The sequence below is a fragment of the Brevibacterium ammoniilyticum genome (assembly GCF_038429965.1).
GTDB lineage: Bacteria > Actinomycetota > Actinomycetes > Actinomycetales > Brevibacteriaceae > Brevibacterium > Brevibacterium ammoniilyticum.
Map to the genome: position 1 here is coordinate 113570 of NZ_BAABNP010000001.1, position 56855 is coordinate 170424.

Genomic DNA, 56855 nt, shown 5'->3' on the forward strand with positions numbered 1-56855 from the left:
CCGGCCTGCATGACGACGTCGATGTCGGTCTCCCGCACGAAGCGGGTGAGCATCTCCGCCTGGTTCATGCCCGCACCCCACGCGCCGATCACCCCTTCGTCGCGGAGCCGGTTGAGTTCGGGCACGGCCCCCTCGAGGGCCTCCGTCCAGTGGTCGTCGGGGTCGTGGATGTAGACGATGTCGAGCCGGTCCACGCCGAGGCGCTCGAGAGATTCCTCGATCGACCGTCGCACCCCGGCGGGGGAGTAGTCGCGCACGCGCATACGGTCCCCGGGCACGGCGAAGCCCTCGTCGTCCCATTCCTGCGGATCCTCGGCCGGTCGGATGAGCCTGCCGACCTTCGTCGAGAGGAGGAACTCGTCGCGGGGCTTGTCCCGGAGCACCCCGCCGAGGCGGCGCTCACTGAGACCGAGACCGTAGTGGGGTGCGGTGTCGAAGTACCGGATTCCCAGCGTCCACGCCTCCTCGACGGCCGCGTGCGCGGTGTCGTCGTCGATCTGCCGGTAGAGGTTGCCGATCGGGGCGCCTCCGAATCCGAGAGTGCGCATGTCGTGCAGGCGCTTTACGACGGGGTTCTTCAGGGGCATCCGTTCCTCCTCGTGGGATAGAAGTTCGCAGCGGTTCCGCCCATGACGGCCGCGGTGTCGGAGTCGTCGAGGACGGTCCGCACGGCGGTGTCGACCGCGTCGGCCCACGCCTTCGCGGTGAGTCCGTGCCCGGTGGTCGAGACGGGGTGGTCGGAGCCGTACATCGTGCGTCCGGGACCGAACGCGGAGACGACGTCGCCGATGTAGTCGGCGGCGAGCTCATAGGCACGGTGAGCGCTGACCGGGCCGGGGATCTGGCCGGGGAGGCCGGAGAACTTCACGTGCAGGCCGGGGTGTGCGGCGAGCGCGGTCATCGCCTCCACCCAGTCCGAGCGGGAGAAGCTCGGATCGTCGGGCAGGGGTTTGCCGAGGTGGTCGAGGACGAGACCGTCGGCGGTGCCGCGAACGTCGACGAGGGCGCTGACGAACCCGTCGAGTACGTCAAGCTGTGCGGCCCGCACGCAGAGATCGACGGTCAGACCTGCGTCCAGTGCGGCGAGAGCGCCGGCGAGCAGCGCGTCGGCCGTGGACGAGGAACCGACGGCGAGGTCGCCCGCCTCCCGGCCTTCGAAGTTGTCCCGCACCCCGACGACGAGGGGGCGGGCGCGGAGACGGTCGAGCGCCTCGGCGAGGTGGGGGTCGGTGAAGTCAACAGCGGCGACGATGCCGCGGATGAGCGGGGACGCCTCCGCGAGACCGCTCAGCCATTCCACCTCGGCGAGGGCCTGATCCGGGACGGTCCCGGCCTCGATGACGATCGCGCCGGTGGCGGTCGTCGCTTGCTGCTCCGGCAGGCTGACAGACGGCAGGGACGGCAGACGCTGCATCCACGGGTAGTCGAAGCGGTCGCGGTCCCACAGGTGCAGGTGGGAGTCGATGATCTCCGTCATGGCACGACGACCCCGACGGTGATGAGGAGGTTCGCGTACTGGCGTTGGTCTCCGGTGGCGATGATGAGGCCGACATCGCGGGTGCGGGCGATGTCGTAGAACGCGAAGCGCTCGTGCCCGGTGAAGGGGACGTCGGGCAGCGCCTCGGCGTAGCCGGTCACGGCGGGGGCGGTGCCGGCCTCGGCGGTGAGCATGAACTCGCAGGACTCGATCGGGACGGTCTCGGCCAGCGGCGTGAGGATCTGATTGACGGTGAGGAGGCCGGGGGTGACGTTGAGGGCGATGCGGGTGGTGCCGGCGGGCACCCCGGTGAGGTGGGGGTAGTTGCCGTCGGCGAGGAGGATCTTCGTTCCGTGACCGCACCGGGCCAGGGCCGCGAGGAGTTCGGGATGGGTGATCGGGGTGGTGAGCATGGGCTCTCCTCTGTCCGGGGGCGGGGTCAGTTCTTCTCGGTCGCCGAGGCGGGCGCCGGTGACCGTGATCCCGTCGTCCTCCAGTATGCTTCGATCTCCTCCAAGGACCGTCCGGACGTCTCCGGTATGCGGGTGAGGACGAACCACAGGGCTGCCGCGGAGAGCAGGGCGAAGAGGAGGAAGACGAGGGGGCCGATGGCGTCGAGGGCGACGGGGAAGGCCCACGCGAATGTGGCGTTGAAGAGGTACTGGACGAAGGTGACGACGCCGGTGCCGATCGCGCGTACGGACAGGGGCAGGACTTCGGGGACGAGGAGCCAGAAGACCGGTCCCATGCCGATGCCGAAGGCGAAGGTGTAGGCGAAGACGGCGGCGATGCTGATCCATCCGGCGTCGGGCAGCAGCCAGAGGACGAGCATCGTCACGGTCTGGCCGGCCATCGAGAGCGCGAGCAGGCGGACTCGGCCGAGGCGGTCGATGATGGGCAGGGCGATGGCCGTGGAGATGACGAGCGCGAGGCCCACCCCGTAGTTCGCGTAGCTGCCGGCGCGATCGCCCATGCCCGACTGGGCGAAGATGATCGGCGCGTAGTAGACGACGGCGTTGATGCCGGTGAAGACCTGGAAGAACGTGAGGATGAGGAGGACGATCATCGGGCGGCGGGCCGAGGTCGTCAGTCCGCGCAGACCGTGGTCCTGCTGGGCGAGGCTCGACTTGATGTCGTCGAATTCGAGGCGGGCGATCTCCGTGGTTCCGCGCAGGGAGTCAAGCACTCTCAGGGCGTCGTCGTCGCGGCCGCGGGTGATCAGCCAGCGCGGGCTGGCGGGGGAGAGGAGCATGCCGACGAAGAACACGGCGGCTGGGATCGCGCCGATGCCGAGGATCCACTGCCACAGGCCCGAGGCCTGGAAGGCGTCGCCGACGATGTAGGCGGCGAGGATGCCGAAGTTGACGGCGAGCTGGTAGAGGCCGGTGAGCAGACCGCGGATGCGGGTGGGGGAGAGCTCCGAGAGGTAGATGAGGCCGAACATGTTCGCGATTCCGACGCCGAGGCCGAGGAAGAAGCGGGCGATGCCGAGGACCTCGGGAGTGGGGGCGAAGGCGCACGCGAGCGAGCCGATGAAGAAGATGACGGCGGCGACGATGAGGAGGTGGCGGCGGTCGAATCGGCGGGCGGCGAGTGTGGCCCCGATGATCGAGGGCAGTGCGCCCCACAGGAGGAGGGAGGTGATGAGCCCCTGCTGGGAGGCGTTGAGGCCCATCTGCTCGGTGAGCAGCGGGAGGGCACCGGAGATCGCGCCGGAGTCGTAGCCGTAGAGGAGGCCGGAGAATCCGGCGAGGACGGCGATGAGGATGATCTTGCGCGGGATGGGTTCGGTGTCGTGGTTGCGGCCCTGTGGGGTGTCGGTGGCGGTTCGGTTGGTCACGTCGTCGATCCTGATTCTGACGAGGGTGGTTGGAATGATCATGACTCTTGTGTGGACGCTTCGCAGAAGCGTCCGGCGCACCGGTGCCGGCGCCGCTGGTCGGCGGCACCGGTAGGGGGTGTGGTCAGGCGGTGGCGGCGACGGTCTCCCGCGCTCGCCATTCGGGTCCGTCGGGGAACGCGAAGTCGGTGAGCGTCCCACGGTGGATCTCGGCACCGGCGCCGGGTGCCGTGGGCGGCCAGTAACGGCCGTCGTGGACGTCGACAGGGGTGACGAAGTGCTCGTGGAGGTGGTCGACGAACTCGATGCAGCGTTCGTCCATCGTCGCCGAGACCGCGACGAAGTCGAACATCGACAGGTGCTGGACGAGTTCGCACAATCCCACTCCGCCGGCGTGCGGGCACACGGGCACGCCGGCATGGGCGGCGAGGAGGAGGTTGGCGATGTTCTCGTTGACTCCGGCCACACGCGTGGCGTCGATCTGCATGACGCGTAGGGCGTCGGCTTGGAGCATCTGCTTGAAGACGATGCGGTTCTGGCAGTGTTCGCCGGTGGCGACGGGGATCGGGTCGATACCCCGCTGGATGGCCGCGTGGGCGAGGATGTCGTCGGGTGAGGTGGGTTCCTCGACCCAGCGGAGGTCGAACCGGGCGAGGTCGCCGATCCAGTCGATCGCCTCGGCGGAGTCCCAGTGCTGGTTGGCGTCGATGGCGATGGGGAAGCCGGGTCCGCAGATCTCGCGGGCGATGCTAAGGCGGCGGATGTCGTCGTCGCGGTCGGCTCCGACCTTGAGCTTGATCTGGTCGAAGCCCTCGTCGATGGCCTCTCGGCACAGGCGGGCGAGCTTCTCGTCGGAGTAGCCGAGCCAGCCGGGTGTGGTCGTATACGCCATGTAGCCGGACTCGCGCAGCTGTGCGATGCGTTCGGCCCTGCCCGGTGCGGCGCGTTCGAGGATCGCCAGGGCGTCCTCGCGGGTCATGAAGTCGCTGAGGTAGCGGAAGTCGATGAGGTCGAGGATCTCGGCGCGGCTGAGGGCGGAGAGCAGCTCCCACAGGGGCAGCCCGGCGCGTTTGGCTTTGAGGTCCCACATCGCGTTGACGATCGCGCCGATCGCCATGTGGCTCACTCCCTTCTCGGGGCCGAGCCAGCGCAGCTGTGAGTCGTGGACGAGTTCGCGCCAGAAGCCGCCCATGTCGTCGAGGATCGCTTCGACGTTTCGGCCGATGAGGGTCGTGGCGATGACGCGCACGGCTTCGGTCTCGATGTCGTTGCCGCGGCCGATCGTGAAGACGAACCCGTGGCCTTCGAGGTCGTCGTCGGCGTCGGTGCCGATGATGAGGTAGGCCGCGGAGTAGTCCGGGTCGGGGTTCATCGCGTCGGAGCCGTCGAGGCTCGCCGAGGTGGGGAATCGCAGGTCGACGACGTCGATCTCGGAAATCTCAGACATTGCGCCCTTTCACACAACTGCAGTGTTGTGATCGGATGTCTGAACGGTTCATCCGCGGACAGATCGTCCAGAAACTCGGTCACGTTCGTTGACTCGAGTCTAAACATAGGATGTTTCAGGGGTCAAGGGGTCATTCCGGTGGGGGACCCCTTAAGAAGATGGAGGAGCGGGTGTCGACCTGGCGCCGTCCGTTGGGCCTTATTGTTCGACGACGACTCCGTCGGCGTCGGCGAAGACCATCGCACCGGGTCGGATCGTCGCGCCGCCGAACTCGACGACGACGTCGCGTTCACCCTCGCCGGTCTTGCCGCTCTTGCGCGGGTTGCTCGCCAGTGCCTTGACTCCGAGGTCGAGGGTCGCAAGCACCTCCCGGTCGCGGACGGCGCCGTTGATGACCACGCCGACCCAGCCGTTGCCCAGGGCGAGTTCGGCGATCATGTCGCCCATGAGCGCCGTGGCGATCGAACCGCCGCCGTCGATGACGAGGACGCAGCCGTCGCCCGGTTCCGAGAGCACGGACCTGACCAAGGCGTTGTCCTCGAAGCAGCGAACCGTTCGGGCCGGACCCGAGAACGCGACCTTGTCGCCGAAATCGGTGAAGTTCAGGGCGATCGAGTAGAGCTCGGGGCCGCGTTCGTCCCAGAGGTCGGCGGTCGAGACGGTCATGGCTTCTCCCGGAGTCGGTCGGCAGCAGGGGCGGCAGGCAACGCCGCTGATCTGCACGCTAGCACGAGCGCGAAACTCTCATCAGGCCTCGTCGACGACCTCGGGGAATTGGCTCTGACCAGGTGAGCTTCGATAGAATTGGCGGGTGCCTTCTTCAGTCTCGACGCTCCGGCAGTCCGTGCGCGACGCCGTGTTCCCGAAGTCGAAGCTGGTGACCACTCTGTCGAACGGCACGAACGGGTGGATGAGTTCCTGGGGAACGAACGCCCATGGTGAGATCGCCGGCTGCCCGCCGCCACGCAGCTGACCGCGCAGATCCACGCTTGCGTGGATCGACGCCTCAGCGTCCTCATCTCACCTCTGCGAAAGCGACTTCACCGATGTCTTCGGCCACCCCTGACACTCCTGTCTCTCCTCGTCCCCTCCGCGATCGGATCGCCGCCGTGCTCAAGCACGATGCCGTCGGCGGAATCCTCCTGCTGGCAGCGACCGCCGCTGCTCTCATCCTCGCGAACTCTCCGTGGGCCGACTGGTATGAGAGCCTCCGCTCGTTCCGGTTCGGCCCCGAGGAGCTCAAACTCAACCTGTCCGTGAACAGCTGGGCCTCGGACGGCCTGCTCGCGATCTTCTTCTTCGTCGTCGGACTCGAACTCAAAGAGGAGTTCGTCGCCGGCAAGCTGCGCGACCCGAAGACGGCGGCCGTTCCGGTGGCCGCGGCGATCGGCGGAGTCGCCGTGCCCTCGCTGCTCTACGTGCTGGTCAACCTCGATTCGGGCGGCGGGGCGCTGAACGGCTGGGCGATTCCGGCCGCCACCGACATCGCCTTCGCCGTGGCGATCATCGCCATGGTCGGGAAGTTCCTGCCGGCCTCCCTGCGCACCTTCCTCCTCACCCTCGCCGTCGTCGATGACCTGCTCGCGATCGCGATCATCGCGATCTTCTACACCGACGATCTCGCGTGGCTGCCGCTGGCGCTCGCGCTTCTGCCGCTGCTGGCCTTCGCATTCGCGGTCCAGCGCGGCATCCATACGTGGTGGATCCTCCTGCCCTTGGCGTTCGCGACGTGGACGCTCGTCCACGCCTCCGGCATCCATGCGACGATCGCCGGCGTCCTCCTCGGCTTCACCGTGCCGGTTGCGGCCAAGCACCTCGGTGGAACGAAGACAGCTGACGATCAGCGCGGTTTCCATGGTCACGACGGCATCCACGGCACCGAAGGGCACGGTCCTGCCGCCCAGTTCGCCGACCGTTGGAGCATCCCGTCTGCGGTGATCGCGGTGCCGATCTTCGCGTTCTTCGCCGCCGGAGTCGACGTCGGGGGACTGTCCGGGCTCGCGGAGTCGCTGAGCAGCCCGATCGCGATCGGGATCATGCTCGGCCTCGTAATCGGCAAGCCGCTCGGCATCACGCTGCTGACCTTCCTCATCACCCGGGTCCGGGGCTTCTCCCTCGATCGGACGATGCAGTGGGTCGATCTCATCGGCGTCGCATGTCTGGCCGGAGTAGGCTTCACCGTCTCCCTGCTCATCGGCGAACTCAGCTTCGGTGAGGGCGATGACCGGTCGCAGGTCGTCAAGGTGGGCGTGCTCTGCGGTTCGCTGCTCGCCGCCCTCATCGGCGCCGTATGGCTGGCCGTGCGCAACCGCCACTACCGCGGTCTCGCTCAGCGGCGGGAACGCGGTGATCACCACGGCTGAGGTGCCCGCGTGCCGGTGATTTCCGATCATCCCCCGGACAGCCGGTATCCAGATCCGGTCTGACCGGGCAAAATGGAGTCACCACACTCATCCGTCACCGATGGAGGCAGCAGACATGTCCGAGACGACCCAACCCGCAGACGAACCCACCGAGACCACCGGCCCCTCGGCCGAAGAGCTCGACGCTCAGGCCGCGGAACGCGAGCACCAGGATGAGCTCGTCGAGGAGTGGGGCGACGAATCGTTCCCCGCAAGCGATCCTCCTGAGAACTACTGATCGAACCCTGAGTCGCCGAGGCGGTCGTCGGTCCACCCGTTCCAGCGGGTCGGGTCGGTCGCCTCGGCGGCATCTCTGAGCGCGGTGAGCGCCGCAGCCAGAGTGTTCGACATCCGTGCCTCTTCCGCAGTGACGGCAATCACTGTGCTCGTGAATTCGAGGCCGGTCAGGGGTCGGTAGCGCACGGGCAGTCCGTGGAACGACCTGGTCTGCGGGTGCGGGACGGCGTTGACGAGTGAGACACCGAGCCCGAGAGCGACCATCGAGCGGATCGTTTCGGCATCGGAAATGAGCCAACGGACTTCCGGGTCATGACCGAGGTGCCTCATCTGACCGACGAGGAGTTCTGCAGTGGGCGGCGAATCAGGCAGGATGAACGGGTCGTCCATCAGGTCCCTGAGGTCGATCTCCGGTCGGTCTGCAAGTCGATGGTCGGCGGAGACGAGGGCATGAGGGCGTGCCTCGGCGAGATCATGACGGTGGAGCCCCGCGAACTGCAGCTGCCTGTAGTACAGCACCGCGATGTCGAGCTCTCCATCGAGGACCATGCGCTGACAGCGCACCGGCGGCGCTTCGACGAAGGTGAGCTCGAGAGCAGGGAACCGTCGGTCGATCATGACGGCGAAGCCGGGCAGGATTCGCGGCGCGGCGGTGGGAATGAAGCCGATGCGCAACGGACCTTTGACTGCAGTCGGCGAGGCGATCGATTCGACGGCGACAGTCACTGAGGCGACGATATCGCGAGCGCGGATGCCGAAGTCCCGACCAGCGGCAGTCGGACGCGCACGTCGTGCGGGACCACGCGTGAGCAGCGTGACGTCGAGTTGTTTCTCCAGCTGGCTCAACGAGGCTGAGATCGTCGCTTGGGACACATTGCACGCTTCGGCTGCGGCGCTGACCGAGCCGCGGTCGAGGATGGCGAGGAAGTACTCGATCTGACGCAGGGTGAGATCCTTCATTGATTCTGCCTATGTCTGGTACGAGAATGTTTTGATTTTCTTGTTGATAGTGCGCGGGAATACTGGTCGAGTCAACCCCGAGAACGCAATGAAGCAAGAAGGGTGCACCAGAATATGGGCGATTCAACGATGAAGGCCATCACTTTGGGAACTGCCGGGGGACCGCGGTGGATGAAGGACAATCCGCGGGACCGAACGGGGATCTCCACGGCGATCGTCGTCGGCGATCGGTTCTACCTCGTCGACGCAGGCCACGGTGTCGGCCGCCGGATTCGGCAGGCAGAACTCGAACTCGCCGACCTCGGTGGGGTGTTCATCACCCACCTTCACTCCGATCACACAGTCGATCTTCCGTCGCTTGTGGTGTTCGGCATGCACGAGCTGCGCTATCGCGCTGACAACCCCGTGCCGATCCTCGGACCGGGCCCGCGCGGTGCGCTGCCTCCCGTGTCTCCGCGCGCCACGGTGGCCCCGCGACCGGTGGCCCCAGCAAATCCGACTCCGGGAATCACCGAGATGTTCGACTCGATCGTCGCGACGTTCGCCACTGACATCAACGACCGAGTGCTCGATTCCCTGCGACCGTCTCCGAATGTGCTTTTCGCACCGCGCGACATCGTGATTCCTGATTCGGTCGGCTACCACCCGACCACGGACCCATTCCCGGACATGGAACCATTCGTCGTCTTCGAAGACGATCGTGTGTCTGTCACTGCTGTGCTCGTCGAGCACCCGCCGATCGCCCCGGCCTTCGCATTCCGCTTCGACAGCGAATCGGGTTCGGTGACGGTATCTGGAGACACACGCGAATCCGCCAACCTCGTCCGTCTGGCCACCGGCACGGATGTCCTCCTCCACGAGGCGATCGACTTCACTTGGGTTGACGAGATGTACGAACATCGCTCCGACGAAGAGTCCAGAGCCTCTCGCGATCACCACTACCGGTCGCACACGACATTCGACGGTGCCATCAGGGTCGGCAACCTCGCCAGAGCGAAGACTCTGGTGCTCCATCACGTGATTCCGGGCGCGGCCGACTCGGGAGGCTGGTCTCATGGCCGCGGCCTCTTCGACGGTGAGTTCATCGTCGCCGATGATCTCGACGTGATCTCCTGTGACACCCTCGCCGACTCGACCGGCAGGAGCTGATCATGGCTGTCAGGAACGACCACGATGTCGATGCCGAGGGTCTGCAGACGTCGCTGCGTACCCCGCAGATGAAACGCGTACTGGCGTCGAGCTTCGTCGGCTCGGCAATCGAGTTCTACGACTTCGTGCTCTATGCGACATCGTCGTCGATCGTCTTCGCCCAGCTGTACTTCGCCGATCTGGGTCCCGGACTCTCGCTGCTGGCTTCGTTCAGCACCTTGGCCGCCGGATATCTCGCGAGACCCCTGGGTGGAATCATCTTCGGCCATTTCGGCGATCGGTTCGGACGGAAGAAGGCGCTCATCGTCGCCATGGTCATGATGGGCGGGGTCACTGTGCTCATCGGGGCCATGCCGCCCACCGCGATGATCGGGGCATTCGCGCCGGCCAGTCTCTTCATCCTGCGCATCGTCCAGGGAGTGTCCGTCGGCGGTGAATGGGGCGGCGCGGCGCTGATGGCCCTCGAACATGCTCCGCGGAACCGTCGCAGCTTCGCCGCCACCTTCGCCAATGCCGGCGGGCCCGTTGGCGCGACACTGGCAACCGTCATCCTCTCCCTCACAGCGGCGCTGACCGGTGACGGATTCCTCACCTGGGGTTGGCGTCTTCCCTTCCTGTTCTCCGCGGTCCTCATCGTCGTCGGTCTGTTCATCCGCCTCAGGGTCAGTGAGACACCCGCGTTCCAGCAGCTCGAAGCCGAGAGCGAGCGGCGGAAGGTCCCTCTGGTCACTGTCCTCACCCGGTACAAGAAGCAGGTGGCGGTCGGCCTGTTCGCCACCCTGACGATCTACGTCACCCAGGGCCTGACATCGGTCTGGGGAGTGTCACTCGCTGTCGCCGGAGCGTCCGACAGCTCGGAGGTTCTCAACTGGAAGGCGCTGGGCCCGCTTACGGCATTCGTCGTCACCCTCGTTGTCGCCAGACTCAGCGACAGGATCGGGCGGAGGCGAACGCTCATCGGGGCCCACATCATCGCAGCGGTATTGGCGCTGCCGCTGACACTCCTGCTCGTCACCGCGGAGATCGGTCCGTTCGCGGTAGCGATCATCGTCGGCAACGGGGTGGTTCAGGGAATGCTCTTCGGCCCGATCGCCGCATTCGTCTCCGAGCTCTTCCCACCCGAAGTCAGGTACTCAGGGGCATCGGTGGCCTATCAGCTCGCTGCGGCGCTCGGCGCTGGACTGTCGCCGGTGATGGCATCCGCACTGATGCTCTCCTCCGGGTCCGGGCAGTACCTCATCGCCGCGGTCTGGACCCTGATCGCGGTCGGGGGCATCATCGCGGTGGCTGTGGGCCATCCTGCTGCTGAAGCGGAACCGCGCAGTCGGAGGGTGCATTCGGAGAACGCAGAATCACGGCAGATCAGCGACCGTGCGACGAACTGAGCGATGTCGTGACCGTGTGGCCTCCGAATCGGGAGTCGCCGAGAACGCCCGAGTAACGGCGCTGTTACTCGGCGGCCCGCATGCCGTCCGTCTGCGAGATCCGGGCGCGTTCGACGAGGACGGCGATGTGCACGCGGTTGTTCGTGTCGAGCTTGACGTTGATGCGGTTGAGGTGGGTCTTCACGGTCGCCTGACTCATGAACATCGCATCGGCGATCTCCTGGTTCGACAGACCCTGCGCGACGCGGATCGCGATCTGCAGCTCACGTTCGGTGAGCTCGGCGAGGAGTTCCTCGGCTTCGCGCTGCTGACGCTGATCCTGACTCGACGTGGTCTTGCTGATCAGACGCTTGAGCGAACGAGGGGAGAGGATCGGCTCGCCGGAGTGGACTCTGCCGATCGCCTCGGCGAGGTCGACCGGACCGATGTCTTTGAGGAGGAATCCAGCGGCTCCTGCCTGCAGTGCACGCAACAGGTAGTCATCGGTGTCGAAGCTGGTGAGGGCGACGACCTTCGGCGGCCGCACACTGTTGACGAGGCGTGCGATCGCTTCGATCCCGCCGATTCCCGGCATCCGGATGTCCATGAGCACGAGGTCGGGGAAGTGCAGGGCCACCTGGTCGAGGGCCTCCTCGCCGCTCGATGCCGAAGCCACCGTCTCGATGTTCGGGTGCGGAGCAAGGATTCCCTTGATGCCGGTGACGACCATCGGATCGTCGTCGACGACGATGACACGGATGGGAGCGGCGGTCTCGGTCATGGTCGATACCCTACCGGAGGGCACAGACTCGACCGGCTCCGACTCCGCGAGGGCGGAGACTGAACCCACGTCCTGCTCGGGGTCAGCCCTTGCGCGTGAACGGGGGCAGCGTCACCTCGACGACGAAGTCCCCGTCGCGCACCCCGATGGTCGCCTCGCCCTCGAGCATGGCAGCGCGTTCGCGGATGCCTTCGAGGCCGGAGCCTGACCCCGTGGCGGCGAGGTTCGCCGAGTCGAGCCTGCCGCGCACGGACGGCCTGTGCTGGGGGCGCGGCGGCAGGCCGTCGCCGGCGACCACCTCGGCGCCCGAACGGCCAGACGGTGCGGGATTGGCGACGATGATGTGGGCACCGCGGTCGGCGGCGACGGTGACACTGAGCGTGACCGGGGCTCCGGGGGCGTGCTTGATGACGTTGGTCAGGGACTCCTGGACGATGCGGTACACCGCGCGGTCGAAGCTCGTCGACGCGCTGTCGACGTCCTGGATGATGATCGACGGGCGCACGATGGTGCCGGTCGCCTGCACCGAGGCGATGAGCTGGGGGATCGAGGCCATCGAAGCAAGGCTTGGGGGAGTGGACTGCTCCTTCTGCGGTCCGCCCGCCAAGGTTCCCTCCCGGACTCCGCCGACGAGTTGGCGCAGATCCTCGAGCGAGGCGTGCGCTTCGTGTCGCAGCGCCGAGGCGGCGGAAGCGACCTCGGCATCGCCCTTGCTGCCGACCTCGAGCGCCCCGCTGTGCAGGGAGATCACCGAGAGCCGATGGGAGAGCGTGTCGTGGAGCTCGCGGGCGAGGAGTTCGCGCTCGGACTGGCGGGCGAGTTCGGCAGCGAGCGACTCACTGCGCTGTGCTTCGAGATCAGCGCGGGCTTCGACGGTCTTCATCCGCCGGGTGCGGCGCAGCAGGGCCCCGAAGCCGAGGCTGATGCCGAGAGAGAGGACTCCGACGATGATCGTGATGACGTTGACGGCAAGTGCCGTGTCCTCCGGGGGAGCCGGCAGCGTGCCGTTGCCGGGCTGCACGCCCGGGGAGATAAAGAACATGCTGAACGGGTTGAGTGCCGTCGGCGCCAGGCACAGACGCACGATCGACCCGAGGGTGACCACCGAACCGGCGACCGCGGCGATGATCGCGTGGCGGCGGGATCCGCGGATGATGAGGTGGAACATGCCGATGAGCGTGAGCAGGCAGTCGCCCCATCCGAGGGCGAGGACGGCGCCGGCGAGGAAGGGGACCCACGGCCAGCGCTGACGGACGAAGACAGTGGCCCAGATCGGCACGAGCAGGAAGATCATGAGCACGCCGAGGACGCTGACCACGCCGTCGGTGAACGCCCACCGATTGGAGACGAGACCCATGATCGAGGTGAGGAATCCGATGACCAGGAGCACGATGCCGACGAGGATGCTCGCCGTCACCGTCAGCCACCGGGGAGCCGAACGCCGCGGAGTGCGCGCGGGAGTCGCCGAGGCAGAGGTCGCCTCGGCAGGATGGGTCGACCGCTGCGGAAGGGGACCGGTCACGGCCGGAGGCACCTGTCCGCGATTCTGCGGGACGGCGCCGTTCTGGGGTCGGGGGCCGTGAGAGGGTGCGGCTGCCCAGTTGACCGGCACAGCGGTGGTGCGCGGCGGCTGCGCACTGGGCCCAGTGGGCTGCGGACCGCGCGGTTGCGGGTTCGGCCCGGGCGGCGGAAAAGGGTGACCTGACACAGATGAATCGTAACCAGCGGCACAGACACGCGTAGTCCACCCATCGGGTGGATCGAGTTCAACCGATCGGCTCGGGCATTCGATCCGATGGGCGGACGCGCAATCCTGAGAATTCGCCGAGGCTGAGGGAGTCAGAAAATCCTCGCCCCGCCGATCAAGGAGCACCATGTCGAATCCGCAGAACCCTCAGCAGCCCGGACATCCCCAGAATCAGCCCGGACATCCCCAGAATCCCGGGCCCCAGCAGGCCCCAGGGCAGCCTCCCAGCCAGGAAGGTCAGCCGTTCCAGCCGCAGTACGCCTCCCCGTATTCGAACGCGCAGGCCGGCTCTGCACCGGGACCGACCGGTTCGGGTGCCCCGCAGTTCCAGCCGGCCGGCTACCAGGCTGCCGGATCGGCTCCCGGCTATCCGGGTGGAGGGCAGATGCCGCCCGGCGGCCAGGGCATGCCGTACGGACAGAAGCCGCCGAAGCAGAAGAAGCCGCTCTACAAGCGCTGGTGGTTCTGGCTCATCATCGTCATCGTCGTCATCGGGCTGATCAACGCCATCGGCGGCGGTGGCAACGACACCGAGGACACCGGGGCGACGAACTCCCAGGGCGGCGAAGCGGGAACCGCCGAGGAGAAGAAGCCCGAGGACAAGGCCGCGGAAGACAAGGACTCCGCGCAGAAGCCCGCGGAGGAGAAGAAGGAGGCTCCCGCCGAGTACGGCATGGGCGATGCCGTCAACGCCGACGGGTGGGAGATCACCGTGAACAAAGTCGAGGACGGAGTCTCGACGGTGGGCAACGAGTACCTCAACACGAAGGCCCAAGGCCAGTTCGTCAAGGTCTCGCTGTCGGTGAAGAACACGAAGAACTCGCCGGAGCTCTTCTTCGAGGACAACATCAAGCTCGGCGACGACAAGGGCAACACCTACTCCTCGGATTCGGAAGCGGGTCTCTACGCCGATGAGGACTCGATCCTCTTCCTCGAGGAGATCAACCCCGGCAACACCGCTGAAGGCGTGCTCGTCTTCGACGTCCCGAAGGACGTCAGCCCCGACCGGCTCACCTTCGAAGGCGGAATCTTCTCCGATCCCGTGGAGATCTCGCTGAAGTAAGGAGGACCTCGCCGAGGCGGTCCAGGCCCGGTCCGATCATCGGACCGGGCCGTCGTCTCGACTATCGTTGGCCTCAGAGAGGGCGACGCAGCCCGACCAGCCCGAGCAGGAAGGACTGCTGAACGGCGATGACGACGATGATCGGCGGTGCCACGGTCTACGGTTCACCGCACGGTACGGGGCCACCGGTTGGCTTCCTCATGCTCGAAACGCAATTCCCGCGCCTGCGCGGCGATGTCGGCAATCACGCGACCTGGGACTTTCCGGCGCTCTACTCTGTGGTCGCCGGTGCTGGGCCGAAGGACGTCATCGGTGTCGAGCCCGAGACTGAGCTCGTCGAAGCATTTCTGGCATCCGGACGCGCCCTCGTCGACGAAGGCGCAGTGCTCGTCGGGACCCGTTGCGGCTACCTTTCAGCAATCCAATCACTGCTCGCGCATGAGCTCGCTGTCCCCGTCGTCTCATCGGCGCTCATCCAAGTTCCGCTCGTTGCAAGCATGGTCGGACGCCGGTCGGCAATCGGGATCCTCACACAGCGCCCGCACCTCAATGCCGCTCATTTCACGGCTGCTGGGTGGGATCCGAACGACTTCGACGTGCGCATCGGCGGCTTCCGTGAGAACTCCGACTTCCCGAAGGTCTTCATCGACGGTGACTCGCATGCCGACCCCGACCGACTCGAGGAAGAGATCTGCTTAGCGGTCGACGACCTCATCACAGATCATCCGGACATTCGCGCCTTCGTCTTCGAATGCACGAACTTCGCGCCGTTCAGCGCCGCAGTTCGACAGCACTGCGGGCTGCCCGTCTTCGACTACGTCACTGCAGTGACGGCCGCGTACAACGCCATTGTCGGCCCGACCTTTCCTCGCAGACTGTGAAGGACTCTGGCCGATGACCGGACGACCGTCAGACCTCAACCTCCTCCATGTCCGTGTACTGCGCGCAGTCGTCGACCACGGTTCCCTCAGCGGTGCGGCGAAGGAGCTCGGGTACACCACCTCGGCGATCTCGCAGCAGATCTCCGCCCTCGAGAAGGCTCTGGGCGTCTCCCTCTTCGAACGCGGCCCCCGCAGCGTCACCGTCACCGCAGCAGGGACGAGGATGTGCGAACTCGGCGCCGACCTGCTCGGTGACCTCGCGTCCATCGCCGACACGATGAGGGCGTTCTCCGTCGCCGATCTCGGAGCACTTCGCTGCACAGCCGTCGGCAGTGCCGCCGCCCAACTTCTCCCGCGTGCAGTCGCGAATATGGTCGCCTCCCATCCCGATGCCGCGGTCTCACTCGTCGTACCCGGGATCGACGACGACATCGCGCAGTCGGTGCGAACCGGCGAAGCTGATCTCGGCGTCGTCTACGACTACACCGGACTGTCGCAGCAGCCGCTCGACGGACTCGTGGTGACGCCGCTTCTCTCGGAGGAGATGGTCGTCCTCGGCCAGGCTCAGGGAGCCTCGGGCATGAGAGAGTCGATCCGAGAATTCGCTGACGAGTCATGGGTGTGCGGCAGCCAGGGAAGCGTGCAGGACGAACTGCTCACCCGCCTCGGCGAGCACGCAGGATTTGTCCCGCGCATCGTCCACCGCAGCGACGATCTCGATGTCATCCGCGGATTCGTCGGCCAGGGCCTGGGAATCGCGCTCGTTCCGATCCTCGCACTCGGCATCGATCGCACGATTCGCCTCTATCGTCTCCACGACGTCCCTGCACTTCGTCGGGTCCACCTCATTCACCGAGTCACAGACGACAACCCGCTCCTCGCCGCGGCTCTCGCTGCCTTCCACCGTGCTGCGCACGACTTCCTCACGTGGACGCTCACCGCCTTCGAAGTCACCTTCGACGATCCCATGCTCACCGTCGTCGAGATTGAGCACAGCTGAAGCTGGACTCGAGGAACTCTCTCACTGTGCACACTCCCGAGACGGTCGCTCGTGCGTTTGAATGGCAAGTGCAGGCGCGACACCGTCGTCGTGGCCTGTCGGGGAGGACCGAGCATGACCGCCGAATTCATCGTCTGCCGCTGTGAGGACGTCACGCTCGAAGCGGTGGAGGATTGCGTCGACGAGACGGGAACCCTCGACCTCGCGGAGGCGAAACGGCGTCTGCGCATCGGCATGGGCGTATGTCAGGGGCGCATCTGCGGACCGCTGCTCGATCGCTGCTTCGAATCGCACGCTTACGGATACCTGGACCGCAGCCCGGTGCTGCGTCCGGTGAGCTTGAGCGACATAGCTGCGCACGCCTCTGATGGTGCGTCGCGGGTCGCAGGCGAACGCAACGGAGACGCCCAATGACCCGCTTCGACCAGCACCCCGCGCTCGGGCCCGAGACTGCCGGAAGGGTGGAATTCGTCGTCGACGGCCACACGATCACTGCCCGCGAGGGAGACACCGTGGCCGTCGCCCTGTGGGATGCCGGGCAGAAGGTGCTGCGCCGCAGTCGGACGGGTTCGCCGCGCGGCATGTACTGCGGGATCGGCCACTGCTTCGAATGCCGCATGGCAGTCGTGGAACCGAACGGTGCCGTCACCGATGTGCGGTCGTGCCTTACCCCTGTGATCCCAGGAATGACGGTGGAGACGCTTGCCGACCCGCACAGGCGCTCGCTGAGCGACTCCTCCGACCAGCGTCCAGGTGAGGACGAGCGATGAGCCACGTCGATGTCGCCGTGGTCGGGGCAGGCCCCGCCGGTCTTGCCGCTGCCGCCCGCATTGCCGAAACCGTACGGGCCAGTGTCACCGTCCTCGACGAGGGACCGGTGGCCGGAGGCCGACTTCGCGCACAGCTCTATCGCCGTGGCAGTTCCTGGTTCGTCGGCGCCGAGCACGCCCGTGCGTTGTCGGAACGGGCCGATCGTCTCGGAGTGAACCTGAGGATGGGCACACAGGTATGGTCGATCGAATCGCTTGAGAACCCGGAAGGGACTCCCCGCTTCTCGCTCGCACTGACTGGCGGTGACACACTCACCGCCGATCACCTCGTCATCGCCACGGGCGCAGCCGAGCGCACCCTCGGTCTGCCGGGCTGGACTCTGCCGGGAGTGCTCGCCGTCGGGGCCGTGCAGAGCATGCTCAACATCCACCGAGTGGTGCCCGGCGATCGCATCGCGGTCATCGGAGTCGATCCTCTGTCGCTGTCGATCGTCGACGAACTCGCCGCCGCCGGCCACGGCGTGACTGGCATCTACCTGCCTCCTCCACCACCAGACACTGCCGAGCGCGGCAGTTCCGCGAGTGGCGAGATATCTGGGAACGCCCCTTCGGCGGTCCTGCGTCGGCTCTCTCACCTGCGCGGGCTGGCTCCGTCGGGCCTCCTCGGAGCAGCGATGGGCGCGTTGGCGATTCCAGGAGTGTCCGCGCTTGTGGCTCGACTCTGGCCTCGTCGTGGAATGACGGTATCCGGCATGCCGCTGCACCTGCGCGAATGCGTCACCGGCATCGACGGCGAGTCCGAGGTGACGGGAATCCGAGTCGCACAGGTCGACGCAGATGGTCGACCGGTCGGTCGTGAACGCGCCGTCGCCGTTGACACTGTCTGCCTCAGCGGCGGACTCTATCCTCTGCAGGACCTCACATCCGGATGCGCCCTCGTCGACGTTGCAGAGCTCGGCGGACGGGTGCCCTTGCACGGACCGAATATGCAGACGAGCGTCGACGGCCTCTACGTTGCAGGCAACGTCACCGGAGTCGAATCCGCCGAGGTGGCTCGCGCGCAGGGTGCCCTTGCCGGAGCGGCGATTTCCGCAGCGATCGATGGGCGCGACGACTCCGCAGCGCTGTCCTCCGCTCGAGCCGAGGTCGAGACGGCACGCGCAGCTGCACCTCTGACCTTCAAACCGACGATCGCCCGGGGACGGCGCCGCATGGCGGAGCTCTGGCGAGACTCTCGACATTTCGGGGTGCGGTCGTGAACGCGACCACCTCAGAAGCTGTCGTCGTCGGCGGGGGAGTGATCGGGGCCTCGATCGCCTGGCGGCTCGCGCAGGCTGGATCGGCTGTGACTGTGCTCGACTCTGCGGCTCCCGGTGCAGGGGCCTCAGGATCATGTGACAAGGCGATCTTCCTCCAGTCGAAGCGGCCGGGACTGCCGATGCGCATGGCGAAGGAGTCTCGAAGTCTGTACTCAACCCTGAGCGAAGAACTCGATGCCGACATCGAGTTCAGCCCGGGCGGAGGCATGGTCGCAATCGAATCCGACGCCCACATGGACTTCATGCAGGGCTTCATCGCTGAACAGCGCAGAGCCGGGATAGCCGTCGACCTCCTCGACGGCGACGAAGCGCGTTCCCTCCAGCCCGCGCTCGCCGACCACGTGCTCGGAGCCAGCTACAGTCCTGAGGACGCAGAGGTCAATCCACTGGCACTCAACGCTGCCCTCATCGACGCGGCGGTGCGGTGCGGGGCGCGTGTCCGACGGCACTGCGAGTTCCGCACGGTCATCCGCCGAGGTGATCGTGTCGTCGGCGTTGAGACGTCGCTCGGTCGCATCGACACCGGACTCGTCATCAACGCGGCAGGACCGTACGCGGGAATCGTGGGTCACCGTGCCGGGGTGGCGACTCCTGTCCGACCGAGACGAGGAACCATTCTCATATCCGAGGCACAGCCGCCGATGGTCACCGGCAACCTGCTGTGTGCGCAGTATGTGGCCGCCAAACATCTTGCTTCGATGCCGGGGGCCGAACAACCGCCGTACGGAATCGGCCTGTCTTTGGGTCAGACCGCCTCGGGGACGCTGCTCATCGGCGGCAGTCGCGAATTCGCCGGTTTCGACAAGCATCCGCCTCGGGACGTGCTCGCCGGAATCGCCGCCCATGCGGCACGAGTCGTGCCGTCGCTGCGGAACGTGCGCATCATCCGGGCCATGACAGGGCTGCGGCCGTACACCGGAGACGGGCTGCCGATCATCGCACGAGACTCCCGCCTCGACGGGTGGATCACTGCGGCGGGTCACGAAGGTGATGGCATCGCTCTTGCCCCGATCACCGGGCTGATCGTCCGGGATCTCGTCACAGGCGAGCAGAGCACACAGGAGTATCTGCCGCACCTCCGATCCGACCGAAACACCTTGCTTGCGGCACCGGATCCGGATGAGCTCTCGCAAGCGCAAGCACCGACATCTCCACCCACGTCGAGGAAGCAGGCATCATGATCGTCGTCATCGGATCCCTGGCGGTGCTCTTCGCCATCGCCCTCATCAAGAAGATCCCCTACATCGGCGGGAACATCCCTGCAGCACTGCTCGGCGGTGGTCTGGCCGCGGCACTTCTGTCGGGCATGGCCCCATTGGAGTACCTCACCGCCACCGTCGAAGGCGTCGACAAGCTCGCATGGGTCATCGCACTGAGCGTCTTCGGCAGCATCTACGCCGAGACTCAGGTGCGCATCGGTGCGATGGACACGACGATGCGGTTCCTCCAGCTGGTCTTCGGCAAGTCCCCGAGGGGACTCATCGCGGCCACGTTCGTCACTCTCACGCTCGCCGGTTCCCTGCTCGGTGATGCGATCGCTGCGGCTACGGTCATCGGTTTCCTCGTCATCCACTCGTTGGCTCAGATGAAACTGTCTCCCGTCCAGATCGGCATGATCATCCTCCTCGGGGCGTCACTCGGTTCGCTCATGCCGCCGATCAGCCAAGCCGTCTATCTCTAGGCGTCGCTCGTCGACACCGACCCGGACCCGGTCACACTGATCTCATACATCACGGTGACGATCGGACTGGTCCTTGCGATCCTCGAGTCGTTTCGATTCGTGAGCAGGCGCAGACTGGAACGATTGGAGATGGAGTCGGCCGGCGATACAAACGATGGAGCGGCCGAATCCGGGACCGTGCTCACCGAGGCGGTGAACGGCACGCGACTGCAACAGCTCGGAACGCTCATCCGTGAGCGCTGGGCGAGCATGGTTCCCTTGGGAGTCCTCATCGTCATCGTGCTGCTGCGCACAGCGATCGGATTCGACATCTTCGCCGAGATCCCCGGTGTGCGCGAAGCGACCGCATGGATGGCCACCGTGCCGATCCTCAACGGGCTGGCCTTCCCTGTGGTCCTGGCGATCATCGTCGCCACAGTTGTCGCCTTCTTCTACCCCGAGGTTCGGCGTGCCCCTGCCAGGACGATCGGCACAGGACTGAAGAACGTCCGTCAGACGGTGATCATCCAGCTGTGCGCGGCGTTCCTCGTCGGCTGCTTCTACGCGAGCGGGGCCGTCGACACCGTCGCAGGTCTCGCTGAAAACGTTGCGAGTTCAGGCGTGGCCGTCATCAGCACGGTCGCATTGATGATACTCGGCATGCTCATCGGTTCACAGACTGCGGCACAGACCATCGTCGTCCCATTCGCATCGCCGATCCTGGAGAACGCAGGGATCGATCCGACGAACATCGCCGTGGGAATGAGTCACATCGCAGCTGCTTCGCAGAACCTTCCTCCGGTCGGCCTCACCGCTTTCGTCGTCTGCGGGCTTGTCGGAGCGACGCTCAAGACCAAAGTGGACCCGATCAAGGTCATGGTGCTCGCACTGCCGAACTCGCTCTACTTCATCATCCTCGGTCTGCTCTTCCTGCTCCTCGGATGACAAGCGTCACGCACCCAGTTCCGCAGTCCGGGCCGTGATCTCGCGAGCCGCCGCAACGGTCTGGCCGAGGAAGCCTCGTCCGAAGAGCTTCACGTGAGCGAGTAGGGCGAAGAAGCTGTGCGCGGGGAGGTCACGACGCCACCCCGAGGGCAGCGGATGCGCGGCCTCGTAACCGGCGCAGATGTCTGCGAGGAACGGGGTTCCGAACAGGGCGAGCAGAGCCAGATCCTCGAGCCGGTGACCACCGTGAGCCGCCGGGTCGATGAGCGTGCCGCCGTCCGGCGTCCACATGAGATTGCCCGACCACAGATCCCCATGGACCCGGGATGGGGGCTCGGGGTCGCCACCGGCGATTCCGTCGAAGACACCCGTCGACACCGCTGTGATCGCCGAGGCGATCGCGGCGTTCTCGTCGTCCGTGAGCTCGTCCGCGATGTCGGCTGCCACCGGCCGCAGGCGCTGATTCACCCAGAAATCGGAGAAGGAGGCCACCGGCTGCGCCGTTACCTCGAAAGGGGATTCGAGGGGGCCGAACCACGACTGTTCGGCCGGAGCCCAGCCGAACGCCGGGGCGCCGGCATCATGGAGGCGCGCGAGCCGACGACCGAAGACGAAGGCCGCCTGCGCATCCGGCGCAACCGATTCGAGCCGCTCGAGGAGAACGAAGTCCGCACCGCGGTCGAGCACCGCGACGACGGGCACTACGCCCGGTGCGGCGAGCCACTGAAGACCGGCCGCCTCGGCGGAGAAGAACCCTTCCGGAGCCGTCGAACGCTGCTTAAGGAACTCGCTCATCCCACCAGGCTAACGGCGAGTTCCGGGAAGCAGCATCGCTCCACGGTACGACCGGATTGCTAGTCTGATGCCATGGTCTTCGGCGGTATCGATCTGGCGGCGGATCCTCGCCGCACCGGAATTGCACAGATCAGCAACGGCACGCCGATCGTCGTCGAGATGCTCGTCGTCGGCGCCGAGGACGCCGACATCGCGGCGACGATCGCCTCCTCGAACAAGAGCGGAATCGACGTTCCGTTGGGGTGGCCTGACCCGTTCGTCGCACTGCTGGCTGATCACGCTGCGCACGCACTCGCACCTCCGCGCTCGACCGGCCCCGATTGGCGCCGGAGCATGGCGATGCGGACGACCGACGTCATGGTCCATCAGCGCACCGGACGTGTACCGCTGAGCGTGTCGACGGATCGGATCGCTTATCCGGCCCTCCGCTGGGCCGGTATCGAGGCACGCCTGCGTGCAGAGGGGATCGATGTCCCGCGAGACGGCTCGGGCAGGATCTGCGAAGTGTATCCGGCGGCGGCGCTGAGCTGTTGGGGGCTGCCGAGCCGCGGATACAAACGCAGAGAGCAGAGTGGCCAGCGCACTGAGATCATCGACCGGCTCTCATACCTGTTCCCGGATCTCGATTGGAACGGGCACCGGAACCTGTGCATCGACGACGACAATGCCCTCGACGCGGTAGTTTCGGCGCTCATGGCTCGACTGGTGGCAGACCGTCAGGCAGAACCACCCCCGGAGGCGATGCGCGACGTCGTCTCCCGTGAGGGGTGGATCTGGCTTCCGCAGCAGAACAACGGCTGCTCGGACGAGCGCTGAGCGCCCTCACCCCCTGTGCGGCTCGAGCTGCTCCTTCGCCGCGGCGACATGACCCTCATCGCCCGTCTCCAGGGCGTAGAGTCCCAGCTCGACTGCGGCCGTCGAGAACAGGTGGGCGCAGTGCTCGGCGAGCATCGACCAGACCCTCCCGCCGCGGTCGACGTATTGCCTCACGGTCGCGTCGAAGGTCTCCGGCGACACGCTGGCCTGGTGGAAGGCGAAGTCGCGGGCCGGATCACCCACCGAGGCGGTGGTCCAGTCGAGGAGTCCGAGGATCACCGGTCCGTCCATGAGCTGATGAGCCGGGTAGATCTCCCCATGGGTCACCGTCGTCCATGATGGCCAGTAACGGTCGTCGCCGAGCCACACGCTCCACCGGTCGAGCAGGTCGGGCGCCACGTCGAACTCTGCGGCGACGAGGTCGATCTCCTCCCGCTTGCGGGCCCTGACCTCGTCAGGAGACTCCATGGGGATGCCCGTATCGGCGACGATGGTCGGGTCGAGCCCATGGAGTTCGGCGAGCACATCGCCGAGCGACCGCGCATACACGGCTGACTCGACGTCGAAGTGCCACTCCGGCCGCCCGTCGTCATCGATCGTCAGACCAGGCGAACCCGGCAGGAGAGGATAGGCGACGAGCGCGTCGGTCTGGATCTGCCAGTCGGGCACGGAGACGCTGAGATGCGGGGCGATGCGCGAGAGCAGACGCCCTTCGACGACGGCGCGTTCGGTGACATCGGGGCGACGCGGAATGCGCATCACCCAGGACCGACCGTCTTCGGCGTCGGCGATCGCGACGCGGAAGTCGAGGCCGAGCTCGGTGACGACGATCGTCGTCGGATCGATATCGAGGCCGTGGGTGGCGGCCAGTTCGCTGATGGGGATGGTGTCGGTGGGGTGCATCCCACCACTGTCCCCGACCTGCACCGTGAAGTACAGCAGACAGGCGGGATGCCGCACCCCTGTGACGAACCTGTGACGAAATCGTGTCATCCGGCAAGATGCGTTCTCAAATGCCCTTGCCGGTATACGTCTGTCGTGCAACGATGAGACAACGCTGTTGAAGTGGTCGAATCGATCAAAGCGGATCGACCAGGCTGAAAGGAAGCGGACCCATGAATGGATCCACGATCCTCTGGATCGTCGTCGCAGTCGTCATTGTCGTCATCGCGATCATCGTCATCGCCGTCGTGGCCAAGAAGGCCGCCGCGAAGAAGCGCGAAGCCCAGCGGCAGCAGGCCGCCGAGATCCGCGAGGAGGTCGCCGCATCCGGGCCGCGGACCGAAGCCTACGAAGCTGAGGCCGGCACCGCCCGTTCGCGCGCCGACCAGGCCTATGCGGAGGCCGAGGCCAAGGCCGCCGAGGCGCGCCAGCGAGAGGCCGAAGCCCAGGAGGCCGCCGCGCGCGCTGAGCAGTTCGATGCCTCGGCCAGTCATCTCGAGCAGTCGGCGCAGAAAGCCCGCACGGAGCAGGAGAACAACCTCCGCCGAGCCGATGAACTCGATCCCGATGTCGATGAGAACGGGAACCGGCGCGAGAGAGGCGACGACAGTCGCGAGAACCGAGACGGCAGCTGGGATCGCGACAACCGAGGTGTCGGTGCCGGCGCTGCATCCGCTGTCGACCGCGACAGTGCCGACAGGTACGACCGCGACGACGCCAGTACGTACGACCGCACGGCAGACGGCGCCGGCACCGACGGTCGCGACCGGTTCGACCGTGACGCCGGTGGTGCGGCGCAGTACGACCGTGACGCAGATGTCCGTGACGACAGCCTCGGCGGGCGCAACCCCTACGACCCCACCGGGGACCGCTCCGATCGCTTCGTCAACGACGTCGACGGGCGTGACCCGCGGGTCCGCGAGAGCGACGACGGCTTCGTCAACGACGTCGACGGCTACGACCCCCGCGAGACACGCACCGACCCCAACCGTCTCGACCCGAACCAGCCCGACCCCGACGGACGTAACCCGAACGCGCCGCGCCACTAGACCCCTCGAACACATCAACGAAAGGACACCGTCATGCTCGCCACAATCCTTTGGATCATCGCCGCGATCCTCGTCATCTCAGGAATCTTCGCCCTCGTCCGCAAGCAGATCCTCTGGGGCGTCATCCTCATCGTCGTCGGCCTCCTCGTCGGCCCCGGCGGCGTGAGCATCTTCGCCTAGCCCGCCGGACCACCCCTCACGGCGCCCCGATGCCCCTCGGATCGGGGCGTCGTGCTGTCGGCGCCGAGCTCCTCGACCGCGACGCGCCCCTCAGGAGCGCGGTGCCCATGACGAGATCCCACGCGATGATCGCGTAGAAGCCGATTCGTTCCCAGATGCCGTCGGGCAGGATCGTCCCGGACACCGCGCGCACGTCGATCTCAAGCATGACGATGCCGAGGAACCCGATCACCCCGAGGAGGATGCTCACCACGCCGAGGCGGTTCGACCCCTGCCCGGGCAGCGGAGTGCCACCGCGTGCCGGGGTCCGCTCGTCCCCGCGCAGCAGGGCGATGCCGGCGACGACGGCTGCTCCCTGTCCGCCGAACAGCGCCAGTCCCGCGCCGAGGAGGTGGACCCACCCCAGTCCCGCCGCGATGCTCGCCTGCCCGCCGGGGACGACCGCGATGAGTCCCATCCCGCACGCATGGACGACGGCAAGGGCGACGAACGTCCGGCGCAGGGGCCATCGCGCACCGCGGCCGAGGATGATCGCCCCGAGTGCGAAGAGCGCACCGTGGGCGACGAACCCTGCCGTCATCACCCCGTGGAGCGGGGAGTCGATGGGTCGCCCGGCGAGGACCTCGACATCGGGAATCCCGAGGTCGCTGATGTAGTTGAGTGCGTACGAATACCCGGGGAACGCCGAGGCAGTCACCGCCTCGGCGAGGAGATACACCGCACCCGCGACAAGCCAGCACATCCCGGCCGTCACCGAGGCCCGCACCGAGGCCGCCGACGCTGCCCGCACCGAAGCTCGCGCCGATGGATCCGGCCCTACGGTCGGCACAAGGAACCTTCCCTCATGCCGACCATGGTAGTCCTCAGGCTTCGGCTGCTGCGACCGGTTCGCCGCGCATCGCTGACTCGCTGCCGCGCCCGGTCGCCGTCGCCACCGCATTCCGCAGGGCTGCGGTCGGGTCGGCGGGGCGCGCTGGGCAGTTCCACGCGATGATCCGGTCGGGCCGGACGAGGAGGGCACCGGAGCCCGTGACGTCGCTGATCTCCGCCCACCGGTGGAGGACGTCGTTGTAGTCCCCGCCCATGCTCACCTGCGCCGTGCGCACGGGCAGTCCCAGTTCGCCCGAGACCGCCTTGGCGGCTTCGACCCAACCGGCGTCGTCATGGCCGGTGATGAGCGTCCATCCGCCCGTGCCGACGAGGTCGAGCGTCGACAGGCGCCGCCGATCGTGATCGACCCATGCATGGGGGAGTGGGGCACCCGGCCGGGTCGAGGGCACGAAGTCGAGGTCGACGTCGATGGTCCCCGCCGAGGCGGCCGTCGGGTCTGCGTGCTCCGCGGAGTCTGCGTCGTCTGCCGCAGTGTCCGCCGACCCCGCGGCGTCGGCGGGCTCGCCGTCGGCGGGGACGATGCCGTCGGAGGCGTACTGCTGGCCGAGCTCCATGCCGTGGGCGTTGAACTGGTAGTTCTGCAGCTCGACCGCGGCGATGAGCTCACGGCGCCTGGCCGGATCGTCGAAGAGTCCGTTGAGGCTCGCCCACCCCTCCTCGGCGCTCTGCCCGGGAGCGAAACCGAGCGCCTGGGAGATCGGGCCCATGTCGACCACGCTCTTCATCGCCCGATCGACGACCCGCTTGCCGACGGGCTGACGCTCCTGACTGTAGGTCTCGAGGAGAGCCTCGTCCGCATCTCCCCGGAGTACCGCCGAGAGCTTCCACCCGAGGTTGTAGGCATCCTGGATCGAGGTGTTCGTCCCCAGCCCGTTGGCCGGCGGATGCCGGTGGGCGGCGTCGCCGGCGAGGAACGCCCGGCCCTTGCGGTATTCGTCGGCGATGACGTGGTTGATCTGCCACTTCGAGACCTGTTTGATGGTCACCTCGACCGAGGGATCGCCGATCGTCGACTGCGCGAGCGCGATGAGCGCCTCCTCGCTCGTGTCGGGCTCGCCGTCGGCCGGGTCGTACATGCACAGCAGCACCCAGTCCGTGAACGGCTTGACGCTGATCCACGTGCCCGAGCCCACCCAGTAGTCGTTGCCCGGCTGCGCCATCCAGTAGAGCGTGCCCGGCCGATAGTCGCAGTACTTCGTGAGATCGGCGTCGAGCCAGATGTTCAGCGCCGCCCCGAGTCCGGACTCCCCGGTGAAGGTGAAGCCGAACTCCTCGGCGACCGTCGACCTACCGCCGTCGGCGCCGACGATGTAGCGGGCGAGAATGATCGACTCCTCACCGGTCTCCCGGTTGCGGACGGTCGCCTCGACCCCGTCAGGGGTCTCGCGAGCGGAGACGAGCTCCGTCGAGAAGCGCAGGTCGGCACCGAAGCCGCGGGCCGCCTCGGCGATGACGGGTTCGAGGATGTGCTGCGAGATGTTGCACATCGCACTCGGGCTGGCGACCTCGTAGTCACCGGACCGGGCGGTGCCGGTGCCCCAGGTCTCGAGCCGAGCGATCTCCTGACCGGCGAAGCTCGTCGCCCACACGTTGTTGCGCATGTACTCGTTCGGTGTGGCCGCGGCGATGACAGCGTCCTCGCAGCCGAGGTCGCGGAAGACCTCCATCGTACGCTGATTGGTGATGTGGGCCCGCGGCGAATGCGCGGTCGTGGGGTAGCGGGTGATGGTGATCGCGTCGATGCCGTCGCGGGCGAGGATCGCTGAGAGCGTCAGCCCTGTCGGACCGGCACCGACGATGAGGACATCGGTGCGGATGGGGGCGGGAGTCATTGCTCGTTCTCCTTCGGACGAGAATGCGGATGAGGCGACCGCCTCGGCGGGGGAAGAGTCGTGATGCGGGACACCCGACCGCCGATTCGGTATGATTGATCATGTTCAATTATCGGCTTCAAGAGTGCATGGTGGACCGATGTGATGTCAAGCACGTCCGGTAGCCTCGTTGCAGGCGCCGAAGCAGGGAGGGAGCGAGGACATGACCAGTGACACCCGAATGCTGGCGATCTCACCGGTGGACAGGGCCGTCGCGCTGGTGTCCGAACGCGCGAGCAGTCTCGAACCGGGACAGCGGCTGGGTACGAAAGGGGCGCTGCAGGTCGAATGCGGCGTCTCGAAGGGCACCTTCAACGAGGCGCTCCGGCTGCTCCAGCACCGCGGGATCATCACGCTGCGACCGGGCCCAGGAGGGGGACTCTTCGCCGCCGAACCGACGCCCATGGCCAGGCTCGGCAACTCCCTGCTCGCCCTGGACGCGGACTCGACGACGGTCGAGGACGCGATGCGGGTGCGCGACTCGCTCGAACCGCTGCTCGCCTCCGACGCCGTCGACCACGGTTCGCTCAACGACGTCCGCGACATGTGGGCGTGCGTCGACGAGATGCGCACCGCCGTCGAGGTCGACGATGCCAAGCGGTTCCTCGAGGCGAACTGGGCGCTGCACCGCCGCATCGCCGAGATCACCCCGAACCAGCTGTTGCGCTCGATCTACCTCAATCTCATGGCGATCATCGACGACCACACCCTCAACGTCCTGCCCGTCGAGGAGACGCCGCTCGACGAGTTCATCGCCGAACGCCTGCAGCTGCACGTCGACATCGTCGAGGCCATCGAATCCCACGACCACGAGCGCACCGACGCCCTCATGCGCGCACACGCCGGGAACTGAGACCACCGAGAATCGACCGCAGGGGACCGGCCGCGTACGTCCGGATCGGCACGGACACCTCGTGAAGTGGCCCTGAGCGGGAGCGGGGGCCTGTCCGGTCGATAGACTCGGGGCATGTCGAGGATCTCCTGCCCCACCCTCATCCCCAGGGTCACCACCGCCGCCGAGGCGGCCGCCCACATCTCCGCCGGCGACCGGGTCGCCATGAGCGGGTTCACCGGCTCCGGCTACCCCAAGGCCGTGCCCGGTGCGCTCGCCGCCCACGCCGAGGCCGAGCACGCGGCCGGACGCGACTTCGCGATCGAGCTGTGGACGGGGGCCTCGACGGCGCCCGAGCTCGACGGCATCCTCGCCGAGGCGGGAGCGGTGAGCAAGCGACTGCCGTTCCAGTCCGATCCGCGGATGCGCAGGTCGATCAACGACGGATCGACGGAGTACATCGACACCCACCTCAGCCATTCGGCCCAGCAGGCGTGGTTCGGCTTCTACGGTAGCCTCGACGTCGCCGTCGTCGAGGTCGCGGCGATCCTGCCCAACGGCCTCCTCGTACCCGGCAGCTCGGTCGGGAACTCGAAGACGTGGCTCGATCTCGCCGACAAGGTCATCCTCGAGGTCAACGCGTGGCATCCGCGTGCCTACGAAGGCTTCCACGACGTCTACTACGGCACCCGGCGCCCGCCCGAGCGGCTGCCGATCCAGCTGCTCGAGCCAATGCAACGCATCGGCGACCCGTACCTGCGCGTCGACCCGGAGAAGGTCGTCGCCGTCGTCGAGACCGATCAGCCCGATCGGAACCTGCCGTTCAAACCCGTCGATGAGGACTCGCAGGCGATCGCCGCGCACCTCGTCGACTTCCTCCGCCACGAGATCCGCGCCGACCGGCTGCCGGCGAACCTCCTGCCGCTGCAGTCGGGGGTCGGCAATGTCGCCAACGCCGTCATGGCCGACCTCGCGGGCAGTGAGTTCGAGGGCATGCGCGCCTACACCGAGGTGATCCAGGACGGCATGCTCGACCTCATCGACTCGGGCAAGCTCGCCTCCGTCTCGGCGACGGCGTTCTCGCTCTCGGCGGAGAGGGCAGCGGACTTCAACGCGAACATCGAGTCGTACAAGGGCCGGATCCTGCTGCGCACGCAGGAGATGTCGAACCATCCCGAGGCGGTGCGCCGCCTCGGCGTCGTCGCGATCAACGGGATGGTCGAGGCCGACATCTACGGCAACGTCAATTCCACCCATGTCATGGGGTCGTCGATCATCAACGGCATCGGCGGGTCGGGGGACTTCGCCCGCAACGCCTATCTCAACTTCTTCGTCTCGAACTCCCTGGCCAAGGGCGGGGCGATCTCCTCGATCGTGCCCTTCGCCAGCCACATCGACCACACCGAGCACGACACGCAGGTCATCGTCACCGAACAGGGTCTCGCGGATCTGCGCGGACTCTCCCCGGTCGCGAGGGCGCGGGCGATCATCGACAACTGCGCCCACCCCGACTACCGGGAGCGGCTGACCGACTACCTCGAGCGGGCGATCGCTGCGAACCCGCATGGACGGCACACTCCGCACCTGCTCAGCGAAGCGCTGTCGTGGCACGAGAGGTTCCAGGCGACCGGGCACATGTGAGGTCCGCTCGCGCGGTCTGTTCGCACGGATCCTGCCGTCGTCGGAGGCAGATCGTCCGCGCGAACGGCGGACCCGGCTGCGGGAATCCGCCGCATTCGGCGGTTCCGGGGGCCGCCTCGGCGAGGAGACGATGGAGACGTCACCACGAACTCCCCGAGGAGGAGATATGACTCTCACCCGACCACCCCATGATCCTGAGCTCGGCGCCGCACTCGACGTGCTGCTCGAAAGCCTGCCGCCCGGCGACATGACGATGGAGACCGTCATCGCGATGCGCGACGAATCCGGCAGTCCGCTGCCGGGGATCGAGCCCGAGATGCTCGAGTCGATGGGCATCGTCCGGACCGACATCGTCATCCCCGTCTCCGACGGTGCCGAGGCGAAGGCGACGATCTTCAAGCGCGCCGACCACACCGACACCGGCACCGGCATCTACTACGTCCACGGTGGTGGGATGGTATCGGGCCATCGTCTGCTCGGCGTCGACGTCTGCCTACCGTGGATCGTCGAGTACGATGCCGTCGTCCTCACCATCGACTACCGTCTCGCCCCCGAGTTCCCCGATCCCTATCCCGTCGAGGACTCCTATGCGGGGCTTGCGTGGATGGCCGAGCATGCCGAGGAGCTCGGCGTCGATCCCGAGTCGATCCTCATCGCCGGAGCGAGCGCAGGCGGCGGAGTCTCAGCCGGCACCGCGCTGCTGGCCCGGGACCGGAAGGGGCCGAACCTCATCGGTCAGCTCCTTGTGTGCCCGATGATCGACGACCGTGATTCGACGGTGTCCTCGACCCAGTTCACGGACAACACGACGTGGTCGCGGGACAGCAACCGCTTCGGCTGGTCGAGCCTGCTCGGTGATCGGGTGGGCACCGAGGACGTCTCGATCTATGCGGCGCCCGCCCGGGCCACGGAGCTGTCGGGACTGCCGCCGACCTACATCGACTGCGGCAACGCCGAGGTCTTCCGCGACGAGGACGTCGCGTATGCGACGAAGCTGTGGGAGGCCGGCGTCGACGCGGAGCTGCATGTGTGGGCGGGCGGCTTCCACGGCTTCGACATGATGGCCCCGCACGCCGCCGTGAGCCGAGCCTCGATCGCCGCCCGCAATTCGTGGGTCGCCAGGATCATCGGGGACCGCTGAGGTCGCTGGGCCGTTGAGTTCACCGCACCCGCGCCCTAACATGGGGTAACCGACAAGGGAAGCGACCATGCGAGATCTCCTCGGAAAGCTCACCGCCCTCGACCCGGAAGCGCGGGAATCGCTCAAGGTCGTCGGATACTTCGATGCCCTGACCGCCCGCGGCGTGGGGCTCGGCGGGTTGCTGCGGGCGGCGGCCGCCCTCTCCGGCACGGTGGCGGCGGCGACGATCCGGGGGACGACGACGGCCTACGATCCCGATGGTCGTCGTCTCGCCGAGGTGGACGATGCGTCCCGGGGATCCGTCGTCGAGTTCCGGCTCGGCGAGGTCTGGCTCGACCGTGCGGGTGCGCCGCATTCGAGCGACGCGATGATCACCGAGAGACTGGCGCTGGCCATCGAAGCGCTCGAATCCCGGCAGGGTTCGACCCGTGAGGTCGAGGTGATCGTCGACGCGCAGCGCACCGTTCCCGAACGGATGACTGCGCTCGTGCGCATCGGCATCGATCCCACCGACTCCGTCCGGGTCATCGTCAGCGACGACGACCTCGGACCCGGTTGGACGTGGACGGCGCCGACGCCGACACCGTCGGGGATCCTCCACACGAGCCTTGAGGTTCGGCGGAAGGGTGCCGGCGGCGGTGGTGCGGGCACCGGCGGTGCGCTCACCGGGGAGTTGTTGACCTCAGGAGAGCACTCGACTTCGGGCGCACGGACCGGGCTCGGCACGTGGGTGCGGGCGGACTGCGCCCCGGAATCGTGGGAGGCGGCACTCGTCGCCCACCGCCTCCTCGGCGACGGTCCCGAGACGATCCTCGATGCCACGGACCTCGGCGGGATGCTCATACTCGCCCGCGCCTATGACCCGGCGGTGCCCCATCCCGACGTCGTGGCGCTGAGCGACCTCGACGACCTGTCCGCGGAGATCCTGCGGACGCTCGTCGACTCGGAGAGCATCCGCTCGGCGGCCGCGAAGCTCGCGATGCACCATTCGACGCTGCAGTCACGGCACGAGACCCTGACGGCGCGGCTCGGCTACGATCCGCGCACGACGATCGGGCGGATGCGGTACACGGCCGCGGAGTTCCTCCGCCGCCTCGGCGACTGAGCGCCGGTCCACCACAGTACCACCGCCTCAAGAACCAACGCCTTAGGAACCACCGCCTCGGCGGCAATCGCCGCATGGGGGCACCACCGATGTAGAGAGAACGGAGTCAGTCATGCCCGAAATCCAAGCACAGTCCGAATCAGCTGCACACACCGGTCAGGGAGCGAATGCACCCGAATGGCCGCGCGGGGAGGTCGCCTTCGTCACGGGAGCCGCCTCGGGGATCGGCCTGGGGATCTCCCGAGCGCTGGTCAGGGCGGGTGCGCGCGTCGCCCTCGCCGATATCGATCAGTCGCGTTTGGACGCTGCCGCCGAAGCCCTGCGTGACGAGGGAGGGGTCGTCGCGACGGTCCGGTTGGACGTCAGCGACCCCGGGGCGTGGGAGGGGGCCGCTGATGCGGCCGAGGCCGAGCTCGGGCCGGTGACGATCCTGTGCAGCAACGCCGGGGTCAACGGCGGCAGCTCTGCGGAGAAGACGACATACGAAGTGTGGAAGTGGGTGCATGCCATCAACATCGATGCGCAGTTCCTCGGCGCCGCCACGTTCCTTCCCCGGTTTCGGGAGCACGGTGGACGAGCGCACATCCTCAATACTGCGTCGATGGCCGGCATCATTCCCATTCCCGACGTCGCCGCCTATGCTTCGTCCAAGTTCGCGAGCGTCGGATTCTCCCGTGCTCTGCGTGCTGATCTGGAGGGCAGTGCCATCGGTGTCTCGGTGCTGTGTCCGGGGACCGTGGCAACGCGGATCGTCGAGTCCGCTGCTGTGGTGCAGGAGGAGATGCTCGGCATCGAAGCCGACCGCGGCGCCGTCGAGGGAAACTTGCGGATGCTGTCCCAGGGAGCCGATCCGGACGCTGTGGGTCAGCAGGTCGTCGAGGCGATGGCCGCGGGTCAGTTCCTCATCGTCACGCACAAGGACTTTCTGCCGATCGTGCGCGCCGTGAACGAAGAGATGGAATCGGCATTCGTGGACTTCGACGGTCGTCACGGGTCCGATCCGGCCGCCGCGATGCTGGTCCAGGGACAGAAGCCGGTGTCGACCTGAAGGCGCAGGGCCGTGCGCGGCTCATCCGATGCTCATCCGCCCATCCAGGTGGGTACGGCGGCGATGAGCCACGCAAGTCCTGGGCCGATGAGGCACATGAGGCCCGCGTACGCGATCATCTGCCGGTAGTAGCCGTCGCGGATCGAAGGGTCGACGTTGGCGAGCAGCATCGCCCCGTTCGTTGAGAACGGGCTGATGTCGACGATCGTCGAGGCGATCGCCAAGGCTGCGACGAATCCGCCGACGGCGATGTCGCCGGATTCGAGCAGCGGCACCGCGAGCGCGATGACGACGCCGATGATCGCCAGCGAGGACGCGAGTGCGGAGACGAGCCCGGCGAGGTAGAAGAGCAGGAGGGCCGCCAGCAGAGGGATCCCGATCGCGGAGATGCCGGCTGAGACCCACTCGACCGTGCCCGCGGACTGGAGCACTCCGATGTAAGTGAGCACGCCGCAGATGAGGATGACGACCGGCCACGCCACCTTCGTCATCGCCGCCTTGCCGGCGGTGGGATTGATCGCGGTGAGCACGATGGAGATCGTGATCGTCACGAGCCCGACGTCCCACCCGAAGATGAGGACCGAGAGCGCCATCGCGATGAGTCCGAGGAGCGTGGGCACCTGACGTGGGGCAAGGCGCACGGGCGGATGCTTCGCCGTGTGCTCTGTGCTCGCCGAGGCGGTCGCCGGGCCGACGTGTACGGCTGCCTCGGGATCAGCTCCTGTCTCGCCCGACGCGAACCCCGACCCAGCCTCGGGGGAGGCATCCGGGGAATCCGGGCGAGGGGCGACGAGGTGGTCGTCCGCCTCGGCGCGCAGACCCGGTCGCTTGTGGAGGACGGCGTAGACGACGAGGGCGAAGACGAAGTTGAAGACGAAGGGGGCGACGAAGAGCGTGAGCGGGGCAGGAGTGAGACCGTTCTTCGTCAGGTAGTCGTTGATGAAGATGCCGTAGACACTGATCGGGGAGAACGCACCGGCGAGTGCGCCGTGGACGACGAGGAGGCCGACCATGAACTGGTTGATCCGCTCGCGCCGGGCGAAACTCAGCGCCAGGGGAGCGACGATCGCTACGGCGAAGAGCGCCCCGAGGGCGATGAGGATCGCGGTGAGGAGGAAGAAGATCCACGGCATGAGCGCCGTCCGGCCGCCCACGAGGCGCACGCACCAGTGGACGATGACTTCGATGACGCCGTTGTTCTGTGCGAAGCCGAACAGGTAGGTGAGGCCGACGAGAGTGAGGAAGAGGTCGACGGGGAAGCCGGCGAGGAACTCCTCGGGCGCCTGGCCGAGGACGAGCCCGCCGACGCCGGCTGCGGCGACGAAGCCGAGCAGGCCCATGTTGATGTCGCGCCACGTGCCGATGACGAACATCAGTCCGAGGACGATCACGCAGATGAGTTCGATACTCATTGTCACTCCTCCATCACTCCCAGTGCCGGGGTCGTTTCGTACGCCCGGGTCGCCCGGCGGGCCGGGGTCGCGCGGCATTCAGCATGCCGGGGCCGCGCTCAGTGGGCCAGGCTGCGTGCAGCGGGCCAGGCGGCGCTCAGCGGGCCGGGGCCGCGCGACATGCAGGGGCGCAGACGGTCCCGCCGATCTCGGTCGGCACTCTTCGCACGTTAGCCGACCATCTCACGCCTCGAAGTCGGAATCTTGCATTGTGGCCGGCCGGGAAGTTGTTGAGCACCCGCAAGCTGGTCTTGAGCCTTGTCCGGACCCCTGTGGAAGCTGACATCTGCGAGGCACGCAATGTGCGAGCACCGGAGTCTAAATGTGTTCGGGACAATCTCGTGTCAGTGCCGACTGCAACAATGGGAAGCACATAGCAGAAGAAGAGATCAGCGAAGTCGAAAATTTATAGAAGAATTTTTCAAATAGGTATTCACATATCAAGTTCGAATACATTACCATTGATGTACTAGGAAATCAGATTCTCTGATTCGCTTCCACGACACTGACGTCGAAGGCAGGTGAGGCACCGTGAAGGACGCACCGAACGTGAACGAGCAGCGCACCGCTCGTCCCGGTCCGGACGCTGCTCACCGGAGTGCCGTACCGACTGCTGTCGGCAGCTCTCGACACACTGTGCGCATCGGATCGAGCGTCGCCGGACTCTCCGAGATCGCCGCGGAATCCGACCAGGTGCAGCTCAGAGTCCTCGAAGCGACGGCCGGAATCGTCCTCGAACGGGCCGTTCGCTTCTTCGGTGCGCCGTTGCCTGCCGGGGACGCTCCTTATCGAGTGGAATCCATCTCCGCCGCCGTCAAGAGGTGCACTGCCGGTGACGAGGCCGATTCCTCCTCAACCGGCACCGAGGCCCCTCATGAGACCGGCGGCACTGAGACGGCTAAAGCGTCGAGCACGACCACGACCTGCCCTCATTCCTCTGCTGCACAGCTCGGACCACGCGCGGGAGCGTCGACGGATCTCGTCCACGTGCCGCGAACCTCGACCGTGCTCGCCGTCTACGACTCAGACTTCTCTGCGCGAGTGACACACTGTCTGTGTCCTTCGGTCGCCGCTGACGAAACGGTGCCGGACGCGGAGAAGCAACCGGACGAGACGCAGGAACCCCTGGTCGAATTTCCCGAGTTCCGGCTGGGCACCGACATGTCGGCCTGGATCAGCGACAACGTCCCCGCCGAGGACATTGCGGAGACGGCGACGATCCTCGGGATGTCGATCGCCAAGGCCTACCGCCACCTCGGCGTTGCCCTGACGATCATTCATGGGCTTCCTCGCTTTGCCGATCGGGTCCGAGCAGGCGATTTCACCATAGCCCACGTCACCGTCGTCGCCGATCTCTGCCGCTCGGTCGCCTTCCGATACCTCCCGGAGATCGACGAGCACCTCGCCGCACGACGTGCCGATGTCACCAGCGACAAGCTGCGCATCTCACTGCGGAAGCGCATCAACGTTCTCGAGCCGCCCGAGGACCGATCGAAGACTGCTGCCGAACGGCGCCGTGTCGATCTCCACACGTTCAAGAACGGCGGCGCGGTAATGACGCTGACCGGTCCAGCAGACGAACTCCATGCATGCTTCCGTCGCGTCGAGGCGATGGCTCGCGCTGTTCGATCGCGCCGCGGCGCCGGATTCGACCTGCCTCCCGGTGTCGAGATCGTCGACGATCGTGCGATGGACAACCTCATGTACGACATCATCACGCGGCCGCAGCCCAAACTGGCTCTCAAAGTCCGAACGATCAACCCGGTGACCGGTCTCCAGACTGTTCGCGAAGAACCGCTCCTCGACGCCGACGGCAATCTGCTCTTCGACATCGACGCCGAAGGCTCGATTGTGATGGACTCCGGTGAGGTCATCAAACCCACAGCAGGCGACGGCAGGGCCGGAGTCTCAGGTGCGGCCGCAGGTGCCGGCGTGAACGCGCAGCGTCCGCCGGCCTCGGGGAGTGCATTCTCCGCCTTCGGTCTCAACGAACCGGTGATCATCGACAGCATGGTCGTCATCGCGATGCCCGCCCACCAATGGTGGCTGGCGATGCAGGCAGGCGTCGTCGTCACCGTACCGTTCCTCTCGCTCTTCGGAGACTCGAAGCTTCCGGGAATCCTCCCCGACGGATCCCCGATTCCGGCAGAGACTGCCCGACGAATCGCCGGCCGATGCTCGACGGTGACGAGGATCCTCACCGAACCGGCCACCGGCACACCGATCGACGCCAAAGCGACCACCTATCGGATACCGAACAATGTGCGCAAGACCCTCATCGCACAATGGGCGATGTGCACGGTCCCTGGGTGTCCACGCAAGGCTGTGACCTCGGAGATCGATCACGTCGATCCGTTCTTCCACCTCAAACCGCTCGCAGGCGGACTCACCAGATTCGGCAACCTCCACCCGCTGTGCAAACGGCATCATGCGCTCAAAACCGCGGGGCGCCTCCGCGCTCGAATGCGCGAATCAGGCGTCGTCGAGTACGAGTTCAAACATGGGGTGACCACCAAGTCCCGTGCTCCCGATCAGCCGATCGATGTTGCCCACGCGTTCGAGTTCGCAGAACTGTGCGGTCTCAGTCCGGGCGAGGTGCCGATACCCGATCACCTCATCCCGCCACCGAAAGACGATGTCGAATTCCCTCCCGATGAAGAGGAGATCCGGCGTCGGGAGGAAGAGGAGACGCGCGCCGCCGCCGAGGCGGAACGCATCCGACGCATCGAGGTGAAATACCAGCGCAGTCAGGAAGCTCGACGCCGAAAGCGGCTTGCCGATCTTCTCGACTGGAAGAACGTCGCCCAGCAGCCATGCCTGCCCGTCGGCTCCGACCCTGTGACCATGAAACGGCTGATGCCGGCGAGGCAGGCGGATCCATGGGAGTCGGCGCGACGACGTGAGGAAGCCGGCGACACCTGGACCGAGCCGCTCGATGCCTTCTGGAGCAAACCGGTCCAGTGGTACCACGACTACACCGACGATCCTCCGCCGTTCTGAGCAGTAGGCATTCCCGATCGCTGTTCTCCGCCCGAAGTTGAGTTGGGCACGGACCGGGGTTCCCGCATTGACCACCGGTCCCAGTGCCGAGCGATGGTCAGGCACTCATTCCTCAGTCGATCAGGTGAGGTCGTCGAATTCTCCCGAGACCCAGCGGGCGTAACGGTCAGCAGAGCTCTGCACCGCCTCGGCGGCTCCCGAATCGATCATCCTCCCGAAGTTGCCGTACATCCGATCGAAGTCGAGGTCGGCCACCGAGGCGGCGATCCGCCTGACGACGGGACCGGACAACGGCAGATAGTTGGGGAAGCTGCGCATGAATGTCACCCATCCCGAACGTGCGACCGGACCGATCGAATCGCCGCTGAACATGACCCCGCGTTCGTCCCGGCCCGGCCACGTCGCGACCGCGCTGCCGCGGAAGTGACCGCCGACGCGGCGCAGGACGGTGCTCGGCAGAGGGGCGACCTCATCGTCGTAGAACTTGATGGCCGGTCCAGCTCTCTGCACCCAGTCGGCGTCTGCCGCGCAGACGAAGACCGGAGCATCGTCGAACGCAGCACTCCACTCCAATTGCATGCCGAACATGTGCGGATGGCTCGGAGCGATCGCGGCGATCCCGCCGAGAGCCCGAATCGCCGCAACGACTTCGGTATCGATGTACTGCGGAACGTCGAAGAGCAGATTGCCGACCTCCGTCTGCGCGAGATAACACGTCTGTCCGATGCCCACGTGCGGTTCGACGTGCAGACCGAAGAGACCCGGTTCGCGTTCGTCGACGACGATCCGATGACCTTCGTTCTCGAGCTCGGAGCGCCTCACCCATTCCTGCCCGGTCTTCGGCATCCACTGCCGCTCGTCCGCGCAGATCGGGCAGACCGGCGGGGGAGAATCGACCGTCTCCACACCGCAGTTGCGGCAGATCGTGACATCGCCGAGGCGGTCCGGGGTGTCGGTCGATACTCGTTCGTCGGGTGATTGCGTCATCGTTGAGCCTCCTCGTCCGAGCCTATGGCCTCTGCGTGCGATGACGATGTTTCCGAAGTGAGTTTCTCGAAGAGATTCGACCACCGTCGGCAAAGAGACTCGCCTCGTCAATCGCTGAGGGGTGGGCGCAGTCCGGTCCTGTCGGAGAGGTGACAGCCGTCCGGCTGCAACAGGCAGGCAACTGCAGCCCCGTCACGAGAGACGGGCGACCGCAGTCCGGCTGGATCAGGTCGGCGACCGCGCTCCGGTCACGAGAGACGGACGACCGCAGTCCAGCTGGATCAGGCCGGCGACCGCGCTCCGGTCACGAAAAGCGAGCGAACGCCGTCCGGTCACGAGAGACGGGCGACCGCAACCCTCATCCATTCCGGCAGAGCATCGAGGACAGCCACGTGACCCGAATCGATGAGGAGATGGGCATCGGCACCGGGAAGCAGCCGCTGCAATCGGGCGGCGTGGTGAGACGGGATGATGCGATCGTCCTCCGCCTGGAACAGGGAGACCCGGGCCGTGATCCGGTCGAGGTCGAATCCCCACGGTGCGACGAAGGCGAGGTCGTCGTCGATCTCTCCCATATCGCTTCCGAGCGCGAAAGCAGCTTGCGCGTCTTCGCCGATGCCTGCCCAACGACCGTCGAGAGCGGCCCGGTCGGCGGCAGTGAAGCTCTCCGGATCGAATTCCGCGCTCGATTGGTGCTCTTCACGGGCTTCCCGCCCTTCTGCAGCAGGGCGAAGCCCGCCGCCGTTGCCTGCCATGCCCGCAAACCACTCCACCGATCCGTCATACGGGGCTGGACAACCGAAGACCCCCACCTCGCGAACACGGTCGGGCAGCAGAGAAGCGAATGCCAGGGCATGCGGTCCGCCGCCCGAATATCCGACGGTGAGGATTTGGTGCGGCGTTGCTTCGTCGCGAAGATCCAATTCCTCGAGAACTTCGACAACCTCGGCCGCGGCATCGGCGACCGAACGGCCAAGGTGACGGTCGGTGCTTGCGAATCCGGGGCGAGTGACCGCGATGAGGCGGACTCCGAGCTCCTCGGCCAGTTGGGCGATCACCGCCGGGTGTCTGCCCGTGTGCGGCGTGCCGTAGTGCATGACCATTGTAGGCGCCGTCTTCACCGCCGAACCCGCAGTTCGGACGATCACCGACCGTCCGCTGCGCAGGCGGACACGGTCGTCATCCGTTCGGTGAATGTCGTCGTCCGTCATCGGAGTCTCCTCGGCGGTTGGGCTGGATCAGATCGGCGGCGCGTGTGCGGCGAACTCCCTCGAGGCTAAGCCACTGCCGCACGCCACCGTGAGCATGACGAGTCGGAATCTTGGCAGTCGTGCCCGCGCCGCCGGTGCCCGCAGCGCGTGTCCCGTTCACGTCCGCATCGCCCGCGCACGCAACGCGTGCCCCGCCCGTCCGCGTCGCCCGTCCACAAAGCGCGTGCCCCGCCTACACACGCAACGCGTGGCCTATCCACGCCCGCGCCCCAGCAGAAGCTGGTGGAGTGAAGGCGCGCTGATCGCCGTGGTTCGGTGGTGACTGGACCGCTGCCGGCGCCGGGCACCCGGCCCTCAGTGCCGACCGGCCGGGGCCTTCCGCTTCTTCGCTAACGCGATGAGATGACCGAGGAGGATGAGCGCAATCCCGGCGACGAACCACCCGATGAGCACCCACCACGACGTCGCCATCGGCGCATCGGGGAAGTACGACAGGTCGCGCAGGAGCGTTCCCGCGGCACCCGGCACGAAGAACTGGCCGATCTCGCCCCACGCGCCGGCGAGGAACTCCTTGGGCTGAGTGAGCGACGAGATCGGATTGCCGATGAACATCGTGAGCACCGCGCCCACTGCAATCCCGCCCGGCCCGATGAGCGAGACGAACCCGTTGATGATCGCCGACGTCGACGCGACGGCCAGCCCCGCGGCCAGAGCGTTGAGCCAGAAGTCACCCTGGAGGATGCCGAACCACGCCTGCAGGATGAGCGCGAGAGCCACGCCGCCGATGACGCCGTAGGCGATCACGGCGACCGCACGCATCCGCCGAGACCTCACGAGCATGCTCGTGAGCACACCGCCGACGATCCCGCCGATCGTCAACGGCAGACCCGCAATCGCCAATCCGGCGCCCGTCGAATCGCCCTCCGAGAGCGGAACGACATCGGTGACCGTGACCTGAGGAACCTCCATCGCCGAGGCGTCCGGAACCTCTTCCGCCCCAGCGCCGTTCTGCCCCGGCTGGCCATTCTGCCCCGGCTGGCCGCCGGCTCCCGCAGCTCGCGCCCCGGGATTCTCCGCCGCTTCGGCCGCAGCCTCGAGGGCTGCCTGCATCTTCTCCATCCCCTCCTGCATTCCGGAGATCGCCTGGCCGTCGATCGCCTCCTGCATCTGCGTGCCGATGCCGCGCAGCTGCTGGGCGACAGCCGGTGAAGCCGCCGACGACACGAGGATCTCCGGATCCTCCCCGGTGAGGACGAAGGCACCGTAGACCTCTCGCTCCCGGATCATCTGCTCGGCCTCGGCCCGGGAGTCCGCCTCCTTGAGGTCGATCATCCCCTCGGGAGCGTTCGCAGTGATCCGACCGGCGTCCCCGACCGCCGCGATCGGCAGATCCCGCGGATCCGAGGTCACCGTCGGCCAACTGAACGCCAACAGGATGACGCTGACGATGGCCGCCGCGAACACCGCGGCAAGCAGTGCCCGCCCGACGCTGTGCTTGGGCAGCGGCTCATCCGTCGGTGCACCGGCTTCGATCCCATGGGACCCGGCCCCGTGCGACCCTGGCCGGTCGCCGGCGTCTGTGCCTGCCGAATCCGTGCCGGCCGCAGCTGCGGTCCCGCCTCCTGCTGCGCCCGCGGATTCGCCGTCCCGCGGAGCAGGGGAACTGCCGAGAAGTCGTGTCGCCATGTCCGTCCAATCATCGAAAACGAATACTCGTTCATTTTTAAACCCCGCGTTAGAATAAATCAAGAATGAGTATTCATTTTTGGAGGAGCCGTGCCGAAGGTCACCGATGAGCACAAGGTCGCAATGCGCGCCCGGATCCAGGACGCCGCACTCGCGTGCTTCGCCCGGAAGGGCTTCGCCGCGGCGTCGATGGCCGACATCGTCAAGGAGGCCGACCTCTCCGCAGGTGCCGTCTACGTCTACTACTCGTCGAAGTCCGAGCTGATGTTCGACGCCGGGCGTCAGATCATGGAGCAGCGGCTGAGCGTCTTCGACGGCCTCGCGACCGCCGACGACGTTCCGCCTCCGCAGGTCGTCTTCCCGCGCCTGCTCAATGCGATGCTCGACGACAATCCGTTCGCCCCGCTCGTCATCCAGGTCTGGGCTGAAGCCGTTCACACCCCCGAATTCGCGGACCTGGCCTCGACGATCTTCGCCGAGGTGAGAGCCCGTTTCGAGGCCTACCTCAGCGCGTACTTCCGGAAGTCGCTCGGCGAGACCGAGGCGGACGCGGCAGACCGCGCTCGCCGCTGCGCCCCCGCCGTGCTTGCGATGATCCAAGGCGGCATCGTCCAGACGGCCGTGTTCGGCACCGAGGCGCGAACGATGATCACGGAGTCGATGACGGCCCTGCTCGCCGAACTCGAACGCTGACCGACGGAGTAGCCGCACGCCCGCCGTCTCGAAACGAAACGTTCTGTTGCGTAATCCTGTGCGGACGTGAGAGGCTCCGATCATGACGCAGGACACACCGAAGGGCCGGCCGCTCGATGCCGAGCTGACCGCGCGTGTGCTCGCCGCCGTCCGCGCCGACCTCGACGAATTCGGCTTCATGAACCTGCGGATCGAGAAGATCGCCGCCGACCTCGGATGCGGCAAGACCGCGATCTACCGGCGGTGGCCGACCAAACCCGCTCTCGCCGCTGCCGCCATCCTCGACGGCTTCGCCCTCGGCGAGATGCCGGACACGGGAGACCTCGTCGACGACCTCGTCGCCCACGCGTGGCAGAACGTCGACAACGTCCGCGGTTCGCGCACGCACGGTAACGGTCTCCTGCTCGCGATGTTCGACATGGACGTCATGCCGCTGATCTCCGAGGCCTTCATGCAGAAGCGCCACGCCATGGGACGGGCGATCCTCGCCCGCGGTGTCGACCGCGGACAGCTTCGCAGCGACCTCGATCACGACGTCATCCTCGACACCCTCGCCGGTTTCACCCTTTTCACCCTGACCCAACGGGCCGACGACCCGCCCCGCTCGGACGCCGAGATGCTCCGGACCTACCGCTCACTCGTGCGCGCCCTCGTCGGCCGCACCACATGAAGGCCCCGCAGATCGCCGACCCATGAGCCCACCGACCGACACCATCGAGAGGACACCGATGCCCACAGCCCATCTTCCGACGACACCGCCGTCGCCGGAGCCCCTGATCCTCCTCGGCGCCGCCCTCATCGACGGCACCGGCGCAGCCCCTGTCGAGGACTCCGAGATCGAGATCTCCGATGGCCGCATCGTCTACGCCGGCCCGCGCCGAGGGGGGACCCCGACCCGCTCGGATGTCCGCACCGTCGACCTCAGCGGATCGACGATCCTGCCCGGATTCATCGACGCCCACGTCCATCTCGGGCTCTCGATCGAAGACCAGCAGGCCGACGCCGCCCGATTCGACTCCGAACGCACCCTGCGCACCGCCCTCAACGCCCGCCGCACCCTCCTGGCGGGAGTGACGACGGCCCGCGACCTCGGCGGCATCGACCGCGGCATCCGCGACGCGATCGTAGCCGGCCTCATCCACGGACCCCGACTCCACCTCGCCGTCTCCGCCCTCTCACCTACCGGCGGTCACACCGACTTCACTCTGCCCAACGGCCGAGCGGTCCCCATGCCGATGCCCGTCCACCCGATCATCGACACCGACGACGACGTCCGTCGCACCGTGCGCCTGCTCATCCGCGGGGGAGCCGACGTCATCAAGATCTGCACCACCGGCGGTGTCTCGAGCCCCTCCGACACCCCCGACGACCTCGGCGTCCCCGAAGAGCACGTTCGCCTCATCGTCTCAGAGACCGCGAAACGTGCAGGCCAGCCGGTCGCCGCACACGCGCAGGGTGCAGAAGGCATCAAGGCCGCGATCCGCGGGGGAGTGCGCTCGGTCGAACACGGCTACGGGATCGACGACGAGGGCATCGACCTCATGCTCGAGAACGGCACCTTCCTCGTCCCGACCCTCTCGAGCGCCCTGCGCGTCCCGGACCCCGACCGTGTGCCGGCCTACCTCTACGAGAAGAAGGTCAAATGGTCGGCGATCGCCCGCGAACGCATCGCCGCCGCCTTCGCCGCCGGCGTACGTGTGGCTCTCGGCACCGATGCCGGCGTCTGCCCCCACGGGGAGAACCTCCGCGAACCCGTCCACGCCGTCGAGCTCGGCCTCAGCCCCATGCAGGCGATCGTCGCCGGCACGAAGAACGCCGCCGAACTGCTGCGCCTCGATGACGACCTCGGCACCTTGGAGGCCGGCAAGCTCGCCGACCTCATCGTGTGCGACTTCGACCCGCTCACCGACATCACCCCGCTCGCCCGACCCGACAACGTCCGTGCCGTCATCCAGGGCGGCACCGTCGTCAAGGACACGGCAGCGAGATTCGGGCCCGAACCGCACCGCCCCCGCCTCGCCGAATGATCCGCGGACCGCAGCCGTCCACCACTCAGACCCATCCACCCCGTCCACAGAGAGCAGAGACATGACCATCGATTTCACCGCTGAAGCCACCGCCCTGAGCACCGAACTCATCGACCTGCGCCGCGACCTCCACCGCAACCCGGAACTCGGCCTCGACCTGCCCCGGACCCAGCAGCGCATCCTCGAGGCCCTCGCAGGTCTGCCGCTCGAAATCACCACGGGCCGCGGAATCAGCTCCGTTCTCGCCGTCCTCCGCGGCGGGCGACCCGGACCGACGATCCTGCTCCGCGGCGACATGGACGCCCTGCCCGTCGTCGAGGCCACCGGCCTCGACTTCGCTTCGACGAACGGGAACATGCACGCATGCGGACACGATCTCCATGTCTCCGGCCTCGTCGGCGCCGCGAAGCTGCTCTCCGCCCACCAGGACGACCTCGCCGGCACCGTGGCCTTCATGTTCCAGCCCGGCGAAGAGGGCATGGGAGGGGCGAAGGACATGCTCGACGAAGGCATGTTTGCAGCGATCGGCACGAAACCCGACGCCGCCTACGCGATCCACGTCGCCCCCGGCGCGCCCGGCACCTTCGTCACCCGCCCCGGCACGATCATGGCCGGCGCCAACACGTTCCACCTCACGATGCACGGCAAAGGCGGCCACAGCTCCCGGCCTCAGGACGCCGTCGACCCCATCCGCCCGCTCCTCGAATTCGGCCAGGCCGTCTACTCGATGGTCACCGGGTCCTTCAGCGTCTTCGACCCCATCGTCGCCGAGGTGACGCAGCTCGACGCCGGCACCGCCGTCAACGTCATCCCCGGAACGGCCTCGCTCGCGATGTCCGTGCGCACCCTCTCCGCCGAGACGACCGCCCGGTTCCCCGAACTCGCGACCCGCCTGGCGGAGTCGATCGCCGCAGCCCACGGCTGCACCGCCGAGGTGGTGTGGAACGAGCAGTACCCGGTGACCGTCAACGACGACGCCGAGGCGGCGTTCACGCTCGAGACCCTCGCACAGACCTTCGGCCCCGACCGCGTGGTCAGCGCACCCGATCCGGTCATGGGCTCCGAGGACTTCTCCTACGTCCTCGAGGAGGTCCCCGGTGCCTTCGTCTTCCTCTTCGTCACCCCGGAGGGGATCGATCCCGAGACCGCCGCCGTCAACCATTCGCCCGAAGTCCTCTTCGACGACGCTCACCTGCCCGATCAGGCCGCAGCACTCGCCACCCTCGCGTGGCAGCGCAGCCTGCGCGGCTGAGGCTGAAACTCAACCTCAGGCGTCGGCGGGGTCGGGCCGCACCTCAGGCGCCGGCAGGCTCAGACCGAGTCCCCGTCCTCGTCGACGGAATGGACGCGGTCCTCGCGGATGCTCACCTTGTCGACGCCTTTGAGCTCCATGATCATGGGGATGAGCATGTGCAGGGGTCGTTTGCCGTCGAACTTCACGTCGATGCGCACCATCGTCACGCCGTCCTCGGTCTCGAACCGCTGCGAGTCGAGGATCGTGCTCTTGAACCCCATCGTGCTCGCCACGGAGAGGATCTCGCGGAGGATCCCGCCGCCATCGCGGTAGACGATGCGCAGGAGCTTGCCGTGATCGCTGTCGGGGATCCGGCGGATGAGCGGGGCCATGACGAAGAGCGTGATGAGGTGGAGGGCGGTGAGCATCGTCGCGAGAGCGAGCATGCCCGCCCCGCAGGCCATGCCGACGGCCGCACACACCCAGATCGTCGCGGCCGTCGTCAGACCGCGGACGACGTTGCGGCCCTTGAAGATCACCCCGGCGCCGAGGAAGCCGATCCCGGAGACGATCTGCGCGGCGATCCGGGAGGGATCGAGCTGGACATCGCTGTCGAGCACGCCCGCGAAGCCGTACGCGGAGACGAGCGTGAACGCGCACGTGCCGATGCCGACGAGCACGTGCGTGCGATAGCCTGCGCTCTTCTGCCGGAACTGCCTCTCGAAGCCGATGAGGGAGCACAGGACGAAGCTTGCGAGCAGCAGCACCACCTCGGTGCGCACCGTCGATCCGAAGAAGTCGCTGAAAGGGTCCATAGTTCCCTCACCATAGACCCGATGCACCCGTGAATGCGCCGATCTCCGCACACCCACCTCGGCGGTGGGTGTGCGGAGATCTGCGCGGGTGCTCTATCGGGATCAGCGGTGCTGTCGCGGACTCAGCCCCGAATGATTCTGCCTCAGCGCTGCGTGATTCTGCCTCAGCTCTGGACGGCTCGGCCTCAGCTCTGGGGGACGAGGCTGCGGTCGAGGGCCCGTGCCGCGGTTCGCAGCTCCTCGGTATAAGGGGCGACGACCGCCTGTGCGTCGACGAGCCGCCAGTCGGGTCCGTACGAGTCGCGCGGCAGCGTGATCTCGACGTTGTCCGCGACGAGGTCGAGGCCGATGAAGTCGAGGACCGACCGCAGCTGGGCCCCGGACATTCCGCCGCCGTGGCCGCCGTAGCTGATGATGAGGGCAGGCTTGTCCTTCCACTCGGCGAAGAGGTAGTCAATCGCGTTCTTCAGCGACGCCGGGTAGCCGGCGTTGTACTGCGGGGTGACGAAGACGATGCCGTCGGACCCGGAGACGATGTCCGCCCATTCCTTCGTGTGGGCGTTCTGATAGTCGCCGAGGGCGGGCATGCGCGGTTCGTCGAGCAGCGGCAGGTTGAGGTCGGCCAGGTCGATGATCTCGGTGCGGGCGTCGGCGGCGTCGGCGATGATCTCGGCCACGGCGGCTGCGATCTGGTCGCCGACGCGCACGGGGCGCACGCTGCCGACGATGATGCGGATGAGTGGGGTGTCTGTCATGGGCTTGGGTCCTCGTCAGAGTGGGATTGTCAGGTCGGGATTCGGTTCAGAGCTCAGTGTTGCGGATTCGGATGCTCGTCTGCGACGACGGCGATCGTCGCCGAGGTGGTCTCACGCACAGCCGTCAGGACCGCATACGGCACCCTCGGGATAGTCGGTCGAGGCATTCGTCGGATCGGCGAGCACGGTGACCTTCTGCGATTCGGCCCATGCGGTCTCGAGGGCCTGGGAGAACGCGGCGGCCGGCTGGGCGCCGGAGATCCCGTACCTGCGGTCGATGACGAAGAAGGGAACGCCGTTCGCGCCGAGCATCCGGGCCTGGGCGACATCGGCCTCGACGGCGTCGGTGTACTCCTCGGATTCGAGGACGCGACGGGTCTCGTCGGGGTCGATGCCCAACCGCGCTCCCACCTCGGCGAGGTAGTCGATGCTGCCGATGTCACGACCGGTCTCGAAGTGCCCGGACATGAGGGCCTCCTCGGCCTCGGCCATGACGCCGCGAGACTTCGCGAGGTGGAGGAAGCGGTGGGCGGTGAAGCTGTTGGCGACCTTGACGCTGTCGAAGTCGTAGTTGAGACCCTCGGCGGCAGCCTGGGCTCCGACCTGGGCGAACATCTGGCGCACCTGGTCGGCGGGGATGCCCTTCGAGCGGCTGAGGTAGTCGGCTTCGGACTCCTCGACGTGGTCGGGGAGGGTGGGATCGAGCTGGAAGCTGCGCCATTCGACCTCCACATCGTCCTTATACTCGAAGCCTGCGAGGGCGGTCTCGAAGCGACGTTTGCCGATATAGCACCACGGACATGCGATGTCCGACCAGATCTCGATTTTCATGACACTTTCAACTACCTGGTCGTGGAGGTTATTCCCCTCGGTGCCCGGAGGCGACGACGGTCACAGACGTGGCGTCGCCGAGGCGGTCGGGGCGACTGGGGCGGTGCGGAAAGTTGTGTTGGTCTGGGCGACTGTGCCGGTCCGGGCGACCGTCTGCGTAGCCGTCCGACTCAGAAGAGTGCGCCCTGAGGGTTGGCGAGCTCACCGACCGCCTCGGTCCGCTTCCACTTCGTCGCCCGGTAGTCGTCGTCGGCCGATCCACGCAGACCGTAGGCGTCGATGAGCGGATCAATGCGCGCCTTGAGCCACGTCCGATACTCCTTCGAAGCGTAGGCCGAGCGTGAGTACATGCGCCGGTAGCGGGGGAGGAGCTCGGGGCGTTCGCGTTCGAGCCACGCGAAGAACCACTCCCTGGCGCCCGGGCGCAGGTGGAGGGCACCGTAGGCGACCCGGCTCGCCCCGGCGTCCCTGATCGCCCGCAGAGCCGAGTCGAGATGCTCGCGGGAATCGGTGAGCTTGGGCATGACGGGCATGATGAAGACCGAGACGCGGAACCCGAGGTCGGCCGCGGCGCGCACCGTGGCCAGTCGGGCCGCCGTCGTCGGGGTGCCCGGTTCGAGCGACTGCTGGAGGTCGTCGTCGTGGACGGCGATCGACATGCTCAGCTCGACGTGGACGTCCTCCTTGGCCCGGGCGAGAAGCGGAAGGTCCCGGCGCAGCAGAGTGCCCTTCGTGAGGATCGAGAACGGGGTGGCATGCTCGGCCAATGCGGTGATGATTCCGGGCATGAGGCTGTAGCGTCCCTCCGCCCGCTGGTACGCGTCGGTGTTGGTGCCCAGCGCGACGAGCCCATGCGACCAGGTGCGCTTGGCCACCTCGGCGGCGAGGACTTCGGGAGTGTTGACCTTGACGATGACCTGCTGATCGAAGTCGGCTCCCGTGTCGAGGTCGAGGTAGCGGTGCGTGCTGCGGGCGAAGCAGTACACGCACGCATGCGAGCAGCCGCGGTAGGGATTGATCGTCCAGTCGAAGGGCATCGCGGAGTTCTTCGGAATCCGGTTGAGCGCCGACTTCGCGAGCACCTCGTGGAACGTCATCCCGGCGAACTCGGGAGTCCGGACGCTGCGGACGAGGCCCGTGACTCCGAAGAGTCCGGCCACCTGCTCTGCCTGCTCCTGCGCTTCCCATCTCACCCCTTCATTCGAACACGTGTTCGAGTCGGGGTCAAGGGTTCGCGGGCGGAATCGGCGGCCGGAGTTCACATAGTGAGCAAATGGTATTCCAAATTATCGGCAGGTCTGTGGGCTCAGTCGGCGAAGTCGTTCCAGGTCGGAGTGGTCGACCGGGCCACTATGAACGCAGTGAAGGCCTTGTCGTTGCGCGTCGGAAGGAGGGTTCCCCATTGTGGAAGCAATGTGAGCCAGGTTACGCTGGCGCCGTCAGCAGTCAGCCTCACGCCGTGGCGGATCGAGTTTTGGTATTCCAGCGGTGTGCCTGTCGGATATGAGAGCTCCCATGGCGAACACCGTGACCTCCGATCAGTCCGTGCCCGAACCACGGCCCGTGCCCGCAACCCCGTCGACCGGCACCTCGCCGACCGACACCGCTCCTGCACGCCTGGGGCCGGGACCCGAACAGCTCGCCGCCCACCGGATCAGTCCGCGCTTCTACAATGCCGACCTCGCCCCGAGCCGGAAGGAGGGCCGCAGCTGGACGGCGTACAGCGTGTTCTCGCTCTGGGCCAACGACGTACACTCGCTCGGCAACTACGGGTTCGCCCTCGGTCTCTTCGCGCTCGGGCTCGGCGCGTGGCAGATCCTTCTCGCCCTCCTCGTCGGAGCCGGACTGCTCTTCGTCCTCCTCACCCTCTCCGGTTTCATGGGCCACAAGACCGGCGTGCCCTACCCGGTGATGTGCCGGATCGCCTTCGGCATCCACGGCGCGCAGCTGGCGGCCTCGGTGCGCGGAATCGTCGCGATCGCCTGGTTCGGCATCCAGACGTATCTGGCCGCGAACGTGCTCAACGTCCTCCTCCTCACCCTCGTCCCCGGCCTGCAGTCGTGGGCCGATGTCGAGTTCCTCGGCCTCAGCGGCCTCGGCTGGTTCTCCTTCACCGTCCTGTGGATCGTCCAGGTGATCATCGTCAGCTACGGCATGGAGATGATCCGGAAGTACGAGGCGATCGCCGGACCGATCATCCTCGCCACCTTCCTCGCCCTGGCGATCTGGATGCTCGTGCGCGTCGACTTCCGCATCTCCTTCTCGATCGACGACCCGCTCACCGGGTGGGAGATGTGGACGAACATCCTCGGCGGGGGTGCCCTGTGGGTCGCGATCTACGGCACCTTCGTCCTCAACTTCTCCGACTTCACCCGGTCGGCGAAGAAACGGGGGTCGATCGTCGTCGGCAACTTCTGGGGCATCCCCATCAACATGCTCGTCTTCGGGCTCGTCGTCATCTCGCTCGCCGGTGCGCAGTACACGATCGACGGCACCGTCATCAGCTCCCCGGCCGACATCGTGCAGGAGATCGGCAGCCCGATCCTGCTCGCCCTCGCCTCGCTCTCCCTCCTCGTGCTCACGATCGCCGTCAACCTCATGGCGAACTTCGTCGCCCCCACGTATGCGCTGACGAACCTCTTCCCGCGACACCTGAACTTCCGCAAGGCAGCGATCATCTCCGCGATCATCGGCTTCGCGATCCTGCCGTGGAACCTCTACGACTCACCCGTGGTCATCGTCTACTTCCTCGGCGGTCTCGGCGCCCTGCTCGGACCGCTCTTCGGCGTCATCATGGTCGACTACTGGGTGGTGCGGAAGACGAAGGTCAACGTCCCGCAGCTCTACACCGAAGCAGGCGACGGCGAGTACTTCTACCACCACGGAGTCAACTGGCGGGCGATCGGCGCGTTCGTGCCCGCCGCCCTCCTCTCGCTCATCCTCGCCCTCGTCCCCGCGTTCGCCTCGGTCTCCCAGTTCTCGTGGTTCCTCGGTGCGGGGATCGCGGCACTCATCTACTTCGTCATCGCCCGCCGCGACTTCACCTTCCGCGAGGTCGACGGCGAGGAGATCGCCGTGCCCACCGCCCACTGAGCCTGCGGAGTCCGCAGCTCTCCCAGCACCAGACCGGAGTCACACCATGCGCATCCTCGTCGTCAACGTCAACACCACCCCGGCCATGACCGAGGGCATCGCCCGCGCGGCCCGGCAGGCCGCCTCGGCGGGCACGGAGATCATCGGGCTGACCCCGACCTTCGGCGCGGAATCGTGCGAGGGCAACGTCGAGAGCTACCTCGCCGCCCTCGGCGTCATGGACGTCGTGCTCAACTACGACGACGAGTTCGATGCGGTCATCCAGGCCGGATACGGGGAGCACGGACGGGAGGGTCTCCAGGAGCTCCTCGACGTCCCCGTCATCGACATCACCGAGGCGGGGGCCGGGCTGGCGATGTTCCTCGGCCACCGGTTCTCCGTCGTCACCACGCTCGACCGCACCGTCCCCCTCATCGAGGACCGCCTGCTGCTGTCCGGGTTCGACCGGCACTGCGTCTCGGTGCGGGCCTCCGGGATGGCCGTCCTCGACCTCGAAGCGCACCCCGAACGTGCGGTCGAGGCGATCGCGGATCAGGCCGCCGAGGCGGTCGCCTCCGACCGTGCCGAAGTCATCGTGCTCGGGTGCGGGGGAATGGCCGACCTCACGGAGACTATCGTGCAGCGCTGCGCGGTCCCCGTCGTCGACGGTGTCGCCGCCGCCGTGCGGCTCGCCGAGTCCCTCGTCGGACTCGGGCTCACGACGTCGAAGGTGCGCACGTATGCTCCGGCCCGGCCGAAGCGTCTGAGCGGGTGGCCGTTCGGTGGGGCCGGTGGTTCCGAGGCAGTCCAGGGGTCCGGAGGGGACCTCGCCGAGGCGGGCGGTGGGTCCGGAGGGCGCCTCGCCGAGGCGGCGAGTGGGTCCGGAGGGGACTTCGCTGAGGCGGCCGGTGGGTCCGGAAGGGACCTCGACGAGGCGGCCGGTGGGTCCGGAAGGGACCTCGACGAGGCGGCCCGTGGGTCCGGAGGGCGCCTCGCCGAGGCGGTCGGTGGGTCCGGGGCCGTCGCCGACGCCCGTCGTTCCGGGGCCGCCGGCGCGGGCTGAGGGGGTGTCGGCCGAGCCGAGGCTGGTCAGATGATCGGGGGCTGAGCCGAGCGGTCGTCGCCTGCGGCCGTGCCGTCTGCCCCGACGTCGTCTGCCGTGTCATCTGCCCTGACGCCAGCGGCCGTTTCATCTGCCCTGATGTCCTCAGCCGTGTCGTCGCCAGCGGCTTTGTCGTCGTCGGCGCGGGTTTCATACGCGAGTCGCTCGCGGTGCTTCTCATGCTGCTGCCTGCTCGTGCCGAGATGGTGGGCGGCGAGTTCGCGCACCCGGTCGACGTCGCGGTGGGCGATCGCGTCGAAGAGCTCGGCATGTTCGGTGGCGACGACATCGAGCTCGTCGTGCTGGCTCAGCTGCCAGCGCATCCGCGAATCGAGGAGCTCGCCGACCTCGACGAGGAGACGATTGCCTGAGAGCTCGGTGACCTGCGCATGGAAGTCCGCGGCACTCCGATGGGCGCCGACGGCGTCACCGGCCTCCGCCTGCCGCCGGCCCGCCTCGAGCGTCGCCTCGAGCGCGGCCAGACCCTCACGCGTGTGGCGTTGGGCGGCGAGTTCGAAGGCGAGGAGGTCGAAGGCCTGGCGCACCTCGCCCAGGTCGGCGACATCGCTGGGGGAGAACTCCCGCACCGTCGCCCACGTGTTCGGCCTGTGCGTGACGAGTCCTTCCGAGGCGAGCTGTTTGAGGGCTTCGCGCACCGGCACCCGGCTCACGCCGAGCTCGGAGGCGAGATTGCGTTCGACGAGACGGCTGCCGGGAGCTCGCTCGCCGTCGATGATCTCGTCCCGCAGGGTCTCCGTGACCCTCACCGTCTCCGACCGCGGGCTGTCGTTGTTCTTCACTTCGCCATTCTCTCACTCCGCGCCGCCCGACTGCGCCCTCCGAAGCGGACAGCCGCGCCCGCCGAAGCGCCACGCCAGGCGCGCCAGAGCGGGCGTCCGCGCCCACCGAGGCACCCCGCCAGGCCCGCCGAAGCGCCCCGCCAGGCGCGCCGAGGCAGCCCACCGCACTGCTGACCGCACTGCTGATCGCACGGCGGACCACCTCGGCGCATCCCGGGCTCAGCGCTTGATCGCACGCCCCAAGGTGTCGAGACCGACCGACCCGATCCCCAGCGCCTTCGTGTGGAAGGCCTTGAGGTCGAAGTCGTCACCGGCTTCGGCCTTCGCCTCGTCGCGGAACTGCTCCCACAGCCGCTGGCCGATCTTGTAGCTCGGCGCCTGGCCGGGCCAGCCGAGGTACCGGTCGAGTTCGAAGGCGAGGAAGCTGCGGTCCATCGCGACGTTGTCGGTGAGGAACTGCCAGGCCTTCTCCCGGTCCCAGATGCCGCCGCCGAGGCTCTCAGGGGCTTCGAGGCCCAGGTGGAAGCCGATGTCGAGGACGACTCGTGCCGCACGCAGACGCTGCGAGTCGAGCATGCCGAGGTAGTCGGCGGGGTCGTCCATGTAGCCGAGTTCGGCCATGAGCTTCTCCGCATACAGTGCCCAGCCTTCGCCGTGGCCGGAGACCCAGCACATCAGCCGGCGCCACCGGTTGAGGGTGTCGGAGACGTACGTCGCCTGACCGACCTGGAGGTGATGGCCGGGAACGCCCTCATGGTAGACGGTCGTCTTCTCCTGCCACGTCGCGAACTCGGTGACTCCCTCGGGCACCGACCACCACATGCGGCCGGGCCGGGAGAAGTCGTCGGTGGGTGGGGTGTAGTAGATGCCGCCGGTCGCCGACGGGGCGATCATGCATTCGATCGTGCGCACGGGTTCGGGGATGTCGAAGTGCGACTTTCCGAGTTCGGCGATCGCCTCGTCGGCAACCCCCTGCATCCACTCGCGCAGCGCGTCCTTGCCCTTGAGCGTGAGCTTCGGGTCCTCATCGAGGGCCTTCATGACCGCGAAGAGGTCGACGCCGGGCATGATCTCCTCGGCGACCCGCCGCTGTTCGGCATCGATGCGAGCGAGCTCCTCGAGGCCCCACCGGTACGTCTCGTCGAAGTCGATCTCCGCGCCGAGGAAGTTCCGCGAATGGAGGGCGTACGCCTCCCGTCCGCACGCTTCGTTCTCCGGGGCGTTGGGGAGGAGTTCGGCGCCGAGGAAGTCGGCGAGTCCCGCGAACGCCGTGCGGACCGCCTCGGCGTGGGTCGACAGATCCGCACGCAGCACCGGGCTCACCTCGGCGACCTCATCGGCACCGGCGATGAGCCGGAGGAACGTCGAGTCCTCCCCGGCGAGATCGCGGGCCTGCTCGATGACCTTCTCGATCTGGATCCGGGCGGCGACCTGACCGCGGTCCCTGGCCAGGCGCAGTGACTCCTGGTAACCGGCGATCGAGGCGGGCACGGCGGCCAGTGTCACATCGATGGACTCCCAGTCGGCCGCGGTGGCGGTGGGCAGCAGGTCGAAGGTGTCGCGGATGTTCTGCAGCGGGGATTCGATGACGTTGAGGTTCGCATGGTCGAAACCGGCCTCGTAGTAGTCCCGGTCCACGCCGAGGCGGTCGCGCATCGCGTCGAGCGTGACCCGGTCGACGTCGTCGAGGTCGGCATCCGCTTCGACCTCGTCGAGTCTGCGCAGGGTCTCCATGGTCAGCTCATGGCGTTTCGCGAGCCCGGCGGGGGAGTAGTCGTCGAAGCCCTTCGCACCCTCGAGCCCGAGGAACAGGGCGAGGGACGGGGAGAGGGCGAGGGAGGCATCAACGTACTCTTCGGCGACGGCATCGACGGCCGACGGGGTTCTCTTCTCAGTCATGACCATCAGCCTATATGAGCTGAGACACACCCCGTGACCAGGGCGACAGCCTATGAGGAGAGGCACACGGCTGAGCGACGGACACCCCTGCCTGAGAATTCCCTGAAGCTATACCCTGGTAAGGCTCGCCGCTCGGCGGGCCGCTCTGAGCAGAGGGAAGAGGACGCGTGGCACGAGCACAGCTGTGGACGAAGGACTTCATCGTCGGGATCTGCCTCAACCTCGCGATGTCCATGGTCTTCTACCTGCTCATGACCTCGATGGCCGGCTACGCGATCGCCCGCTTCTCCGCCGGTCAGGCCGCCGCGGGCTTCGCGTCCTCGAGCTTCATCGTCGGCGCCGTCGTCGCCCGCGTGCTCACCGGCAAGTACCTCGACTTCATCGGCCGCCGGAAGCTGCTCGTCATCTCCATGGCGGTCTTCGTCCTCGCCTCGCTCGCCTACATCGCCGCGGACACGCTCGCCCTCCTCATCGTCATCCGCCTCATCCACGGCGTCGCCTTCGGGGCGGGGAACACGGCGATCATGACGGCGATCCAGTCGGTCATCCCGTCCTCTCGCCGAGGTGAGGGCACCGGTTACTTCGGGACCGCGACGACGCTGTCCACGGCGCTCGGCCCCTACCTCGGCGTGCTCCTACCGCACGAGTTCGACTACACGGTGCTCTTCATGGCCTCGGCGTTCATGTCGGCGGTCTCCCTCATCCTCTGCTTCTTCCTCGACCTGCCGAAGCAGGAGCTCAGCGAGGCCCAGCGCGCCGCGAAATGGCACCTCCACCCCCGCACCCTCGTCGACCGCGACGGGCTGCGCATCGGGCTGATCATGCTCATCGCCGGCGTCGCGTTCGCCGCGGCACTCGTCTTCCTCGCCGGCTATGCCGCGGAGAACGGCGTGCCCGGTGCGGCCTCACTGTTCTTCATCGCCTTCGCGGCCGCCTCGCTCGTGGCCAGGCTCTTCGTCGGCCGGATCCAGGACGCCTACGGCGACAACATCGTCATCTACCCCTCGCTCGCCCTCAACGCCGCAGGCAATGTGCTCCTGGCCATGTGGCCGACGACAGCCGGAATCGTGGCAGCCGGCGTGCTCATCGGCTTCGGCTTCGGCTCGCTCATGCCCAGCGCCCAGACGATCACGGTGAAGTCCGTGCCGATGTCGCGGGTGCCGGTGGCCACCGCGTCGTTCTTCCTCCTCCTCGACGCCGGCTCCGGGATCGGGCCGATCGTCCTCGGCGCGCTCATGCCGCTGACCGGCGGCAGCGGTATGTTCCTCCTGTGTGCGGGCCTCGTTCTCGTCTCGATGCTCGTCTACACCGCCGTCCACGGCCGCGGTCGCGGGGGTCGGCCGGGACGCGAATTCATCAGCTGAGGACGACGGCAGCATGAGCCGAGGTCGGCTGGGTTGTCGCTGCCGTCACAGGCCGGACCCCGGGTGACCTCCGGCGCGGTTCCGAGTAGCCTGAGACCGACGCCGAGCACGGAGGATGACATGCGACTCGCTCTCGCCCAGATCAACACGACGACGGATGTGGCCGCCAACCTCGCCAAGGTCCGGGACTACACGCACCGGGCGGCAGAGGCCGACGCCGAGGTCGTCGTCTTCCCCGAAGCGACGATGTCGGCGTTCGGCCGCGGCCTGGCCGAGATCGCCGAACGGGAGGCGACCGGGTGGCGTGAAGCGCTGACCGCACTCGCCGCGGACGCCGACACGAGCATCGTCGTCGGCGAGTTCGCGGTCGCAGACGGCAAGCTCGTCAATCTCCTCGCCGTCTACGCCCCCGACGGCACCCGGTCCGAATACGCGAAGATCCACCTCTACGACGCGTTCGGGTTCAAGGAGTCCGACACCGTCACAGCCGGACAGGATCCCGCTGTCGTCTCGCTTGCCGGCGACGAGGTGGGCATCGCGATCTGCTACGACATCCGTTTCCCCAAGCTCTTCGC

At 67.1% G+C, this 56855-nt stretch carries 53 protein-coding genes and 1 pseudogene (2 of these 54 running past the window's edge); 31 read left to right on the top strand and 23 right to left on the bottom strand.

The window, feature by feature from the left end; translation table 11 throughout:
- The 6 genes from AAHA49_RS00520 to rraA form a co-directional block, all read right to left on the bottom strand.
- Positions 1–587 carry the 5' portion of an aldo/keto reductase gene (locus AAHA49_RS00520; protein ID WP_342036830.1) on the bottom strand. It extends 406 nt beyond the left edge of the window, so the window shows 587 of its 993 coding nt (coding positions 1–587); its start codon is at positions 585–587; its stop codon lies off the left edge, out of view.
- Positions 578–1477 carry an amidohydrolase family protein gene (locus AAHA49_RS00525; protein ID WP_342036831.1) on the bottom strand — a complete coding sequence of 300 codons (900 nt, stop codon included), beginning with the start codon at positions 1475–1477 and terminating at the stop codon, positions 578–580. The genes AAHA49_RS00520 and AAHA49_RS00525 overlap by 10 nt, the downstream gene beginning before the upstream one ends.
- Positions 1474–1890, bottom strand: a complete 417-nt coding sequence (locus AAHA49_RS00530; protein ID WP_342036832.1) for an RbsD/FucU family protein — start codon at positions 1888–1890, stop codon at positions 1474–1476. Before AAHA49_RS00530 ends, AAHA49_RS00525 begins: the two co-directional genes overlap by 4 nt.
- Before the next feature lie 26 nt (positions 1891–1916).
- Positions 1917–3317, bottom strand: coding sequence for a sugar porter family MFS transporter (locus tag AAHA49_RS00535; RefSeq protein WP_339392924.1), 1401 nt, complete (start codon positions 3315–3317; stop codon positions 1917–1919).
- A 124-nt stretch (positions 3318–3441) separates the two neighbouring features.
- On the bottom strand, positions 3442–4764 hold the full coding sequence (locus tag AAHA49_RS00540) for an enolase C-terminal domain-like protein (protein ID WP_339392925.1): 1323 nt from the start codon (positions 4762–4764) through the stop codon (positions 3442–3444).
- Between the two features lie 198 nt (positions 4765–4962).
- The gene (gene rraA / locus AAHA49_RS00545) at positions 4963–5430 is read right to left on the bottom strand and encodes a ribonuclease E activity regulator RraA (protein WP_342036833.1); all 468 of its coding nucleotides are present in this window, start codon (positions 5428–5430) and stop codon (positions 4963–4965) included.
- Positions 5431–5575: 145 nt separating this feature from the next.
- Here rraA and AAHA49_RS00550 point away from each other — a divergent pair, with 145 nt between their 5' ends.
- The 3 genes from AAHA49_RS00550 (at position 5576) to AAHA49_RS00560 (ending at position 7404) form a co-directional block, all read left to right on the top strand.
- Complete coding sequence (locus tag AAHA49_RS00550; protein WP_339392927.1) at positions 5576–5737, top strand: hypothetical protein; 162 nt, start codon at positions 5576–5578, stop codon at positions 5735–5737.
- 136 nt (positions 5738–5873) lie between these two features.
- Positions 5874–7127 (top strand): Na+/H+ antiporter NhaA, encoded by a 1254-nt coding sequence (gene nhaA / locus AAHA49_RS00555; protein ID WP_342036834.1) that lies wholly within the window; start codon positions 5874–5876, stop codon positions 7125–7127.
- 115 nt (positions 7128–7242) lie between these two features.
- Positions 7243–7404 carry a hypothetical protein gene (locus AAHA49_RS00560; protein WP_339392929.1) on the top strand — a complete coding sequence of 54 codons (162 nt, stop codon included), beginning with the start codon at positions 7243–7245 and terminating at the stop codon, positions 7402–7404.
- On the opposite strand, the gene AAHA49_RS00565 is transcribed toward AAHA49_RS00560, so the two are convergent.
- Entirely contained in the window at positions 7398–8363 is a 966-nt protein-coding gene (locus AAHA49_RS00565; RefSeq protein ID WP_342036835.1) for a LysR family transcriptional regulator, read from the bottom strand. The genes AAHA49_RS00560 and AAHA49_RS00565 overlap by 7 nt on opposite strands.
- Positions 8364–8492: 129 nt before the next feature.
- Here AAHA49_RS00565 and AAHA49_RS00570 point away from each other — a divergent pair, with 129 nt between their 5' ends.
- Positions 8493–9512 carry an MBL fold metallo-hydrolase gene (locus tag AAHA49_RS00570; protein ID WP_342036836.1) on the top strand — a complete coding sequence of 340 codons (1020 nt, stop codon included), beginning with the start codon at positions 8493–8495 and terminating at the stop codon, positions 9510–9512.
- A gap of 2 nt (positions 9513–9514) precedes the next feature.
- The gene (locus AAHA49_RS00575; protein WP_342036837.1) at positions 9515–10897 is read left to right on the top strand and encodes an MFS transporter; all 1383 of its coding nucleotides are present in this window, start codon (positions 9515–9517) and stop codon (positions 10895–10897) included.
- A 64-nt stretch (positions 10898–10961) separates the two neighbouring features.
- Here the strand turns inward: AAHA49_RS00575 and AAHA49_RS00580 are convergent, their stop codons facing one another.
- On the bottom strand, positions 10962–11657 hold the full coding sequence (locus AAHA49_RS00580; protein ID WP_342036838.1) for a response regulator transcription factor: 696 nt from the start codon (positions 11655–11657) through the stop codon (positions 10962–10964).
- A gap of 82 nt (positions 11658–11739) precedes the next feature.
- Positions 11740–13179 carry a sensor histidine kinase gene (locus tag AAHA49_RS00585; RefSeq protein ID WP_342036839.1) on the bottom strand — a complete coding sequence of 480 codons (1440 nt, stop codon included), beginning with the start codon at positions 13177–13179 and terminating at the stop codon, positions 11740–11742.
- Positions 13180–13531: 352 nt separating this feature from the next.
- On the opposite strand from AAHA49_RS00585, the gene AAHA49_RS00590 reads away from it, so the two are divergent.
- The 9 genes from AAHA49_RS00590 to AAHA49_RS00630 all read left to right on the top strand — a co-directional run bounded on the left by AAHA49_RS00590 (position 13532) and on the right by AAHA49_RS00630 (position 21042).
- On the top strand, positions 13532–14467 hold the full coding sequence (locus AAHA49_RS00590) for a DUF4352 domain-containing protein (RefSeq protein ID WP_342036840.1): 936 nt from the start codon (positions 13532–13534) through the stop codon (positions 14465–14467).
- Between the two features lie 128 nt (positions 14468–14595).
- Positions 14596–15348, top strand: a complete 753-nt coding sequence (locus AAHA49_RS00595; protein ID WP_342036841.1) for an aspartate/glutamate racemase family protein — start codon at positions 14596–14598, stop codon at positions 15346–15348.
- A gap of 13 nt (positions 15349–15361) precedes the next feature.
- A complete protein-coding gene (locus AAHA49_RS00600) occupies positions 15362–16348 on the top strand; it encodes a LysR family transcriptional regulator (RefSeq protein ID WP_342036842.1) in 987 nt (328 codons plus the stop codon).
- Between the two features lie 114 nt (positions 16349–16462).
- The gene (locus AAHA49_RS00605; RefSeq protein WP_342036843.1) at positions 16463–16762 is read left to right on the top strand and encodes a (2Fe-2S)-binding protein; all 300 of its coding nucleotides are present in this window, start codon (positions 16463–16465) and stop codon (positions 16760–16762) included.
- Positions 16759–17118, top strand: a complete 360-nt coding sequence (locus AAHA49_RS00610; protein ID WP_342036844.1) for a (2Fe-2S)-binding protein — start codon at positions 16759–16761, stop codon at positions 17116–17118. Before AAHA49_RS00605 ends, AAHA49_RS00610 begins: the two co-directional genes overlap by 4 nt.
- Positions 17115–18377, top strand: a complete 1263-nt coding sequence (locus AAHA49_RS00615) for an NAD(P)/FAD-dependent oxidoreductase (RefSeq protein WP_342036845.1) — start codon at positions 17115–17117, stop codon at positions 18375–18377. The genes AAHA49_RS00610 and AAHA49_RS00615 overlap by 4 nt, the downstream gene beginning before the upstream one ends.
- Positions 18374–19618 (top strand): NAD(P)/FAD-dependent oxidoreductase, encoded by a 1245-nt coding sequence (locus tag AAHA49_RS00620; RefSeq protein ID WP_342036846.1) that lies wholly within the window; start codon positions 18374–18376, stop codon positions 19616–19618. The genes AAHA49_RS00615 and AAHA49_RS00620 overlap by 4 nt, the downstream gene beginning before the upstream one ends.
- Entirely contained in the window at positions 19615–20118 is a 504-nt protein-coding gene (locus AAHA49_RS00625) for a hypothetical protein (protein ID WP_342036847.1), read from the top strand. Before AAHA49_RS00620 ends, AAHA49_RS00625 begins: the two co-directional genes overlap by 4 nt.
- Positions 20119–20247: 129 nt before the next feature.
- Entirely contained in the window at positions 20248–21042 is a 795-nt protein-coding gene (locus AAHA49_RS00630) for a TRAP transporter large permease subunit (RefSeq protein ID WP_342037028.1), read from the top strand.
- Between the two features lie 6 nt (positions 21043–21048).
- Here AAHA49_RS00630 and AAHA49_RS00635 read toward each other — a convergent pair whose 3' ends face one another.
- Positions 21049–21837, bottom strand: a complete 789-nt coding sequence (locus tag AAHA49_RS00635; protein ID WP_342036848.1) for a fructosamine kinase family protein — start codon at positions 21835–21837, stop codon at positions 21049–21051.
- A gap of 72 nt (positions 21838–21909) precedes the next feature.
- On the opposite strand from AAHA49_RS00635, the gene AAHA49_RS00640 reads away from it, so the two are divergent.
- Positions 21910–22653 (top strand): DUF429 domain-containing protein, encoded by a 744-nt coding sequence (locus tag AAHA49_RS00640; RefSeq protein WP_342036849.1) that lies wholly within the window; start codon positions 21910–21912, stop codon positions 22651–22653.
- 6 nt (positions 22654–22659) lie between these two features.
- On the opposite strand, the gene AAHA49_RS00645 is transcribed toward AAHA49_RS00640, so the two are convergent.
- Positions 22660–23556: a macrolide 2'-phosphotransferase gene (locus AAHA49_RS00645; RefSeq protein WP_342036850.1), complete on the bottom strand. Its 897-nt coding sequence runs from the start codon at positions 23554–23556 to the stop codon at positions 22660–22662.
- A gap of 212 nt (positions 23557–23768) precedes the next feature.
- Here AAHA49_RS00645 and AAHA49_RS00650 point away from each other — a divergent pair, with 212 nt between their 5' ends.
- Both AAHA49_RS00650 and AAHA49_RS00655 read left to right on the top strand, forming a co-directional pair.
- Complete coding sequence (locus AAHA49_RS00650; protein WP_342036851.1) at positions 23769–24644, top strand: hypothetical protein; 876 nt, start codon at positions 23769–23771, stop codon at positions 24642–24644.
- A gap of 33 nt (positions 24645–24677) precedes the next feature.
- Positions 24678–24824, top strand: coding sequence for a GPGG-motif small membrane protein (locus tag AAHA49_RS00655; RefSeq protein ID WP_342036852.1), 147 nt, complete (start codon positions 24678–24680; stop codon positions 24822–24824).
- A 16-nt stretch (positions 24825–24840) separates the two neighbouring features.
- Here AAHA49_RS00655 and AAHA49_RS00660 read toward each other — a convergent pair whose 3' ends face one another.
- Both AAHA49_RS00660 and AAHA49_RS00665 read right to left on the bottom strand, forming a co-directional pair.
- Positions 24841–25566, bottom strand: a complete 726-nt coding sequence (locus AAHA49_RS00660; RefSeq protein ID WP_342036853.1) for a DUF998 domain-containing protein — start codon at positions 25564–25566, stop codon at positions 24841–24843.
- Between the two features lie 121 nt (positions 25567–25687).
- Positions 25688–27547 (bottom strand): FAD-dependent oxidoreductase, encoded by a 1860-nt coding sequence (locus tag AAHA49_RS00665; RefSeq protein ID WP_342036854.1) that lies wholly within the window; start codon positions 27545–27547, stop codon positions 25688–25690.
- 202 nt (positions 27548–27749) lie between these two features.
- On the opposite strand from AAHA49_RS00665, the gene AAHA49_RS00670 reads away from it, so the two are divergent.
- From AAHA49_RS00670 to AAHA49_RS00690, 5 genes are all read left to right on the top strand, one after another.
- Positions 27750–28439 (top strand): FadR/GntR family transcriptional regulator, encoded by a 690-nt coding sequence (locus AAHA49_RS00670; protein ID WP_342036855.1) that lies wholly within the window; start codon positions 27750–27752, stop codon positions 28437–28439.
- Positions 28440–28553: 114 nt separating this feature from the next.
- A complete protein-coding gene (locus AAHA49_RS00675) occupies positions 28554–30059 on the top strand; it encodes a succinyl-CoA:acetate CoA-transferase ScpC (RefSeq protein WP_342036856.1) in 1506 nt (501 codons plus the stop codon).
- A 166-nt stretch (positions 30060–30225) separates the two neighbouring features.
- Positions 30226–31200 (top strand): alpha/beta hydrolase, encoded by a 975-nt coding sequence (locus AAHA49_RS00680; RefSeq protein WP_342036857.1) that lies wholly within the window; start codon positions 30226–30228, stop codon positions 31198–31200.
- Between the two features lie 67 nt (positions 31201–31267).
- On the top strand, positions 31268–32305 hold the full coding sequence (locus AAHA49_RS00685) for a CdaR family protein (protein WP_342036858.1): 1038 nt from the start codon (positions 31268–31270) through the stop codon (positions 32303–32305).
- 112 nt (positions 32306–32417) lie between these two features.
- Positions 32418–33353 (top strand): SDR family NAD(P)-dependent oxidoreductase, encoded by a 936-nt coding sequence (locus AAHA49_RS00690; RefSeq protein ID WP_342036859.1) that lies wholly within the window; start codon positions 32418–32420, stop codon positions 33351–33353.
- Between the two features lie 32 nt (positions 33354–33385).
- Here AAHA49_RS00690 and AAHA49_RS00695 read toward each other — a convergent pair whose 3' ends face one another.
- Positions 33386–34765, bottom strand: coding sequence for an SLC13 family permease (locus AAHA49_RS00695; RefSeq protein WP_342036860.1), 1380 nt, complete (start codon positions 34763–34765; stop codon positions 33386–33388).
- Between the two features lie 675 nt (positions 34766–35440).
- Here AAHA49_RS00695 and AAHA49_RS00700 point away from each other — a divergent pair.
- The gene (locus AAHA49_RS00700; protein ID WP_342036861.1) at positions 35441–37804 is read left to right on the top strand and encodes an HNH endonuclease signature motif containing protein; all 2364 of its coding nucleotides are present in this window, start codon (positions 35441–35443) and stop codon (positions 37802–37804) included.
- Positions 37805–37924: 120 nt separating this feature from the next.
- Here AAHA49_RS00700 and AAHA49_RS00705 read toward each other — a convergent pair whose 3' ends face one another.
- The 3 genes from AAHA49_RS00705 to AAHA49_RS00715 all read right to left on the bottom strand — a co-directional run bounded on the left by AAHA49_RS00705 (position 37925) and on the right by AAHA49_RS00715 (position 41688).
- Positions 37925–38791: a hydrolase gene (locus AAHA49_RS00705; protein ID WP_342036862.1), complete on the bottom strand. Its 867-nt coding sequence runs from the start codon at positions 38789–38791 to the stop codon at positions 37925–37927.
- Positions 38792–39123: 332 nt separating this feature from the next.
- Complete coding sequence (locus AAHA49_RS00710; RefSeq protein ID WP_342036863.1) at positions 39124–40002, bottom strand: alpha/beta fold hydrolase; 879 nt, start codon at positions 40000–40002, stop codon at positions 39124–39126.
- Positions 40003–40356: 354 nt separating this feature from the next.
- Entirely contained in the window at positions 40357–41688 is a 1332-nt protein-coding gene (locus tag AAHA49_RS00715) for an ABC transporter permease (protein WP_342036864.1), read from the bottom strand.
- A gap of 90 nt (positions 41689–41778) precedes the next feature.
- Here AAHA49_RS00715 and AAHA49_RS00720 point away from each other — a divergent pair, with 90 nt between their 5' ends.
- The 4 genes from AAHA49_RS00720 to AAHA49_RS00735 all read left to right on the top strand — a co-directional run bounded on the left by AAHA49_RS00720 (position 41779) and on the right by AAHA49_RS00735 (position 45660).
- On the top strand, positions 41779–42381 hold the full coding sequence (locus tag AAHA49_RS00720; RefSeq protein WP_342036865.1) for a TetR/AcrR family transcriptional regulator: 603 nt from the start codon (positions 41779–41781) through the stop codon (positions 42379–42381).
- A gap of 82 nt (positions 42382–42463) precedes the next feature.
- A complete protein-coding gene (locus AAHA49_RS00725; RefSeq protein WP_342036866.1) occupies positions 42464–43051 on the top strand; it encodes a TetR/AcrR family transcriptional regulator in 588 nt (195 codons plus the stop codon).
- Positions 43052–43109: 58 nt separating this feature from the next.
- The gene (locus tag AAHA49_RS00730; RefSeq protein WP_342036867.1) at positions 43110–44408 is read left to right on the top strand and encodes a metal-dependent hydrolase family protein; all 1299 of its coding nucleotides are present in this window, start codon (positions 43110–43112) and stop codon (positions 44406–44408) included.
- A 61-nt stretch (positions 44409–44469) separates the two neighbouring features.
- Complete coding sequence (locus tag AAHA49_RS00735; RefSeq protein WP_342036868.1) at positions 44470–45660, top strand: M20 metallopeptidase family protein; 1191 nt, start codon at positions 44470–44472, stop codon at positions 45658–45660.
- 59 nt (positions 45661–45719) lie between these two features.
- Here AAHA49_RS00735 and AAHA49_RS00740 read toward each other — a convergent pair whose 3' ends face one another.
- The 4 genes from AAHA49_RS00740 to AAHA49_RS00755 all read right to left on the bottom strand — a co-directional run bounded on the left by AAHA49_RS00740 (position 45720) and on the right by AAHA49_RS00755 (position 49236).
- Complete coding sequence (locus AAHA49_RS00740; RefSeq protein WP_339392956.1) at positions 45720–46457, bottom strand: MgtC/SapB family protein; 738 nt, start codon at positions 46455–46457, stop codon at positions 45720–45722.
- Between the two features lie 185 nt (positions 46458–46642).
- Positions 46643–47212: an NADPH-dependent FMN reductase gene (locus tag AAHA49_RS00745; RefSeq protein WP_342036869.1), complete on the bottom strand. Its 570-nt coding sequence runs from the start codon at positions 47210–47212 to the stop codon at positions 46643–46645.
- Between the two features lie 111 nt (positions 47213–47323).
- Complete coding sequence (locus AAHA49_RS00750) at positions 47324–48043, bottom strand: DsbA family oxidoreductase (protein ID WP_342036870.1); 720 nt, start codon at positions 48041–48043, stop codon at positions 47324–47326.
- Positions 48044–48213: 170 nt separating this feature from the next.
- Positions 48214–49236, bottom strand: coding sequence for an Rv2578c family radical SAM protein (locus tag AAHA49_RS00755; RefSeq protein ID WP_342036871.1), 1023 nt, complete (start codon positions 49234–49236; stop codon positions 48214–48216).
- A gap of 322 nt (positions 49237–49558) precedes the next feature.
- On the opposite strand from AAHA49_RS00755, the gene AAHA49_RS00760 reads away from it, so the two are divergent.
- Both AAHA49_RS00760 and AAHA49_RS00765 read left to right on the top strand, forming a co-directional pair.
- Positions 49559–51136: an NCS1 family nucleobase:cation symporter-1 gene (locus tag AAHA49_RS00760; protein WP_342036872.1), complete on the top strand. Its 1578-nt coding sequence runs from the start codon at positions 49559–49561 to the stop codon at positions 51134–51136.
- Between the two features lie 46 nt (positions 51137–51182).
- Positions 51183–51905: pseudogene (locus AAHA49_RS00765) on the top strand (aspartate/glutamate racemase family protein); the annotation flags it as partial.
- 299 nt (positions 51906–52204) lie between these two features.
- Here the strand turns inward: AAHA49_RS00765 and AAHA49_RS00770 are convergent.
- Both AAHA49_RS00770 and AAHA49_RS00775 read right to left on the bottom strand, forming a co-directional pair.
- Positions 52205–53017, bottom strand: coding sequence for a GntR family transcriptional regulator (locus tag AAHA49_RS00770; RefSeq protein WP_342036873.1), 813 nt, complete (start codon positions 53015–53017; stop codon positions 52205–52207).
- 219 nt (positions 53018–53236) lie between these two features.
- Positions 53237–54916: a DUF885 domain-containing protein gene (locus AAHA49_RS00775; protein ID WP_342036874.1), complete on the bottom strand. Its 1680-nt coding sequence runs from the start codon at positions 54914–54916 to the stop codon at positions 53237–53239.
- Positions 54917–55083: 167 nt separating this feature from the next.
- On the opposite strand from AAHA49_RS00775, the gene AAHA49_RS00780 reads away from it, so the two are divergent.
- On the top strand, positions 55084–56280 hold the full coding sequence (locus AAHA49_RS00780) for an MFS transporter (RefSeq protein ID WP_339392963.1): 1197 nt from the start codon (positions 55084–55086) through the stop codon (positions 56278–56280).
- Positions 56281–56400: 120 nt separating this feature from the next.
- Positions 56401–56855, top strand: partial view of a nitrilase-related carbon-nitrogen hydrolase gene (locus AAHA49_RS00785; protein WP_339392964.1) — the 5' portion only. The gene runs 343 nt beyond the window's last position; 455 of the gene's 798 nt are visible here — the first part of the coding sequence; the start codon lies at positions 56401–56403; its stop codon lies beyond the right edge, outside the window.

What these genes read in the sequence shown, in the direction of transcription:
- AAHA49_RS00525 (WP_342036831.1), bottom strand. Translation starts at nt 1,477, where the DNA reads ATGACGGAGATCATCGACTCCCACCTGCACCTGTGGGACCGCGACCGC.
- AAHA49_RS00530 (WP_342036832.1), bottom strand. Translation starts at nt 1,890, where the DNA reads ATGCTCACCACCCCGATCACCCATCCCGAACTCCTCGCGGCCCTGGCC.
- AAHA49_RS00540 (WP_339392925.1), bottom strand. Translation starts at nt 4,764, where the DNA reads ATGTCTGAGATTTCCGAGATCGACGTCGTCGACCTGCGATTCCCCACC.
- rraA (WP_342036833.1), bottom strand. Translation starts at nt 5,430, where the DNA reads ATGACCGTCTCGACCGCCGACCTCTGGGACGAACGCGGCCCCGAGCTC.
- AAHA49_RS00560 (WP_339392929.1), top strand. Translation starts at nt 7,243, where the DNA reads ATGTCCGAGACGACCCAACCCGCAGACGAACCCACCGAGACCACCGGC.
- AAHA49_RS00565 (WP_342036835.1), bottom strand. Translation starts at nt 8,363, where the DNA reads ATGAAGGATCTCACCCTGCGTCAGATCGAGTACTTCCTCGCCATCCTC.
- AAHA49_RS00570 (WP_342036836.1), top strand. Translation starts at nt 8,493, where the DNA reads ATGAAGGCCATCACTTTGGGAACTGCCGGGGGACCGCGGTGGATGAAG.
- AAHA49_RS00575 (WP_342036837.1), top strand. Translation starts at nt 9,515, where the DNA reads ATGGCTGTCAGGAACGACCACGATGTCGATGCCGAGGGTCTGCAGACG.
- AAHA49_RS00580 (WP_342036838.1), bottom strand. Translation starts at nt 11,657, where the DNA reads ATGACCGAGACCGCCGCTCCCATCCGTGTCATCGTCGTCGACGACGAT.
- AAHA49_RS00590 (WP_342036840.1), top strand. Translation starts at nt 13,532, where the DNA reads ATGTCGAATCCGCAGAACCCTCAGCAGCCCGGACATCCCCAGAATCAG.
- AAHA49_RS00595 (WP_342036841.1), top strand. Translation starts at nt 14,596, where the DNA reads ATGACGACGATGATCGGCGGTGCCACGGTCTACGGTTCACCGCACGGT.
- AAHA49_RS00600 (WP_342036842.1), top strand. Translation starts at nt 15,362, where the DNA reads ATGACCGGACGACCGTCAGACCTCAACCTCCTCCATGTCCGTGTACTG.
- AAHA49_RS00605 (WP_342036843.1), top strand. Translation starts at nt 16,463, where the DNA reads ATGACCGCCGAATTCATCGTCTGCCGCTGTGAGGACGTCACGCTCGAA.
- AAHA49_RS00610 (WP_342036844.1), top strand. Translation starts at nt 16,759, where the DNA reads ATGACCCGCTTCGACCAGCACCCCGCGCTCGGGCCCGAGACTGCCGGA.
- AAHA49_RS00615 (WP_342036845.1), top strand. Translation starts at nt 17,115, where the DNA reads ATGAGCCACGTCGATGTCGCCGTGGTCGGGGCAGGCCCCGCCGGTCTT.
- AAHA49_RS00625 (WP_342036847.1), top strand. Translation starts at nt 19,615, where the DNA reads ATGATCGTCGTCATCGGATCCCTGGCGGTGCTCTTCGCCATCGCCCTC.
- AAHA49_RS00630 (WP_342037028.1), top strand. Translation starts at nt 20,248, where the DNA reads ATGGAGTCGGCCGGCGATACAAACGATGGAGCGGCCGAATCCGGGACC.
- AAHA49_RS00635 (WP_342036848.1), bottom strand. Translation starts at nt 21,837, where the DNA reads ATGAGCGAGTTCCTTAAGCAGCGTTCGACGGCTCCGGAAGGGTTCTTC.
- AAHA49_RS00640 (WP_342036849.1), top strand. Translation starts at nt 21,910, where the DNA reads ATGGTCTTCGGCGGTATCGATCTGGCGGCGGATCCTCGCCGCACCGGA.
- AAHA49_RS00645 (WP_342036850.1), bottom strand. Translation starts at nt 23,556, where the DNA reads ATGCACCCCACCGACACCATCCCCATCAGCGAACTGGCCGCCACCCAC.
- AAHA49_RS00650 (WP_342036851.1), top strand. Translation starts at nt 23,769, where the DNA reads ATGAATGGATCCACGATCCTCTGGATCGTCGTCGCAGTCGTCATTGTC.
- AAHA49_RS00655 (WP_342036852.1), top strand. Translation starts at nt 24,678, where the DNA reads ATGCTCGCCACAATCCTTTGGATCATCGCCGCGATCCTCGTCATCTCA.
- AAHA49_RS00660 (WP_342036853.1), bottom strand. Translation starts at nt 25,566, where the DNA reads ATGTGCTGGCTTGTCGCGGGTGCGGTGTATCTCCTCGCCGAGGCGGTG.
- AAHA49_RS00665 (WP_342036854.1), bottom strand. Translation starts at nt 27,547, where the DNA reads ATGACTCCCGCCCCCATCCGCACCGATGTCCTCATCGTCGGTGCCGGT.
- AAHA49_RS00670 (WP_342036855.1), top strand. Translation starts at nt 27,750, where the DNA reads ATGACCAGTGACACCCGAATGCTGGCGATCTCACCGGTGGACAGGGCC.
- AAHA49_RS00675 (WP_342036856.1), top strand. Translation starts at nt 28,554, where the DNA reads ATGTCGAGGATCTCCTGCCCCACCCTCATCCCCAGGGTCACCACCGCC.
- AAHA49_RS00680 (WP_342036857.1), top strand. Translation starts at nt 30,226, where the DNA reads ATGACTCTCACCCGACCACCCCATGATCCTGAGCTCGGCGCCGCACTC.
- AAHA49_RS00685 (WP_342036858.1), top strand. Translation starts at nt 31,268, where the DNA reads ATGCGAGATCTCCTCGGAAAGCTCACCGCCCTCGACCCGGAAGCGCGG.
- AAHA49_RS00690 (WP_342036859.1), top strand. Translation starts at nt 32,418, where the DNA reads ATGCCCGAAATCCAAGCACAGTCCGAATCAGCTGCACACACCGGTCAG.
- AAHA49_RS00695 (WP_342036860.1), bottom strand. Translation starts at nt 34,765, where the DNA reads ATGAGTATCGAACTCATCTGCGTGATCGTCCTCGGACTGATGTTCGTC.
- AAHA49_RS00705 (WP_342036862.1), bottom strand. Translation starts at nt 38,791, where the DNA reads ATGACGCAATCACCCGACGAACGAGTATCGACCGACACCCCGGACCGC.
- AAHA49_RS00710 (WP_342036863.1), bottom strand. Translation starts at nt 40,002, where the DNA reads ATGACGGACGACGACATTCACCGAACGGATGACGACCGTGTCCGCCTG.
- AAHA49_RS00715 (WP_342036864.1), bottom strand. Translation starts at nt 41,688, where the DNA reads ATGGCGACACGACTTCTCGGCAGTTCCCCTGCTCCGCGGGACGGCGAA.
- AAHA49_RS00725 (WP_342036866.1), top strand. Translation starts at nt 42,464, where the DNA reads ATGACGCAGGACACACCGAAGGGCCGGCCGCTCGATGCCGAGCTGACC.
- AAHA49_RS00730 (WP_342036867.1), top strand. Translation starts at nt 43,110, where the DNA reads ATGCCCACAGCCCATCTTCCGACGACACCGCCGTCGCCGGAGCCCCTG.
- AAHA49_RS00735 (WP_342036868.1), top strand. Translation starts at nt 44,470, where the DNA reads ATGACCATCGATTTCACCGCTGAAGCCACCGCCCTGAGCACCGAACTC.
- AAHA49_RS00740 (WP_339392956.1), bottom strand. Translation starts at nt 46,457, where the DNA reads ATGGACCCTTTCAGCGACTTCTTCGGATCGACGGTGCGCACCGAGGTG.
- AAHA49_RS00745 (WP_342036869.1), bottom strand. Translation starts at nt 47,212, where the DNA reads ATGACAGACACCCCACTCATCCGCATCATCGTCGGCAGCGTGCGCCCC.
- AAHA49_RS00750 (WP_342036870.1), bottom strand. Translation starts at nt 48,043, where the DNA reads ATGAAAATCGAGATCTGGTCGGACATCGCATGTCCGTGGTGCTATATC.
- AAHA49_RS00760 (WP_342036872.1), top strand. Translation starts at nt 49,559, where the DNA reads ATGGCGAACACCGTGACCTCCGATCAGTCCGTGCCCGAACCACGGCCC.
- AAHA49_RS00775 (WP_342036874.1), bottom strand. Translation starts at nt 54,916, where the DNA reads ATGACTGAGAAGAGAACCCCGTCGGCCGTCGATGCCGTCGCCGAAGAG.